The sequence below is a fragment of the Streptomyces sp. NBC_00086 genome, from assembly GCF_026343255.1.
Taxonomy (GTDB): Bacteria; Actinomycetota; Actinomycetes; order Streptomycetales; family Streptomycetaceae; genus Streptomyces.
Window position 1 is genome coordinate 5072303 of record NZ_JAPELZ010000001.1, and the last position, 57671, is coordinate 5129973.

Sequence of the window (57671 nt, forward strand, 5' to 3'; positions counted from 1 at the left end):
GCGCGGGGTGCCGATCAGCGTGAGCAGCGGCCAGACCTTGACCAGGGCGCCGACTCCGGCGAGGACCCCGCCGAGCTTGCGGCGGAAGCGCAGGCACAGCAGCGAGCCGACGGCGAGCAGGGTGACCTGGAGGTCGTAGCGGCCGAAGGGCAGCGACAGCAGCAGCGGCAGCGTGGTCAGCCACAGCACGGCGCCGGCCAGGCTGCCGTCGGCGCGGCGGGCGGCGCGGACCAGGCCGACGGCGATCAGCGCGTCGCAGATCACGGTCAGGGCGACGAAGGCCTGGAAGTAGCTGAGGAAGGGGAGCAGGTCGGGCGACAGGAAGATGGCCGCCGCGGCCGGCGGGTACTGCCACATGACGTCGTCGTGCGGCATGGTCCCCGTGACGAGGACGTCGTACCAGTTGTTGTAGGTCTGGGTGATCTCCACGCGCACCGAGGAGGTGCCGTGCAGGTTCACCACCAGGAGGACCACCATCAGGGTCCGGGTGGCCAGCCAGAAGCCCGCCATGGCCAGGCGGCCGGAGCGCCCCCGGAGTGCGGAATCGATGGTCCTGCTCGTACTGGTCATCGGCCGTGAGTCTAGCGATCCACGGTGTGTGGCCCCGGCTGCTCTCGCCAACGATCCGGTGACGAGATGTGAAACCGTGTATTCCGCAACGAAATCGATCAAGGGTCGCCGGGGCGGGCGCGGTGGCCGGGCGTGCTGGTCGGATGCGGTGGTCGGGCGCGGGCGTGCGGGCGCGGCCGTCAGGCGCGCGGGCGGCCCATCGCGCGGTAGGTCCAGCCGGCCGCGCGCCACAGCTCGGGGTCGAGGGCGTTGCGGCCGTCGAGGACGAGCCGGTCGGTGACGACCTCGCCGAGGGCGGCGGGGTCCAGGTCGCGGAACTCCCGCCACTCGGTGAGGTGCAGGACGACCTCGGCGCCGCGGGCGGCGTCCAGGGCGGTGTCGGCGTACCCGAGGGTGGGGAAGACGCGGCGGGCGTTGTCCATGCCCTTGGGGTCGTAGACCGTGACCTGGCCGCCCTGGAGGTGGATCTGGCCGGCCACGTTCAGCGCGGGGGAGTCGCGGACGTCGTCGGAGTCCGGCTTGAAGGTGGCGCCGAGGACGGCGACGCGCTTGCCGAGGAAGGAGCCGCCGACGGCGTCGCGGGCCAGCTCGACCATGTGGCCGCGGCGGCGCATGTTGATGGAGTCGACCTCGCGCAGGAAGGTCAGGGCCTGGTCGGCGCCGAGCTCGCCGGCCCGCGCCATGAACGCGCGGATGTCCTTGGGCAGGCAGCCCCCGCCGAAACCGATGCCGGCGCGCAGGAACTTCTTCCCGATGCGCTCGTCGTGGCCGATGGCCTCGGCCAGCTTCGCCACGTCACCGCCGGCGGCCTCGCAGACCTCGGCCATCGCGTTGATGAAGGAGATCTTCGTGGCGAGGAAGGAGTTGGCGGCGGTCTTGACGAGTTCAGCGGTGGGGAAGTCGGTGACGACCAGCGGGGTGCCCTCGCCCATGGGGGTCGCGTAGACCTCCCGCAGGACCTTCTCGGCGCGTTCGCCGTCGACCCCGATGACGATCCGGTCCGGGTGCAGGGTGTCCTGGACGGCGAAGCCCTCGCGCAGGAACTCCGGGTTCCAGGCGAGCTCGATCTCCTCGCCGGCCGGGGCGAGCGCGGTCAGCTTCGCGGCGAGGCGCTCGGCGGAGCCGACGGGCACGGTGGACTTGCCGACGACCAGGGCGGGCCGGGTCAGGTGCGGGGCGAGCGATTCCATGGCGGAGTCGACGTAACTCATGTCGCAGGCGTACTCGCCGTGCTTCTGCGGGGTGTTCACGCAGACGAAGTGGACGTCGCCGAAGGCGCCGACCTCCTCCCAGGAGGTGGTGAAGCGCAGCCGGCCCGTGGAGCCCGGCAGTCCGGCCACGTGCGCGGCCAGCAGTTCCTCCAGTCCGGGCTCGTACATGGGCACGCGCCCGGCGGCGAGCATGGCGATCTTTTCCGGCACCACGTCCAGTCCGAGCACCTCGAACCCCAGCTCGGCCATTGCCGCGGCGTGCGTGGCGCCGAGGTATCCGGTGCCGATCACAGTGATCTTGAGGGGGGCCATGAGTGCTCCTGGAGGTGCTGGGCCGTTCGCGGCAACCGAGCATAGTCGGGCCGGTGGCCGGGGATGCATTCCGGCGTCCGTCACCCGTCCGTCACCCGTCCTCCGCCCGGCGCTCACCCGTCCGCGGGCCGGCAGCCGGCCCGTTTCCGCCCGCCCGGAGCCGCGCCCGGGCCCCGCTGTCATGCAACTCACGTGCGACGCCCGTGTCGCGGTCGGCGGACGGACACTAAGCTTGGGCTACTTAACGGTAGTTAACACCACGCACCACCTGGGGAGTGAGAGATCTTGGCGGGTTCTGCCGACTTCGACCTGTACCGCCCGGCCGAGGAGCACGACATGCTCCGCGAGTCCGTCCGCGCGCTCGCCGAGGCGAAGATCATGCCCTTCGCCGCCGCGGTCGACGAGGAGTCCCGCTTTCCGCAGGAGGCCCTGGACGCCCTCGTCGCCAGCGACCTGCACGCCGTCCACGTGCCCGAGACCTACGGCGGCGCGGGCGCCGACGCCCTCGCCACCGTGATCGTGATCGAGGAGGTGGCCCGCGTCTGCGCGTCCTCCTCCCTCATCCCGGCGGTCAACAAGCTCGGCTCGCTCCCGGTGATCCTCTCCGGATCCGAGGAGCTCAAGGCCAAGTACCTCGGCCCGCTGGCCAAGGGCGACGCGATGTTCTCGTACGCCCTCTCCGAGCCCGACGCGGGCTCGGACGCCGCGGGCATGAAGACCCGCGCCGTGCGCGACGGGGACTTCTGGGTGCTCAACGGAGTCAAGCGCTGGATCACCAACGCCGGCGTCTCCGAGTACTACACGGTCATGGCCGTCACCGACCCGGAGAAGCGCTCCAAGGGCATCAGCGCCTTCGTCGTCGAGAAGTCCGACGAGGGCGTCTCCTTCGGCGCCCCGGAGAAGAAGCTCGGCATCAAGGGCTCCCCGACGCGCGAGGTCTACCTCGACAACGTCCGGATCCCCGCCGACCGCATGATCGGCGCCGAGGGCACCGGATTCGCCACCGCGATGAAGACCCTCGACCACACCCGCATCACCATCGCCGCCCAGGCACTGGGCATCGCCCAGGGCGCCCTGGACTACGCCAAGGGCTACGTCCAGGAGCGCAAGCAGTTCGGCAAGCCGATCGGCGACTTCCAGGGCGTGCAGTTCATGCTCGCGGACATGGCCATGAAGATCGAGGCCGCCCGCCAGCTGACCTACTCGGCCGCGGCCCGCTCGGAGCGCGTCTCCGGCGGCGGCCCGCACGAGGACCTCACGTTCTTCGGCGCCGCGGCCAAGTGCTTCGCCTCCGACGTGGCCATGGAGGTCACCACGGACGCGGTCCAGCTCCTCGGCGGTTACGGCTACACCCGTGACTACCCGGTGGAGCGCATGATGCGCGACGCGAAGATCACGCAGATTTATGAAGGCACGAATCAGGTTCAGCGGATCGTGATGGCAAGGAACCTGCCGTAAGGGCCTGACCCCGCCGGACGCGAGGTCCCCCGATCCCTGGTCGGGGGACCTCGCGTGGTCCGGCCGGCGGCGCACCCCCTAGGCTGTGCGCCGGTCGGCCCCGGGCACGGGGTTGCGGGGGCGGGGTCGCAGGGGGCGGGGAACAGGATGTCCGTAGAACGTCACATGGCAGGGATGCTCCAGCAGATCGCCCGCCAGCAGGACGTCGTCGAGATCGCCCCGCAGGGCACCGCGCAGAAGGCGGCCGCCCTGGCGCACGTGGCGGAGCAGTACGGCTACACGTACGGCTCGGCGTACAGGACCGGCTTCAAGAACTCGCTCGTCCAGGTCCGCATGTACCGGGACCCGCGGCCCGAGGCGCGCGTCCGCGAGGCGGCCACCATCACCGCCCATCCGCGGGCGGGCAACGGCGGGACGGTGCCGGGGCTGGCGCAGGGGTCGCTGAAGCCGCTACCCGAGGTGGCCGACTCCGTGGCCGTGCTCAAGGACCTCGTCACCTTCGACGTCATGGCCATGTACGTCGGAGACCGGCGCCAGAAGGTGGTGTGCTACCTCCTCTGCGCGGTCCTGCCCTTCCTCATGCTCCTCGACGACAAGTCGCCGTTCGAGGCGTTCCTCTCCGGCGGGCTGGTTGCGCTGCTCGCCACCGTGGCGTTCCAGGTGGGTGTGATCCGCCGCGCGAAGATCGCACGGCGGCTGACGGCCGCCGGGTTCCACGAGGTGCGCGACGAACGGGGCGCCCGGCGATTCCTGCGCCCGGGGCAGCAGTTGCCCGGCCACGCCAACCCGTTCACCGCCTGAGGCCCTGGCCTGCGGCGAAGACGACCGCACACATCGGACACCAGCCCCCTGGGGATCCCCCGGATGGGCTAAATTTGGACCTTCGTACGCCGGAACCGGTTGGGGAGAACGCAAATGACGGAAGCGATCCTGCTGGTCGGCGGACAGGGGACGCGGCTGCGCCCCGTCACGGTGAACACGCCGAAGCCGATGGTCCACACGGCAGGTGTTCCCTTCCTCGCCCACCAGATAGCCCGCGCCGCCGCCGCCGGCGTCACGCACATCGTGATGGCCACCTGCTACCTCGCCGAGGTCTTCGAGCCCTACTTCGGGGACGGATCCGACTTCGGCGTCCACCTGGAGTACGTGGTCGAGGACGAGCCGCTGGGCACCGGCGGCGCCATCCGCAACGCGGCGCGGCTGCTCACCGGCGGCCCGGACTCCTCGGTGCTGGTCTTCAACGGGGACATCCTCACCGGCCTGGACATCGCCGGGCTCGTCGAATCGCACAAGGCGGCCGACGCCGACGTCTCCCTGCACCTGGTCCGGGTCGACGACCCGCGCGCCTTCGGCCTGGTCCCCACCGACGCCCACGGGCGGGTGCTGGCCTTCACCGAGAAGCCGCAGACGCCCGAGGAGATCATCACCGACCAGATCAACGCCGGCTGCTACGTCTTCCGGCGCAGCGTGATCGACACCATCCCGGCCGGCCGGTCCGTCTCCGTGGAGCGCGAGACCTTCCCCGGTCTGCTCGCCTCCGGGGCCACCTTGCACGGGGTCACCGAGAACACGTACTGGATGGACCTCGGCAAGCCGGAGGCGATCATCCAGGCCTCCGCCGACCTGGTCCGCGGCGTCGTCCCCTCCCCGGCCGTCCCCGGACGCCGCGGCGAGTCCCTCGTCCTGCCCGGAGCCCACGTGGCGGCCGGGGCCAAGCTGTCGGGGGGCACCGTCGTGGGCGCCGGAGCCCGCATCGAGGCGGGTGCGGTCGTCCAGGGCTCCATCGTGCTGGCGGACGCGGTCGTCGGCCCCGACGCGCAGGTGTCCGCCAGCCTGATCGGCGCCGGCGCCTCGGTGGGCGCGCGGACCGTACTGGACGCCGCCGTCATCGGTGACGCAGCCGAAGTGGGGGCCGACAACGAGCTCCGCGCCGGCGCCCGGGTCTGGTGCGGGGCGCGGCTGCCCGACGCGGCGATCCGGTTCTCCTCCGACGCCTGAGCCGGACGGGCGCCCCGCCCAGGGGCGCCCGGCCTCGTGATCAGTTCCCGCGGACGGTGACCTTCTCGTCCTTCTGGATCTGCTGCACCAGCTGCTGCACCTTCGCCTTGTCCCAGACGAGGTTGCCGCCGCGCTGACCGGAGATCGGCATGTTCATGGACACGCCGTCACCGCCGCTGATGCCCTTCATCGCGAAGAACATCGACCCCATGTCGTACAGCCCCATGTCCTTGTCCACGATCAGCGTGTCCAGACCCGCGCCCAGCACCGGGTACAGCGCGAACGGGTTCAGGATCGTCGTCGGGGTCGCCGCCTGGCTCGCCAGCGCCGACAGGAACTTCTGCTGGTTCTTGGTCCGCTGGAGGTCCGACTCGGCGAAGGCGTAGCGGGTCCGTACGTAGGCCAGCGACTGCTCGCCGTTCAGCGTCTGGGTGCCCGCCTTGAAGTCGGCCCCGGACTTCTCGTCCTTGAACCCCTTCTCGATGTTCAGCTCCACCCCGCCCAGCGCGTCCACGATGTTCGCGAAGCCGGCGAAGCCGATCTCCGCGTAGTGGTCGATGCGCAGGCCGGTGTTGAACTCCACCGTCCGCACCAGCAGCTCCGGGCCGTCCTGGGCGTACGCGGCGTTCAGCTTGGTCCGCTTGCCCTTGCCCTCCCACTTCTTGCCCGACTCAGAGCCGACGAAGGACGGGATCTCCACGTCGGAGTCGCGCGGCAGGGAGATCATCGTGTTCCCGCTGGAGCACTTGGCGAGGATCATCATCGAGTCGGTGCGCTTGCCCTCGGCCGAGCCGGTGTGGAGCTTCTTCTTGTCCTCGGCGGACATGCCCTCACGGCTGTCGGAGCCCACGATCAGGTAGGTCGTGCAGTCGCCCTCCTTCGGGCGCTCGATGACCTTGGAGAGGTCGACCTCGCGGCGCACGTTGGAGTCGGCCCAGAAGTACGTGCCGATGCCCGTCACGAGCAGGCCCGAGACCAGCACGATCGAGCCGATCTTGATCCGCCGCCGCCAGTCCGGGGCCGGTCCCGCAGGCCCGGCCGGGCCGCCGGGGCCACCCGCTCCGTGCCCGCGCGGCCCGCCGGGCGGCTGGCCGCCGCCGTAGACCTGGCCGGTGTTGTAGCCGCTGTCGTAGCTGCCGTCGCTGTACGAGCCGTCCTGCTGCGGAGGCACGTAAGGGGCGCCGGCCGGCGGCTGGACCGGGCGGCGCGGGGGCTGCTGGGGCTGCACCGGCTGCTGCCGGGACGCCTGGGGGCCGGGGCCGGGCCGCTGGACGTGCCTCATCCGCCGTGCGCCTTCCGGCTCCGCCTGGCCGCTGCCGCGGCCGTACCCGTCATCGCGGCGGCCACGCTGGTCCTGCTCACCGCTCCACCCGTCCCAGTCACTCATGTGCCCAAGAATGCCTGGCAGGGAGGGTCGCCGAACACCCCCGGCGGCTGTTCGTACCGGTGCTGTTGCAGAGTCGATGCCCGCGGGCCGCACTTAAGCTGTCCCCATGACAGAGATACCGGGCGAGCTTGCGGGGAAGCCGATCTCGGCTTCCCGCACCACCCTGAGCCACATCATGACCGCCAACGACACCAACCTCCTGGGGACGGTGCACGGCGGAGTGATCATGAAGCTGGTGGACGACGCGGCGGGAGCCGTGGCCGGCCGCCACTCCGGGGGCCCGGCCGTCACCGCCTCCATGGACGAGATGGCCTTCCTGGCCCCCGTCCGGGTCGGCGACCTCGTCCACGTCAAGGCCCAGTGCAACTGGACCGGCCGCTCCTCCATGGAGATCGGCGTACGCGTCCTCGCGGAGCGGTGGAACGAGTCCACCCCCGCCACCCAGGTCGGCAGCGCCTACCTCGTCTTCACCGCGGTCGACGCCGACGGCAAGCCCCGCGAGGTCCCGCAGGTGATCCGGGAGACCGAGCGGGACGAGCGGCGCTACCAGGAAGCCCAGATCCGCCGCACCCACCGGCTCGCCCGCCGCCAGGCCATCCGCGACCTGCGGGAAGAGCGGTCCGCGCAGGGGCTGGACGCCGACGTCTAGTGCGCCCGCACCCGCGCCCGTACCCGTACCGGTACCCGGGCCCGTATCCCCACAGGTACACGTGTCAGGGTGAGCAAGTCCGCCCGGACCTGCCACCCCGCGCCCCCTGGAAGGCACCATGAAACGCCGCTCGGCCATACTCGCCGGCCTTGCCGGCCTCGCGGGCCTCACAGGCCTCGCCGCGACGGTCCCGACGATGCTGACGGCGGCCTCCCCGAAGGACCGCGCCGCCGGCGAAGCATCCCCGCAAGCCTCCCCGCAGCCCTCCGGCACGGAGCCGCCGCCGCAGATCCGCGTCATGCCCCTCGGCGACTCGACGGTCGCCGGCTCGGGAAGCGCCCAGCGCGTCGGCTACCGGCTGCCGCTGCAGCTCCTGATCTCCGGCCGGTCCGGGTACACCGTCGACTTCGTGGGCTCCCAGGAGCGCGGCCCCATGGCCGACAACCAGCACGAGGGCCACCCCGGCTACACCATCGACCGGATCCGTGCCGGGGTGGACCGGTGGATCAAGACCTACAGGCCGGACGTGGTCCTGCTCTCGGTCGGTCTCAACGACCTGAACCTGGGCGACGACCCGGAACTCGCGGCGGATCAGGCCGCGGACCTGGTGGACCGGATCTTCGCCCTGCGCCCCGGGATCACCGTCATCATGCAGGGCGTGGTCCCCACGACCCCCGGGTCCAGGCGCCAGGGCCTCACCGCGCAGATCGGCACGTACAACCAGCGGCTCAAGCGGATGGAGGGGGAGCAGCAGGCGGCGGGCAGGCACTTCAGGTTCGTCAAGGCCCCCTGGCTGATGCCCCTGGAGCGGGCCGACGCCTCCCGGCCGGCCGAGCTCAACGACGGCCTGCACCCGAACGACAGCGGGTACGCGAAGGTGGCGGACGCCTTCTTCGGGGCCCTGGAGCAGGCCCACGCGGACGGCTGGTTCGGCTGAGGGCCTGCGGGCGTCCCGCCTCCGGGCCGCGCGCCCGCCCACCGGTCCGTCCGCGGCCCGGCGGTCCGTACCGGCTCCGGTGGCCCGTAGCGGCTCCGGTGGCCCCTAGCGGCTCCGGTCAGGAGCCGCCGCAGACCACCTGGTCACCGGTGACCACACCGAACTCGCCCTGGTACGGATCCTCCGCGCGCACCGCCACCACCTTGCGGTAGTCGGCGCCCGCGATCACCACGACGGTCCGCCCCTGCCCCCGCACGGCCCGCATCTCACTGCCGGGCAGCGCGGTGGACACCGTACGGGCCGACCGGTCCCAGCGCGGGTCGTACGTGATCACCGTGCGCTTGACGTCCCGGCTCGCGCCGTTGCCCGGAGCCCGGGTGGTGTCGAAGCCGGTGGCGCGCAGCGCCGAGTCCACCCGGGTGCCCAGCCCGTCGATCCGGGTGCCGTTCTCCACCTGGACCCGGACCTGCCCCGGGGGCACGTCCACCGGCACCGCGGGCTGCCGCCGCACCGGCTTGCCGGCGGCGGGGGCCGCGGGCGGGGCCATCGGCCGGTCCTCGCGCAGCGCCTGGAAGAGCTTCGCGGCCTTCCCCTCGTCCCATTTCACGGTGGAGCCGATGCCCTTGACCGGGAAGGAGGGGTTGCCGACGGGCACGGAGGCGAACTCCGAGGAGGACGGGGTGAAATCGCGCATCGCCTGCCCGAGCGCCAGCATCTGCTCCGAGCCGAAGCCCTTGTCGGCCCGGACCGAGCTCAGCAGGGTGGAGCTGACCTGCTTGAACTTCACGGGGTTGAGCAGCACCCCGCCCCCGGTGGCCTGCTTGATCAGGGCGGCGATGAACCGCTGCTGACGCTGCATCCGGCCCAGGTCCGAGGCCCCGTCGACATGGCGCGAGCGCACGTACTGCAGGGCCTGGCCGCCGCTGAGCCGGTGGGTGCCGGGGAGCAGGTCGAGGCCCGTGTTGGGGTCGTGCATGGTCTTGGCGGTGCAGATCTCCACGCCGCCCATGGCGTCGACCGTCTTCATGAAGCTGGTGAAGTCGACCTCCAGGTAGTGGTCGATCTTCACGCGGGTCATGTTCTCGACGGTGCGCACGGTCAGCTGGGGCCCGCCCTCGGCGTAGGCGGCGTTGAGCTTCACGGGGTGGGCCCCGTGCGGTTTGCCGCTGGAGCCGTCCACGTGCTCGGGCAGCTCCACGAAGCTGTCGCGGGGGAGGCTGACCACACTGGCCCGTGCCCGGTCCGCCGAGAGGTGGACCAGCATGACGGTGTCGGTGCAGTGGCAGGGCGCGCCGCCCAGGCGGTACTCGCGCTTCTCCTCGGCGGTGATCTTGTCGCGGCCGTCGGTGCCGACGAGCAGGAAGTTCACCCCGTGCCCGGCCTGCGGGCGGTTCTTCATGTCCTTGAAGGGGTCCACGCGCTGGATCCCGGTGTCCAGCCCGGTCATCACGGCGTGCCCGAGGGCTCCCGAGCCCAGGACGAGCACCGACAGCCCCGCCGCGAGCCGGACCCCCCAGCGGGGTCTGTCCGCCGGCCGCTTCCCGCCCGCCCGGGGCCCGGCCGGACCGCCTGGCCGCGGCGCGCGCTGCGACGGCCGGGCGGACCGGGCGGGCAGGGCGGGTCGGGTGGGACGGTGCGGCTGGGGCACGGGGGACACCTCGCACGTTCGGCAGATTCGTCAGAACAGTAGGTCCATACGATCAGCCGCTGTCCGTACTGCTCATCCGGCGCGCACCGGGTTCCCCCGTACGCGGTAACGTGACACCGATACCCGACCTTGAAGGACCACATGCCCGCCCAGCAGCCCGCAGTCTCGGTGATCATGCCGGTACTCGACGAGGAGCGCCATCTGCGCGACTCGGTCCACCACATCCTCGGACAGGAGTACGGGGGTGAAATGGAAGTGGTGATCGCCCTCGGTCCGTCCAAGGACCGGACCGACGAGATCGCCGCCGAGCTGGTTCGGGAAACCGCGTCCAACGAACGCGCCCGGGTCCAGACCGTCCCGAACCCCACCGGCCGCACCCCCGCCGCCCTCAACGCGGCCATCCAGGCCTCGCGCCACCCGATCGTCGTCCGCGTGGACGGCCACGGCATGCTCTCCCCGAACTACATCGCCACCGCGGTCCGCCTCCTGGAGGAGACCGGCGCGCAGAACGTCGGCGGCATCATGCACGCCGAGGGCGAGAACGCCTGGGAGGACGCCGTCGCCGCCGCGATGACCTCGCGCATCGGCGTCGGCAACGCCGCCTTCCACACCGGTGGCAAGGCCGGCCCCGCCGACACCGTCTACCTCGGCGTGTTCCGGCGGGAGGCCCTGGAGGCCGCCGGCGGGTACAACGTGGAGTTCATCCGCGCCCAGGACTGGGAGCTGAACTTCCGCATCCGCGAGGCCGGCGGGCTGATCTGGTTCTCGCCGGAGCTGAAGGTCCAGTACCGGCCGCGGCCCTCCGTACGGGCACTCGCCAAGCAGTACAAGGACTACGGGCGCTGGCGCCACGTGGTGGCCCGCTACCACTCGGGCTCCATCAACCTGCGCTACCTCGCCCCGCCGGCCGCCGTCTGCGCGATCGCCGCAGGGCTGGTCGTCGGAGCGGCCGTCACCCCGTGGGCCTTCGTCATCCCGGCGGGCTACCTCGCGGCGATCACCGCCGGCTCCGTACCGGCCGGCAAGGGGCTGTCGCTGAAGGCGCGGCTGCGGATCCCCGTCGCCCTGGCGACCATGCACATGTGCTGGGGCTACGGCTTCCTGACCAGCCCGCGCTCGCTCGCCGCCAAGGTCATCGCGAGCCGCCGCCCGTCGGTGAGCCGGGACGCCGCCGAGCTCTGAGCCCCGTACAACACGAAAGGGGTGACCCGGTCCGACGAGGACCGGGTCACCCCTTTCGGCGTTCGGGGGTGTCGGCCCCTCAGCTCACCACTGGTACGGCTTGTAGATGTCCATGCAGCTGGTGTCCGTTCCATTGAGCACGTCCGCGGACTCGGGGACGTCTCCGGCCTGGGGCGGCGCCTGCTGCGGGTAGACGTTGCCCTCGCGCCAGTCCGCGCCCACCAGGACCGTGATCTTGGTTGCCGCGGCCGACTTCTGCACGGAGGTGACGGGGATCCCGAGGGCCGTGGCCACGGCCTGCGCGTCGCCGGCCTGGGCGTCCGTGGCGTAGCGGACGACCGTCGCCTTCTCCGGGGTCAGCGCACCGTCCGGCTTGGCCAGCGCGAACCCCTTGGAGACCAGCTGGCCGGCGATGGCCGTGGCCCGCTTGGACACCGCCTGTGCCCCGCTGCCCGTTCCGTTGACCACCTTTACGGCGAGCTTCGCGGGGTTGGAGGACGGCGGCGCGGAGGACGGCTGCGGGGTCGGCTCGGTGGAGGGAACGGGCGATCCGCTCCCGGTCGGCGCCGGTTCGCCGTTCTTGTCCATGGCGACGTCCGTGCGCAGCAGGTCCCACACCTTCGGGGCGTCCGTGGGGTTGAGGATCAGCCGGTCCTTGTCGCTCGGCGCCTGGAGCACCGGGATCGTGGTCGACGTGATGCGGTTGACCGGCACGTCCTTGAGCAGCAGGGCGAGGTCGAGGAGCTTCTTGACCGTCCCGATCTCCTCCGACACCTGCAGTGCCTTCGTCGCCGCCTCCGCCAGGCCGGTGAGGCGGGGGAGGTCGGTGAAGGCGTTCTGGCTCTTGAGGCCGCGCATCATCGAGTTCATGTACATGTGCTGCGCCTTGGCGCGGCCCATGTCGCTGTAGAAGGAGTGCCGGGTGCGCAGCCACTGGAGCGCCTGCTCGCCCTGGACCCTGGTGGTGCCCGCCTTCAGCTTGAGGCCGGAACCGCCCGTCCCCGAACCGGGCTTCGACTGGTCGAAGACGTTCTGGTTGACGCAGACGTCGACGCCGCCGATCGCGTCGGCCATGCTCACGACACCGACGAAGTCGATCATCATCCAGTGGTCGATGTAGACGTTGGTCATCTTCTCCCAGGTGGCCAGGGTGCAGCCGGGCCCCCCGTTCGCGAGACTCTCGTTGATCATCGTCCTGGTGGCTTTGTACTTCGTGCCCGTCTTGGGATCGGTGCACTCCGGGATGTCCACGATGGTGTCGCGCGGCACGGAGGTGACCGAGGCGTTCTTCCGGTCGGCGGATATGTGGATCAGCATCTGCACGTCGGCCCGCGCGGGGTCGCCGATCTTGTCCCAGCCCCCGCCGAGCTTCGCGTTCTCCTCGTCCCGGACGTCCGAGCCGAGCATCAGGATGTTGATCGGACGCCGGCCCGCGGCGTCGGCCTCGGACTTGGCGACCCCGCTGTCACCGCTCATGCGCTGGCCGCTGCGGATGTTGCCGTTGAGGTGGCGGTAGTAGAGGTAACCGGCCGCCGCCGTCCCGAGTATGAGCAGCGCCACGATGGAGGCCGCCCAGCGCAGTGCGCGGCGCCGTCCCCGCCGGGCCGGGCGCTTGCCGCCGCCCGCGCCCCCGCCGCCGCGGCGGCCGGAGCCCGACCTCGGCGCCGGTACGGCACTGGTGGCCGTCGGACGGGTGCCGGCGGCGGATATGCCGTCGCCGGCCCGGCCCGGCGCCCCCTCCCCATGCACGCTGCTGTGCCTCACGCGTCCCCCATCACGATCATTCTGTGTCGGTATTGTGCCGGTCCGATGTGTTCCGGCACGTCATTTCGTGACCGCGGAGGGCCGGTCGGCCCGCCTGTCGGTCACTTGGCGCAGACGGCCTTGTCCGCCTCGACCCGCTGGACGCCTTCCGGCGCCTGCTGCGGCGCCGTCATGGAGACCCCCGCCCCCTTGAAGTCCGCGCCGAGCGTCAACTTCATCGGCGTCTTGGGCGCGGCGTCGGCCGTGCCCACCTTCAGTGCCGTCGCCGGCAGCCCCATCATGTCCGCCAACGCCCTGGCCTGATCGGCCTGGTTGGGCGCGTACTCCAGCTGCGTGGCATCCACCTTGGCGGGTGCGTTGCCCAGGTTGCTGGACTTGAGCACCCCCTTGGTGTTCTGCAGCCAGTTGAGCGTGCCGGACGCGGATCCGGCCGGGCCGCCGCCGTTGAGGACGTCCACCCGGACGTCCTTGGCCGCCGCGCGGGGGCCCTGCATCAGGGCGTCCAGCTGGGCCTTCGCGTCCGATGCCGCGGCGTCCTTCGCGGCCTGTTCCTTCTTCTCGACCTCGGTGAGGGAGACGTCCCCGCGGATCATCTGCAACAGCGGTTCGGCCTGCGTCTGGTTGACCACCACGGTGGCCTTCACCTTTTCCGCCGGATTGTCGAGCACCGGAAGCGTGGTGAAGGTGATGTTCTTGAGGTCGATGTTCTTCAACTCGCCCGCAAGATCAGTGAGTTTTCCGATCGACCCTATGCCCGAATCCACGCTCAGCGACTTCGTGGCGGCTTCCGCGAGGGAGAGGAACTTCTTCGGACTCGTCAGCGTTTCCTTGGACTTCATCTCGCGCATCATCGAACCGAGGAACTGCTGCTGGGTCTTGATGCGGTCCAGGTCGCTCTCGTTGCCGAAGGCGTGCCGGGTCCGTACGAAGGCCAGTGCCTGCTCGCCCTGCAGCCGGTGCTCGCCCGCCGTCAGCTTGAGCTTGGAGTCCTTGTCGTTGACGTCCTTGGCCACGCAGACCGGCACCCCGCCGACCGCCGTGCTCAGGTTCTTCACCGCGTTGAAGTCGGCCATCATGAAGTGGTCGATCTGGATCCCGGTGAGCTCCTTGACCGTGCGCATCGTGCAGCCCGGGTCGCGGCCCGCCTGCCCGAGGCTGGTGTTGAAGCGGGCCCCGCGCTCGGCGGGGATGTCCTTCGTCGAGCCGTCCGGCTGCTTCGTGGGGCAGACCGGCACGTTGGTGATCAGGTCGCGGGGGATGGACAGCGCCGTGGCGTTGGAGCGGTCCTTCGAGACGTGGAAGAGGATCGTCGTATCGGCGTGGCCGACGCTGCCGGCGTCCCCGTACCCCTCGTTGCCCGCACCGCTGCGCTTGTCCGTGCCGATGACCAGGATGTTGATCGGCTGGTCCTTCCTGAACCCGCCGCTCGTGCCCGCGTCGCCGACGTCGGTGACCACGATGTTGCCGTTCAGGTGCTCGTAATAGAGGTACCCCGCCACCGAGGCGCCGATCAGCAGCACCGCCAGGGTGCCGCCCGTGATGGTCAGGGCCCGTTTGCGGCCCCCACCGCCGACTTTGCGCGAACGCCCGCCGCGGCGGCCGCCGGGAGGGGGAGCGCCACCGCGGCGCGGTCCGGGGACCGCGGGGGACGGGGCGGCGGGGGAGCGGGGAGGAACGGGGGCCCTGCGGGGCGCCGCGCGGGGGACGGACCGCTGCGAGGGTGCTTGCGCAGCGGAATCTTCCAGTCGCAGCTCGTAGTTGCCGGTGCGGGGGTTGAGTACCCACTGGTCTGCGGGGTCGATCTCGTCGGCCCGTCCACGGCTTTGCGCATCCACGGTTTGCTCGAATCCTCCGTCGGTGCTTCGCGACGCGCCTCCCCCGGGCGCACGGTCAACGATCCGGCTGCTGGCACACGGCCTCTGTGCTGGCCGGGCGCCGGATCGCTCACCTTATCCGGACAGGTTCGCCGCAAACCATGCTGGTGATGAATTCCACGCACTTACAACGGGGCAATCGCCTCAACAAGCTCGGCCCGGACACCGGCTTTTGGGATTGCTTTACCGGCAGTCGGCCACGCCGGCCGTGGTACCGGTGAACGTGGGGACGGGGGTGGAGGGCTCCGCGGTTCCCGGGCGGCCCGTTTCGGCGCGCGCCTCGTCGTCGGCCGCCGCCTCCTCCCGCTCCGCGTCCGGCCGGGAGACCGGAGCGGGCGCGGCCTTGGCCTTGGCCGCGGGCGGGGCGATGGTGAGCGGCTGGTCCGCCCGCAGCCGCTGGAAGAGCTGGGTGGCGTCCGGCTGGCGCAGTTCGTCCCGGTTCGCGTCGGCGAAGTACGGCCTGCGCGGCACCGTGAGGAACTTGATCTGGTCGGTCGGGATGTCGCGTACGCCCCGGACCAGTTCGTACAGCCCCCGCAGCGAGGCCAGCCCCGGGTCGGTGGTCACCGAGGAGGTCGCCGCGTCCAGCAGCGGGTACAGCCGCGCCGGATTGAGCAGCACCCCGTTGCTCTGCACCTTCTTGACGAGCGACCCGAGGAACGCCTGCTGGCGCTCCATCCGCTCGGTGTCGCTGCCGTTGCCCAGGCTGTGGCGGGCCCGTACGAAGCCCAGCGCCTGCTCGCCCTGCAGGGTCTGGCGGCCCGCCGGCAGCTTCAGCTTGGCCTCGGTGTCGTCCACCGGCCGCTTCAGGCAGACCTCCACCCCGCCGATGGCGTCCACCATCTTCTTGAAGCCGTTGAAGTCCAGCACCATGTGGTGATCCACCCGGATCCCGGTCATGGCCTCGACCGTACGGATCGTGCAGGCGGTCCCGCCCCACTCGAAGGCCCAGTTGAACTGGGCGAACTGCTCCCTGGTGCGGTTGCCGTCAGGCTTCAGGCACGCGGGTATCTCCGTCATCAGGTCCCGCGGTATCGACACCATCGTCGCGCTCTTCCGGTCCGCCGGCAGGTGCAGCAGGATCGTGGTGTCCGAGCGCTGCGTGCCCTCGTCCTGCCCGTACGGGGCGTTGCCCGCGCCGCTGCGCGAGTCCGAGCCGATCAGCAGGATGTTCTGGGCGCCGCCCGCCAGGTGGGCCGGGCGCTCCTTGTCGTAGCGCCGCAGCTCGGCGGCGGCGGAGGTGTCCTCGGAGATGTTCCCGTCGAGCTTGGAGTAGATCCACCAGCCCGTGCCCGCCCCGACGACGACCAGCAGGCCGGTCCCGAGCCCGATCCAGCGCAGCAGCCGGCGCCGCCTGCGGCCGTTCGGAGGCTTCTCGCCCCCGGCCGCATCGGTGCCGCCCGGTATGCCCGCGCTGTCCCTCACTCGCGTTCCGTCCCCTCACCCGAACCGGTACGGGCCGTACGGGTGAGTACGGCCTGTGCCGATCCTGCCCCCGGGGGCTGGATGCGGCCCGGGGGCGCGGCCCTGTATAGGGCCATGTGGGTGACAAATCGGTCAGATCCGGCGTTGGGCGGTGTGGGTGACGGCGGGGCCGCGCCGGATCAGGCCGTGTGGGTGACCCGCTCGCTCTCGATCCGCTGGGCCAGCGCGCCGTCCGCCAGCCCCTCGGCATTGCGGCACAGCACCACGGAGCCGCCCGTGGCCAGCGCCGCGTAGAGCCCGGCCGAGAGACCCTCCCAGCTGTCGTAGCCCTGGCGGGACAGCACCCGAGCCCCCTCGCCGAAGCCGAGCTTCACCGCGTCCTCGCGGGCCCGCTCGCAGATCCCCGCGTACGAGAGCTCCTCGCCGCCGACCACCAGCCCCGGGCCGTCCGCGTCCACCGGCTGGAAGGGCGCGAAGCGGTCGCCCTGCCCCGGCACCTCCACGGCGTAGTCGGCGAACCCGGCCGGCGGCTGCGGGAAGCGTCCGCCCAGCGGCCGCAGCGCGAGCGCCACCCGCTCGCCCGAGCACGCGGCGGCCTCCTCCAGGGTGTCCGGCCCGCTCACCACCAGATCGGCGCCGGCCGGATCCCCGCCGACCTCGGCGACGACCCCGACGGAGGCGCAGGCGAGCAGCCACACGGCGCTCTGCCAGTGCGCGGGGAGCAGCAGGGCGAGCCGGTCGCCGGGCTCGGCGCCCAGGTCGCCCTGGAGCAGATTGGCGGTCTTGGCCACCCAATTGGCGAAGGTGGCGACGGACAATTCGACGCGCTCGCCCGTGGCGTCGTCGTAGAAGGTGACGAGCGGGCGGCCGGGATCGGCGGCGAGCGCGGATCGCAGCAGGTCGGCAGGGGTGCGGTCAGTGGCGTTCACGGACCAGAGCCTACGCGGGGCGGCCCGCCCCCCTCCTCCGTACGGCCGCAGCACGATCCCCCGTACGGAGGAGGGGTATCACCGCCGGGGCCGGACGGTACGTCAGTTCTCGGATGGCGCGGGCCCGCGGCAGTCCCCAGCATCCTTTCCATGCGTGCATTCCTTGCTTCCTCCATCGGCGTCGCGACGGCTGCCGCACTGGCCCTGCCGCTCGCGCTCTCCTCCACGGCCCTCGCCCACCCGGCGGCGACGCAGCCATCGGCCCGGGCGGACTCGGCAGCCCCCGCGGCCCCAGCCGGATCCACCCAGTCCCTGCCGCTCGTCCCCGTGGGACCCGCGGCGGACCGAACCCCCGGCGTCCCCGGCATGAGCACCTCGCCCCGGCTGCCCGAGACGCGCGGCCTGTCGGCGCGCGAGGTCAAGACCTTCTCCCTGGTCGGCGTCGTCTGGGACGACGCGAGCACCCACCTCGACGGCCGCGTCCAGGTCCGCACCCGCTCGGTGGCCACCTCGGACTGGTCCGAATGGCAGGACGTCGACACCCACAACAGCGAACACGCCGCCGACCCCGACACGGTCGAACGCGGCTCCGGCCGGGTCCGCGGCAGCACCGCCCCCCTGTGGGTCGGACAGTCCGACGGCATCGAGGTCCGCGTCCAGGCGGAACCGGGCGGCCGCGTGGTGAGCAGCGGGCTCCCGACGGGCATGCGCATCGAACTGGTGGACCCGGGAGACACGACCCGCCCCCAGTCGGACGCGAAGAACGGCAACGCGGGAGAAGCCTCGCCCGTCGTCGACGACGACGACAAGGGGGAGCTGGCCCTCCTCCCCGGCATGACCATGGAGATGGCGGAGTCCTCCTCCGCCAACGTGCCGATGGCCCCCCTGGGAGCCCAGGAGATCCCCGCCCTCAACAAGGCCGACTCCACCGCCGACGCGGTCCTCGTCGACGAGGCGCTCGCGGCCGCCCCGTACATCGGCCCGCGCCCGAAGATCGTCACCCGGCTGGGATGGGGCGCGGACGAGAGCCTGCGCGAGAAGGGCTTCGTCTACACGAACACGGTCAAGGCCGCCTTCGTCCACCACACGGCCTCGGGCAACAACTACGCCTGCAAGGACGCCCCGGCCGTCCTGCGCAGCCTGTACCGCTACCACGTGGTCAGCAGCGGCTGGCGCGACATCGGCTACAACTTCGCCGTCGACAAGTGCGGCACCGTCTACGAGGGCCGGGCGGGCGGAGTCGCCAAGGCGGTGCTCGGCGCGCACACCATGGGCTTCAACACGGACAGCATGGGCGTGGCGGTCATCGGCACCTTCGCCTCCACGGCGCCCCCCAAGGCGGCGGTCGACGCGGTGGCCCGCCTCACGGCCTGGAAGCTGGGCCTCTTCGGAGCGGACCCCCGCGCGAAGACCACCCTCCGCTCGGGCGGCGGCAACCTCTACGCCAAGGGCAGCAACGTCCGCCTGAACGTCATCTCGGGCCACCGCGACGGCTTCGCCACGGAATGCCCCGGCCGCCACCTCTACACCCAACTCCCCCCCACCCGAACCGCCTCGGCCAAACTCCAGGGCCGCCCCTGATCCCTTCTCAACACGCCGCGCACCTTTCTGACGCGTCCCTCGCACGGTCCGGCCCTGGCGGGCCTCCCCGGCTTCGGCCCGCTGCGCCGGACTCCGTCCGGCGGTGGCCGGACGGGGCTTCCGCCACTGCCGTCGCGGCGTGGGGCCGGTGGGCGGGTGTGGCTGGCTTGGCCCTGCGGGGCGAGTTCCCCTACCCGCCCTTCGCCCGTTCCCCGGGCTCGGCCCGGACCCTTGCCGCGTGCGGCGCCGTTGCCGGGGGCCAGCCCCCGGAACCCCCGCTCCTCAAACGCCGGAGGGGCTGGAATTGCCCTGCGGGCAATCCAGCCCCTCCGGCGTTTGAGGAGCGGGGTCTGGGGCGGAGCCCCAGGGGGTCCGGGCGCAGCCCGGGACCCCTTCCAGCCCGTCCGGTGTTAGAGGACCGGTGTCCAGGCGGCGCCCGGGGACACACTCAGCCTCGCCGGCGTTTGAGGCGCGGGTCCGGGCGGCGCCCGGGGAACGGTGGAAGGGCGGGTAGGGGACGGCCCCGCAGGGCTACGCTCAAGGCATGGCCGGCCGCTACGACCCACTCACCCGCACCGCGATCCGCGGCGGCCGCACCACCGTGCCCGACCCCACCCCGGCGGCGCCCCAGGGCACGGACGGCCCGGGCACCAGCCCGAGCGACGGCCCGGCCCCGGGCCCGCGCACCAGCCAAGCCCCCGGCTCAGCCCCCCGCACAGCCCCCCGCCCAGGAACCCGCACCTGGACCCCACCCGGCCCGGTGGACCTGGGCCTCATCCTCGGCCCCCTCAGACGCGGCCCCGCCGACCCCACCTTCCGGGCCACCGCGGGAGCGGTCTGGCGGGCCAGCCGCACCCCCGCCGGCCCGGCCACGCTCCGTGTCGCGCGGGACGGGACCGAGGTGACCGCCACCGCCTGGGGCCCCGGCGCCGACTGGATCCTCGACGGCCTGCCCGAGCTGCTCGGCTCCGCCGACGACCCGGCCGCCTTCGTCCCCCGCCACCGCCTCGTGCACGCCAGCCACCGCCGTCGCCCGGGCCTGCGCCTGACCCGCACCGGCCTGGTCCTGGAGTCCCTGATCCCGACGGTCCTGGAACAGAAGGTCACCGCCGACGAGGCGTACCGCGCCTGGCGCCGCCTCGTACGCCAGTACGGCGAACCGGCTCCGGGCCCGGGCCCGGACGGAGGCGGCCGCGGCGCCGGCAGCACCCTCTACGTCATGCCCGACCCCCGCACCTGGACCCTCATCCCCTCCTGGGACTGGCACAAGGCCGGAGTCGACTCCAAGCGCTCGGCCACCATCGTCCGCGTGGCCCGCCACGCCGCCCGCCTCGAAGAGGCCACCGCCATGGACCTGCCGGCGGCCACCGCCCGGCTGGAGGCGATCCCCGGCATCGGCCCGTGGACCTCCACCGAAACCCTCCAGCGCAGCAACGGCGCCGCCGACGCCGTCACCACCGGCGACCTCCACCTGCCCGGCATCATCGGCTACGCCCTGGCCGGGGACCGGGACGCCGACGACGCCGCCATGCTGGAGCTCCTCGCCCCCTACGCCGGCCAGCGCCACCGCGCGGCCCGGCTCGTCCTCCTGGCCGGCGCCGCCCCGCCCCGCCGGGCCCCGCGGATGCCCCGGAGCGACATCGGCAAGCTCTAAGTGCCGATCGGCCCCCGCAGGGTCACCGCACCTCGATGAACTCCTCCGCAGCCCGCCCCGCCCGCTCCGCCGGAGCGACCGCGGCGTGGCCCACGGCCACCGCCCCCATCGGATCCCAGTCCTCCGGAAGCCCGAGCACCTTGCGCACCAAGTCCCGGCAGAACATCGTCGAGGACACCCACGCGGAGCCCAGCCGCTCCCCGGCCAGCGCGACCAGGAAGTTCTGCACGCCCGCGCCCATCGCGACGACGAACATCTCCCGCTCCGCCGCGTCCCGCCGGGCGTGCCCGTAGTCGTGCGCGCCGTCGGTGACCAGGCAGGGCACCACCAGGTACGGCGCGGCCCGCAGGACGTCGCCCCGCCGGACCCGCTTCGCGATGGACTCCTCGGACTTCCCGTCCCGCCGCAGGTCATCGATCCAGGCGTCCCGCATCGCGTCCAGCAGCTCCAGCCGCGCACCCGCCGATTCCAGCAGGACGAACCGCCACGGCGTCGTGTGGTGCGGGGCCGGTGCCGTGACGGCGGCCGCCACCGCGCGGCGCACCGCGCCCGGGTCCACCGGCTCGGACGTGAAGGCCCGTACGGTACGCCGCTGCGTCACGGCTTCCCGTACCGCCTCCGAGGTGCCCAGCCGGAACATGTCGTCGGCCGGCGAGCGCACCAGGTCGGCCGCCGAGGACCCCTCGCCCAGTACGTGCGCCAGCCCGCGCACCACCGCCACCGGAAGGCCCTCGGCCTTGCCCTTGACCAGGTCGCCGGCGGCGGCCAGCTCATCGGCGGTCGCGACGACCGTCGCGCTCAGCGGGTTCCCGTGGGCGTCGGTGCCGCCGCGCAGGTCGTCCAGGACCCGTACGCCGGCCGAGCCGATCGCCACGTCGGTGAGCCCGGTGCGCCACGGCCGCCCGAAGGTGTCCGTCACGATCACGCCCACGTCCACGGAGAGCAGCTCCCGCAGGCCCGTCCGGATCGCGGCGGCCGAGGCGTCGGGGTCCTCGGGCAGCAGCAGGACGGTGCCGGCCTCGGTGTTCGAGGCGTCGACCCCGGCCGCCGCCATGACCAGCCCCTGCCGGTTCTCCACGATCCGCAGGGTCCCGCGGCGCGCGACGACCCGTACGGTCTCGGCGTCGATCGCCTCCTCGCGCGAATCGGCGCGGACGATCCGGCCCTCCGCCTTGGAGACGATCTTCGAGGTGACGAGCAGGACGTCGCCGTCCCACAGCTCCGGCCCGGCGGCGGCGATCAGCGCCGCCAGGTCGTCCCCGGGCCGCACCTCGGGGATCCCGCCGAGGGCCCGGACCTCGTACGAGGGCACGTGCGGGGCGGTCACCGGGAGGCCTCCGCCAGTTCCAGCGCGGCCCGCGCCATCTCCGCGGTGGCGGCCAGGTCGGTCATCATCAGCGGGACCGCCCGGCAGGTGATGCCGGCGGCCTCCACCGCAGCGACGGAGTCCGCGTCGGCGGTGTCGACGAGCCAGCCGTCGAGCAGCTCGGTGCCGTAGTGCAGGGCGACGGCCGAGGCGGTGGACTCGACGCCCACGGCGGCGAGCACCTTGTCGGCCATCCCGCGCACGGGGGCGCCCCCGACGATGGGGGAGAGGCCCACCACGGGGGCCGCGGCGGCGGCCACGGCCTCGCGGATGCCGGGTACGGCGAGGATGGTCCCCACCGACACCACGGGGTTGGACGGCGGGAAGAGGATCACGTCGGCGGCCGCGATGGCCTCCAGGACTCCGGGCGCGGGCTTGGCCTGCTCGGCGCCCACGGGGACGACGGCCTCGGCGTCCACCGCGGCACGCATCCGGACCCAGTACTCCTGGAAGTGGATGACCCGGCGCTCGCCGCTCTGGGAGTCGGTGATCGCGACGTGCGTCTCGACGCGGTCGTCGGACATGGGGAGCAGCCGGACGCCGGGCTGCCAGCGGTCGCAGAGGGCTTCGGTGACGGCGCTGAGCGGGTAGCCCGCACCGAGCATCTGCGTACGGACGATGTGGGTGGCGAAGTCGCGGTCACCGAGGCCGAACCAGGTCGGTCCGACCCCGTACGCGGCCAGTTCCTCCTTGACGGTGAAGGACTCGTCGGTGCGGCCCCATCCCTGGTCCTCGTTGATGCCACCGCCGAGGGTGTACATCACGGTGTCCAGATCGGGGCAGACCTTGAGCCCGAACAGGTGAATGTCGTCACCGGTGTTGCCGATGACCGTGATGTCCGCGTCGGGAACGGCGGACTGGAGACCTCGGAGGAAACGGGCGCCGCCGATGCCGCCGGCCAGAACAACAATGCGCATGCCGACAGTCTCTCAGCCGCAGGCCGATCCCCTGAGGGGTGGTGGTCGGGCGACGGGGCGGGACCGTCAGGCGGGCAGACGGCCTAGACGGAGAGGGCCTCGGGCCGGGCCGGAGAGCAGCTGTGCATCGGCATCTCGGTCAGGCCGGGGAAGTACACGTGCAGGCTGACGGCCCCGTCGAGGCTGTCGTTCTGCACCTCGTGGGCGTAGCCGGGGGCGAAGACGCGCTGGGAGCCGGCGCCGAGGGCGAGCGGGCCGCGGGCGGTGTGCTCGGTCAGCTCGCCGTCCAGGACGGTCAGCACGCCGGAGGAGGCGCCGTGGTCGTGCAGGCCGCTGCCCTGGCCGGGGACCCAGCTCAGCAGCCAGACCTCGTAGCCGGGGCCGGTGCGCAGCCGGTGGTACCAGCGGGTCGTGGCGTCGTACCGGACCAGGTGCTCCCACTCGGAGCGGTCGGCGGCGATGGAACGCGCGAGGCCCACGAACTCGGCGACGGTGGCCGGGTGCTCGCGGGCGGGCTGCAGGAGGTGCTGTACGGAGAGGATGTCGCCGGCGATCTGGAGGTCGCTCTCGACCATCGCGGTGGATGCATCGGCGGATGCATCGGTGGTGGGGGTGGTGTTCAGGGTGTTGGTGCTGTTCATCGGGGGGTTCCTCGACGGATGTCAGTCGTGCGGCGGTTGCTGTGGGGGCGAGCTGGAGCTCAGGGGAGCCGGAGCTCCCGAGGCATCAACAGCTGCAACAGCAACAGCGAACCTGGGCAGCGCACAGGAACCCACGAATGGGGGTCCGGGTGGCGGCTGAGGGCGCTGACATGGCTACAAGAAGACCGGGTGGGGGGCCGGACTGTCAACCCAATGTCCGATTTGGTAGAAAAGTTTCACCTCATCCGGTTACCGTGCGCGGAGAAAGGTTTGTGCAGTCAGTGTCAGGGGATGTGGCGCTTCGAGTCGTGCCGCATCCCGCTGTGGCGGCTCTCAAACCCGTAAAGACGTGCGATGTCGTTCTGTGGCTGAAATGTGATCTGCGCCGCTTCTTCGGCTGGATCGGAACCCCACCACAGAGTGACGCGTCGACTACGGGGGAGGGGGTCCCTCGGATAGCGCCTGTGGCATGTGTCACGATTTTTGGCGATTTGAACACTTTCTGCATAGGCTTGGTTCCGCAGAGTGAATAAGGGGCCCAATAGCAGATCTCGGCTTGACTGCGCTGGAGCCCCGCACTTGTAATTTCACTCGTGTCGTTACGTAGCGATGAGTGACGGCATGACCACGGGGACGCACAGACAGAGCGAGGGGCGCACATGACCGAGCTGGTTCAGGAACTGCTGGTCGAGGAGGCGGACGAAGAGCTCGGATGGCAGGAGCGAGCTCTCTGCGCCCAGACCGACCCCGAGTCCTTCTTTCCCGAGAAGGGCGGCTCGACCCGCGAGGCCAAGAAGGTCTGCCTCGCCTGCGAAGTCCGCTCGGAATGCCTTGAGTACGCCCTCGCCAACGACGAGCGATTCGGCATCTGGGGCGGACTGTCCGAGCGCGAGCGGCGACGCCTGAAGAAGGCCGCCGTCTGAAGCGCCCTCGGCGCGCACCGAACGGCGCCCACGGCAGGGCCCGCGGCACGGCCCGCGGCACGGCCCACGACATATCCGGCGACATATCCAGCGGCACGCCCGACGGCATAGCCGCCTGTGCATCCGGCCTCACGCACGGCAGCGGCCGCAGTGCACACATCGGTACAAAACGCAGTACAGCGAACGGCACGAACAGCACGGCACCGAGCAGAGCAAACGGTCCGCCTCCTGCACCTTCCCCGCAGGAGGCGGACCGCTGTGTTCCCAGCCGTTAGTGTGGGGCGCTGTCCAGCAGCCTCCGAGGGCACAACACCCCCGGACCCCCGGCCGGAGGGCCCGTACCGCGATGTCCCTGCACAGCCAGTCGAGCGCCTCCCACCAGGCTGCCGCCGCACCAGAGTTCCCCCGGCACGTCGTCACCGCGGTCCTCGTCGCCCATGACGGCTCCCGCTGGCTGCCCCGGACCCTCGCCGGTCTCCTCGGCCAGGAACGCCCCGCCCAGAGCCACATCGCCGCCGACACCGGCAGCGCCGACGAATCCGCGCGCCTGCTCGGCGAGGCCCTCGGCGAGGACCGGGTCCTGCACCTCGCCCGCCGCACCGGCTTCGGCGCGGCCGTCGACGAAGCCGCCCGCACCGCCGGCACCCTGACCCCCGAGGAACTCCCGTACCTCAAGCGCCCCTCCGGCTGGGATCCCGTCAGCCGCACCTGGCGCGACGACACGTACGACCTCCCCGACCTGCCCCACGGCGAACCCGTCCAGTGGCTCTGGCTGCTCCACGACGACTGCGCACCCGAGCCCGACGCCCTCGCCGAACTGCTGCGCGTCGCCGACGAGAACCCCGAAGCCGCCGTCATCGGCCCCAAACTGCGCGGCTGGTACGACAAGAAGCAGCTCCTCGAAGTCGGCGTCACCATCGCCCGCAGCGGCCGCCGCTGGACCGGCCTCGACCGGCGCGAACAGGACCAGGGCCAGCACGACCAGGTCCAGCCCGTCCTGTCCGTGTCCAGCGCCGGCATGCTGATCCGCCGCGACGTCTACGACGCCCTCGGCGGCTTCGACCGCCGCCTGCCCCTCATGCGCGACGACGTCGACCTGTGCTGGCGCGTCCAGAGCGCCGGCCACACCGTCCTCATCGCCCCCGACGCCGTACTGCGGCACGCCGAGGCCTCCGCCCGCGAACGCCGCACCGTCGACTGCGTCGGCCGCTCCGCCGCCAGCCCGCACCGCGTCGACAAGGCCGGCGCCGTCTACACGCTGCTGGCCAACAGCCCCGGCCGCGCCCTCCCGTACGTCATGCTGCGCATCCTCTTCGGCACCGTCCTGCGCACCCTCGCCTACCTCGTCGGCAAGGCCCCCGGACAGGCCGTCGACGAGATCACCGGCCTCCTCGCCACCCTGCTCCGCCCCGGCCGGATCCTCGGAGCCCGCCGCCGCAGAGGTCGCGCCGCCGTCTCCGCCAAGGAACTGCGCCCCCTCTTCCCGCCGCCCGGCGCCAGCCTGCGCGCCAACGCCGAACAGCTCGCCGGCTACTTCGGCGCCGACGGCGACACCGAGACCAGCGCCGCCGGCCGGCACGGCGGAGCCGTCGAATCGGGACCCGGCGGAGACGACGCCGACTACCTGGACATCGAACAGTTCGCGCGCCTCAAGCGGATCGCCCGCAAGCCCGCGCCCGTCCTCTTCGGCCTCCTCCTGCTCGTCTCCCTGATCGCCTGCCGCTCCCTCCTCGGCAGCGGCTCCCTGATGGGCGGAGCCCTGCTCCCCGCCCCCGACGGCGGACTCGACCTCTGGCGCGTCTACGCCGACGGCTGGCAGCCCGTCGGCACCGGCACCACCGCCGGAGCACCGCCCTACCTCGCCGTCCTCGGCGCCCTCTCCACCCTGCTCCTCGGCTCCACCGACGCCGCCCTGACCCTGCTGCTCGTCTGCTCGGTCCCGCTCGCCGGCCTCACCGCCTACTTCGCCTCCCGGCCGCTGGTGGAATCCCGGCTGCTGCGCGCCTGGGCGGCCATCGCCTACGCCTTCCTCCCCGCCGTCACCGGAGCCCTCGCCGGCGGCCGCCTCGGCACCGCAGTCCTCGCGATCCTGCTCCCGCTCATCGCCCGCTCCGCCGTCGCCGCCTTCGGCTTCGGCGAGGGCGAGGGCAGCTGGCGCTCCGCCTGGACCCACACCCTCCTGCTGACCCTGGCCACCGCCTTCACCCCCGTCGTCTGGCCGCTCGCCGCCGTCCTCGGAGCCGCCGCGCTGGTCCTGCGCCGCGCGCACTGGAAGACGTACGGCCCCCGCCTCCTCGCGACGCTCGGCGTCCCGCTCCTCGTGCTCGCCCCCTGGTCGCTGAGCCTGTTCACCCACCCCGCGCGCTTCCTGCGCGAGGCCGGACTGCCCTACGGCGCCGGCTCGGCCACCGCACTGGACCTGCTCGGCATCAGCCCCGGCGGCCCCCGCACCGCCGGCGGCCTGATCCTCCTCGGCGTCGTCCTCGCCGCCCTGGCCGCCCTGCTGCGCGCCGACCGGCAGTTCGCCGTACGCGCCGCCTGGGTCACCGCGCTCGCCGCGCTGGTCCTTGCCGTCCTCGTCAACCGCACCGCCTGGGCCGGCCCCGCCACCCTCGTCTACGGCCTCGCCCTGCTGGCCGCCGCCGTCATCGGCGCCGACGGGGCCAAGGAGCGCGTCGCCGCCCGCAGCTTCGGCTGGCGCCAGCCCCTCGCCGCCCTGATCGCGCTCGCCGCCGCCGTCGGCCCGCTCGTCGGCGCGGCCGGCTGGATGCTCAGCGGAGCCGCCGGGCCGCTGGAGCGCCGCGACCCCGTCCAGGTCCCCGCCTTCGTCGCCGAAGAGAGCGGAACCCGCGACCAGGCCCGCACCCTCGTCATCGGCGCGGACTCCCCGGCCGCCCTCTCCTACAGCCTGGTCCGCGGCTCCGGCGGCCGCCTCGGCGACGCCGAACTCGCCGACCGGTCCGGCAGCGACGCCCGCCTCGACAAGGTCGTCTCCAGCCTCGTCGCCGGCTCCGGCGCCGACCAGACCGACCAGCTCGGCGGCTTCGCCATCCGCTACGTCCTCGTCCGCGACGGCGCCCCGCAGGAGATCGGCCGCGTCCTCGACGCCACCCCCGGCCTCAGCCGCCTCAGCAAGCTCGAAGGCAGCGCCCTGTGGCGCCTCGACCGGCAGGTCGCCCGCGCCGTCATCGTCTCCGGCAAGCCCGGCGAGGCACCCATCCCCGTCGCCTCCGGCCCCGTCGAGGCCCGCACCAAGATCCCGGCGGGCGAGGCCGGCCGCGTCCTGCGCATCGCCGACCGGGCCGACGCCGGCTGGCGGGCCACCCTCGACGGCAAGCCGCTCCAGCCCAAGACGCTCGACGGCTGGGCGCAGGGCTTCGAACTCCCCGCCGCCGGCGGCGAGCTCGACCTCGCCCACGAGGACGCCCTCACCCTGACCGCCTGGCACTGGGCCCAGGGCCTGCTCGCCCTGGTGCTCCTGGTCATGGCCCTGCCGGGCCGCCGCGCCCGCCTCGACGACGACCTCCCCGAGGAGGAGGCCGCCGCCGCGGAGGAGCACGGCGAAGGCCGCCGGGCCCGCCGCCTGCGCGAGCAGTCCGAGCCGGAACGCCGGCCCGAGTCCGCCCCCGCCGAGGCGGCCGTCGCGGCCGACCCGTACGCGCAGATCCCCGCGCAGCAGGCGTACGGCGACGACGCGTACGCCTACCAGCAGCCGGCGTACGGAGACCAGGGCGGCTACGCCTACGGCGGCCAGGAGCAGCAGCAGCCCCAGCAGTACGACCAGTACCCGTACGGGCAGCAGCCGCAGCAGCAGCAGCAGTACACCGGCCACCCGGACGCCCAGTACGAGCAGCCGTACCAGCCCGATCAGCCGTACGAGCAGCCGTACCCGCCCTACGGGCAGCAGCCCGCCCCCCACGACGGCTACGAAGCCACCGACGGCTACGACCCCTACGGCCAGCACGACAGCCAGCACGACGGGCAGCACGCCCCGCGTCCGGACGGGAGCCCCCAGCAGTGAAGCAGCGCGTACCCCTCACGCTCGCCGCCGTCACGGCCGCCCTGGCCGCCGTCACCGGCCTCGCCACCCTCACCGCACCGGCCGCCGACGGGGCCTCCACCGCCTCGGCGGGCAAGTCGGCGGCCCGGATGCCGGTCGAGCGGTCCCTGCTGGTGTGCCCCGCGCCCAGCACCTCCGACATCGCCGAGACCCTGTACACGGCGATCACCCCGGGCACGGCCGCCCCCGGAGGCAAGGGCACGGCCCGGCTGCTGGGCGCGACCAAGGAAGCCAAGACCGTCCTGGAACTCAAGGAGCCCGGCAAGCCCGTGCGCGCCCAGGCCTCCGGCGCCGAGGCCCCCGCGCTCAGCGGCGTGGCCGACGGGTTCCTCGCCCCCGGCTGGAGCGCGCAGCAGACCACCGTGGTCTCGGTCGGCCGTACGCGCGGCCTGCTCGGCGTCGGCTGCACCCGGCCCGGCACCGACTTCTGGTTCCCCGGCGTGAGCACCGCCAAGGGCCGCGAGGACTACGTCCACCTCACCAACCCCGACGACACCGCGGCCGTGGTGGACATCAAGATGTTCGGCCCGGACGGCGCGGTCAAGGCCGAAGCGGGCACCAGCGAGAACATCCGCATCGACCCGAAGTCCAGCAAGGCCATCTCCCTGGCCTCCCTCGCCCCCGGCGCACAGCTCGCGGACGTCACCGCCCACGTCACCACCCGCGCGGGCCGGGTCGGGGCCACCGCCCAGGCGGGCGAGGAAGGCGTCGGCTCCGACTGGCTGCCCGCCTCCGTGGACCCGGCGGGCACCCTGGTCCTGCCCGGCATCCCGGCGGACGCCACCTCCGTACGGCTGGTCGCCTTCGCCCCCGGTGACGAGGACGCGGACCTCCAGGTGAAGCTGGCCGGGCCGAACGGCTCGATCAGCCCCGCGGGCAGCGAGCGGCTCCACGTCAAGGCCGGCATGACCGCGAGCCTCGACCTCAAGGACGTCACCCGAGGCGAGGCGGGCTCCCTGGTCCTGTCCCCGGCCGACGCCAAGAAGCCCGTCGTCCCGGTGGTCGCCGCCCTACGGGTGGTCCGCGGCAGCGGAGCCAAGCAGGAGACCGGCTTCATCCAGGCCGCCGCCCCCGTCGGCACGCGGGCCACCGTCGCCGACAACCGCCCCGAGGCGAACGCCACCCTGCTGTCGCTGACGGCCCCGCCCGGAGCCGACGCCAAGGTCAAGGTGACGGCCACGCCCGGCACGGACGGCGGCGAACCCGCCTCCCAGGAGGTCACGGTCAAGGGCGGCACCACGCAGACCCTGACGCTCGCCCCGGCGGGCGGCAAGGGCGCCTACGCCCTCACCGTGGAAACCCTCTCGGGCGGCCCCGTCCACGCGTCCCGCACCCTGACGATCCCCCGCGACGGCATCCCGATGTTCACCACCCAAACCCTCTCGGACGACCACTCCACGGTCTCGGTCCCCAAGGCCACCCAGGACCTCTCGGTCCTGACGCAGTAGGCGGGCATTCCAGCCGCCGGGCGCCCTTCAGCCGTCCGGCGCTTGAGGACCGGGGTCTGGGGCGGAGCCCCAGGGGTTCCGGGCGCAGCCCGACACTCTCAGCCCGTCCGGCGTTTGAGGACCGGGTCCGGGCAGCGCCCGGGGAACGGTGGAAGGGCGGGTAGGGGACAGCCCCGCAGGGCCGCCTCCCAGCACCGCCGACGCGAGGCGGGCCGACGCGAGGCAGGCCGGCGCAGGCGGGCCGGGCCGGGCCGACGCGGGCCTGCCCGGCAAGGGCGGCGACCCTAGTCGGACCCGTACCGCGGATCCACCGTCTCGGGCGACAGCCCCAACAACTCCGCAACCTGCTCCACCACGATCTCGTGCACCAGCATCGCCCGCTCGTCCCGAGACTTCGCCCGAATCTCCACCGGCCGCCGGAACACCACGATCCGGGCCGGCCGCCCGTCCGCGGCCTCCGCCAGCGCCCCCAACGGCACCGCCTCGTCGTTCCACCCGGCCTCCGCCCCCCCGGGCGGCCCAGGCACGTCGCCGATCATGAACTCAACCTCCGCCAGCTGCGGCCACCGTCGCTCCAGCCGCTCCACGGAGTCCCGTACGAGGTCCCCGAAGAGCTCCCCCCGGCTCGCCGACAGCGGTACCTGCGGAGGGGCCACCGGCCCGCGCATCCCGCGGCCGTGCCGGTCGCGCCGCCGCACCCGAGGCTCACCGGAGGGGGACCCGCCGGGCAGGGAGGCGGCAGGGGGCACGGGAGGGGGAGGCAGAGTGCTGTCCGTCACCCCCGCAGCGTAGCCCGCACATCCGCGCCGGGGCGGGGGAGATCGCACGACACGGGGGAGCGGGCGGGGGAGTGTCGTCGCGGCCCGGTCAAGAGTGCGGTACCGTCCAACGTCGTGAGCCTTGTACGTCGCTGTTCGCGCACCGCGTGCGGCCGCCCTGCCGTCGCGACTCTGACGTACGTCTACGCCGATTCGACCGCAGTTCTCGGCCCGCTCGCCACCTACGCCGAACCCCACTGCTACGACCTCTGCGCCGAGCACTCGGAGCGCCTGACCGCCCCGCGCGGCTGGGACGTCGTACGCCTCACCGATGGTTCGGCGCCCTCGCGCCCCACTGGTGACGACCTCGAAGCCCTCGCCAACGCCGTGCGCGAGGCGGCCCGTCCGCCGGAGCGCGCGGCCGGGGCCGGCGGCGCTGGTCAGGGCGGTCCCGGCACCGGGGAGACGCGTCGCGGGCACCTGCGCGTCTTGCGCTCGCCGGATTCCTGACATTCAGTTGATCTGAAAAGCCGCCCTGCGGCCACGGTAGGTTTGCCTCACCGCACACCACCTTCAGGAGGGCACGCAGTGGCCACCGATCTTTCGAACATCGTCAAGGCGTACGACGTACGAGGCGTGGTGCCGGACGAGTGGGACGAGCACCTGGCCGAGCTGTTCGGTGCCGCCTTCGTCGAGGTGACCGGTGCCCGGGCCATCGTCATCGGCCACGACATGCGGCCCTCCTCCCCGGCCCTGTCGGGCGCCTTCGCGCGCGGCGCGGCCGCCCGCGGCGTGGACGTCACCCTCATCGGGCTGTGCTCCACCGACCAGCTGTACTACGCCTCCGGCAAGCTGAACCTGCCGGGCGCGATGTTCACGGCCTCGCACAACCCGGCGCAGTACAACGGCATCAAGCTCTGCCGGGCCGGCGCCGCCCCGGTCGGCCAGGACACCGGCCTGTCCACCATCCGCGAGCTCGCCGAGAAGTGGAGCGACGAGGGCGCCCCGGCGATCCCCGCCGGCACCGTCCCCGGCACCGTCACCGAGCAGGACACCCTCACCGGCTACGCCGACCACCTGAAGGGCCTGGTCGACCTCACCGCCGTCCGCCCGCTCAAGGTCGTCGTCGACGCGGGCAACGGCATGGGCGGGCACACCGTCCCCACCGTCTTCACGGGCCTCCCGCTGGACCTGGTCCCCATGTACTTCGAGCTGGACGGGACCTTCCCGAACCACGAGGCCAACCCCCTCGACCCGAAGAACATCGTCGACCTCCAGGCCCGCGTACTGGCCGAGGGCGCCGACCTCGGCATCGCCTTCGACGGCGACGCCGACCGCTGCTTCATCGTCGACGAGCGCGGCCAGGGCGTCTCCCCGTCCGCCATCACCGCCCTGGTCGCCGCCCGCGAACTGGCCCGCAACGGCGGCACCGGCACCGTGATCCACAACCTGATCACCTCCTGGTCCGTCCCCGAGGTCGTCCGCGAGAACGGCGGCACCCCCGTCCGCACGCGCGTCGGCCACTCCTTCATCAAGGAGGAGATGGCCAAGTCCGGCGCCATCTTCGGCGGCGAGCACTCGGCGCACTACTACTTCAAGGACTTCTGGAACGCGGACACCGGCATGCTCGCCGCGCTCCACGTCCTGGCGGCCCTCGGCGGCCAGGACGGCCCCCTCTCGGCCCTGGTCTCCTCCTACGACCGCTACGCGGGCTCCGGAGAGATCAACTCGACCGTCGCCGACCAGACGGCCCGCCTCGCCGCCGTGAAGGCCGCCTACGGCTCCGCGGAGGGCGTCACCCTCGACGAACTGGACGGCCTCACCGCCACCAGCGCCGACTGGTGGTTCAACGTCCGCGCCTCCAACACCGAGCCCCTCCTGCGCCTGAACGTGGAGGCCCGCGACGAGGCCACCCTCGCCAAGGTCCGCGACGAGGTCCTGGCGCTGATCCGCGCTTAGCGCGGCCGCCCGCGCCGTCGGACGCCGGTGGGCAGAAATCAGCCCCGCCGGCGTTCGGGGCGCGGGTCCTGGGGCGGAGCCCCAGCAGCGGACCCGCACCCGATACCCCGCCGTACCGCCGAGCCCCTCCAGGGACCACGGTGGAGGTCCTCCTGCGCCCGTCGCGTGAGGTCCTCCTCCACCCGTCACCAGAGGTCCTCCTCCACCCGTCACCAGAGGTCCTCCTCCACCCGTCACCAGAGGTGACTCGGCGGTAGGCTGACCAGGCCCGATCCACATCCCCGAAGGGAACCCCATGCCGCTCGAAGCCGGTCTCCTGGAGATCCTCGCCTGCCCCGCCTGCCACTCCCCGCTCCAGGACAAGTCGGCAGACGAGACCACCCCCGAGCTGATCTGCACCGGCCAGGACTGCGGTCTCGCCTACCCGGTCCGCGACGGCATCCCGGTGCTCCTCGTCGACGAGGCGCGCCGCCCCGCCTGAGCCTCCTACCGCCACCCCGCGCAAACGCTGAGACTGGTTCCGTCACACACAGGTTCCGTCACCGCTGGACACGTCACAGAACTAGCCGGAGGCCGCCATGCTCGACGAGTCGCTCCTCGACGCACCTGACGATCTCGCCCGCGCCGACCGCCGCGGCCTGCTCCGCGGCGCCGCCGACGCAGGCGCACGGGTACGCACCGCGGCCCGGCACGCCGCCGAGGCCGGTCTCGCCGACCTGCGTCCCGACGGCCGCCCCCGGGCGGTCCTCATCGCCGGGCCCGGCACCGCCGCGACCGGGGTCGCCGACCTGCTCGGCGCGCTCGCCGGGGCCTCCGCGCCCGTCATCCGGCTGCACCCGACCGGCGTCGCGCACGCCGCCGGGGCCCTGCGCTGGACCCTGCCCGGCTGGGCCGGCCCCGTCGACCTGCTGCTCATCGCCACCACCGACGGAACCGAGCCCGGCCTCGGCGTCCTCGCCGAGCAGGCCTACCGGCGCGGCTGCACCGTCGTCGCCGTCGCCCCCGAGCGCTCGCCGCTGAGCGAAGCGGTCGACGGCGCGCACGGGCTGCTCGTACCGATGGCCAAGGCCCCGTACCAGGAGTACGACGAGTCGGCCGCGGCCGGCCCCGGCGCCCTCTGGGCCCTGCTGACCCCGCTGCTGGTGCTCCTCGACCGGGTCGGCCTGATCACCGCCGCCCCGCACACCCTGCAGCTCGTCGCCGACCGGCTCGACCGCACGGCCGAGCGCTGCGGCCCCGCCATCGCCACTTACTCCAACCCGGCCAAGACCCTCGCCTCCGAGCTCGCCGACTCCCTCCCGCTCATCTGGAGCGAGGGCGCCGCCGCGGGACCCGCCGGGCGCCGCTTCGCCGCCACCCTCGCCGAACTCGCCGGCCGACCCGCACTCGCCGCCGATCTTCCCGAGGCCCTCCCGGCCCACGGGGTCCTGCTCTCCGGCGGTTTCGCCGCCGGCGCCGACCCCGACGACTTCTTCCGCGACCGAGTGGAAGAACCGCAGGCCCTTCGCGCACGCATCGTCCTGTTGCGCGACAGGCCCGCAGGCGGACTGACAGCCGCCCCTGCCGCACGAGAGCTCGCCCTCAGCCACGACACGGCCATCAGCGAGCTCGAACCGGAGGAGGGCACAGAGCTGGAACAGCTCGCCGAACTCCTCGCCGTCACGGATTTCGCCACCGCCTACCTGGCGCTGGCCTCCGGGGGACACAGCTGAGGCGTACGAACGCGCGCCTCTCACCCAGGAAGACGACCGATGGACCGCCTCACGAACACGATCCGCCCCTACGCCTGGGGATCGACCACCGCGATCCCCGAACTCATCGGGATCGCACCGACCGGCGAGCCCCAGGCCGAGCTGTGGATGGGCGCCCACCCGGGCGCACCCTCCCGCCTGGACCGCGGAGCAGGCGAGAGCGCCCTCTCGGACGTCATCGCGGCCGACCCCGAAGGCGAACTGGGGGTCGCCGCCGTCCGCAAGTTCGGCCCCAGGCTCCCCTTCCTCTTCAAGCTCCTCGCCGCCGGCGCCCCGCTCTCCCTCCAGGTCCATCCCGACCTCGCCCAGGCGAAGGCCGGGTTCGAGGACGAGGAGCGGCGCGGCGTCCCGATCGACGCACCGCACCGCAACTACAAGGACGCCAACCACAAGCCCGAGCTGGTCTGCGCCCTCACCCCCTTCGAGGGCCTGTCCGGATTCCGTCCGCCGCTGGAGGCCGCCGCCCTGCTGGAGGGCCTCGGCGTCAACTCCCTGAAGCCCTACGCCGATCTCCTGCGGGCACACCCCGAGGAGGCGGCCCTGCGCGAGGTGCTCACCGCCGTCCTGACCGCCGACCGCGCCGAGATGGCCCGTACGGTCTCCGAGGCCGCGGCCGCCGCCGAGCGGCTCGGGGGCCCGTACGCCCCGTACGCCGGACTCGTCCACCACTACCCGGGCGACCCCGGCGTCATCGCCGCGATGCTCCTCAACCACGTGCAACTCCAGCCCGGCGAAGCCATGTTCCTCGGCGCCGGCATCCCGCACGCCTACCTCGACGGCCTCGGCGTCGAGCTCATGGCCAACTCCGACAACGTCCTGCGCTGCGGGCTCACCCCCAAGCACGTCGACGTGCCGGAGCTGCTGAAGGTCACCCTCTTCGAGCCCGGCGACCCCGGCATCCTGCGCCCGGAGGGCAACGGCGAAGAGGTCTACGAGACCCCCATCGACGAATTCCGGCTCTCCCGCTTTGTCCTGGCCGCCGGCGGCGCCCCCCGGGTGCTGCCCGACGGCACCGCGCAGATCCTGCTGTGCACGGCGGGCTCCCCGAAGGCGAACTCCCCGAAGTCCGGCGAACTGACGCTGGCGCCGGGCGAATCGGTCTTCGTACCGGCAGGCGAAAAGGTCGAACTGTCCGGAACCGGCACCGTCTTCCGTGCCACTGTGGTGGTCTGACGTACCGTCCCTCTCGGTGGCTGTGAGAATCTGCGGCCGTAGCGCGGCGTCCCGGCCCGGGGCGCCGCACCGAGGAAGGGACACATCGCAACCATGAGCGCGTCGGGCGGTACCAAGGCGATCGTGGCGGCACTCGCCGCCAATCTGGCCATCGCGGTAGCCAAGTTCGTGGCCTTCGTCTTCAGCGGCTCGTCGTCGATGCTTGCGGAAAGCGTCCACTCGCTGGCGGACTCCGGCAACCAGGGCCTGCTCCTCCTGGGAGGGAAGAAGGCCCAGCGCGAGGCGACTCCGCAGCACCCCTTCGGGTACGGGCGCGAGCGCTACATCTACGCCTTCCTGGTCTCCATCGTGCTGTTCACCGTCGGTGGCATGTTCGCCATCTACGAGGGCTACGAGAAGATCCACGAGCCGCACGCGATCTCGCACTGGTACTGGCCGGTCGGCGTCCTCGTCTTCGCGATCATCGCGGAGTCCTTCTCCTTCCGCACCGCGATCAAGGAGTCGAACGAGATCCGCGGCAGCCTCACCTGGGGCCAGTTCATCAAGCGCGCCAAGGCCCCCGAGCTCCCCGTGGTCCTCCTCGAAGACCTCGGCGCCCTCATCGGCCTCGTCCTCGCCCTCGCGGGCGTGGGCATCGCCCTGCTGACCGGCAACGGCGTCTGGGACGGCATCGGCACCCTGTGCATCGGTGTCCTGCTCATCATCATCGCCATCGTCCTCGCCGCCGAGACCAAGTCCCTGCTGCTCGGCGAGGCCGCCGGCACCGAGGACGTGGAGAAGATCAAGGCGGCCGTCGTCGACGGCGACGTGGTCACCGGCATCATCCACATGCGCACCCTGCACCTAGGCCCTGAGGAGCTCCTGGTCGCGGCGAAGATCTCCGTCCAGAGCGACGACACCGCGACGGAGGTGGCCAACGCCATCAACGCCGCCGAGGCCCGCATCCGCGCGGCGGTCCCGATCGCCCGAGTGATCTACCTGGAGCCGGACATCTTCAACGCCGAGGCCGCGGCGAAGGGCACCAACCCGGGCGTCTGACCCGGCGCATGACGTGAGGAGGCCCCCCTGCGCGCGCAGGGGGGCCTCCTCACGTCCGCGGGACTCAGTCGGAGGATGCGGCCTCGTACGCCCACGTCAGCTGTCCGGGCCCGGCGCCCGCCGCGTTCCGCGCCGCCTTCGCCGCCCGTCGCCGCGCCACCAGTGAGCCGATGCCGAGCCCGCCGCCGACGAGGAAGACCGGCACGCCGAACATGCCCACGAGCCCGGCGGCGGCCGCCGCGTCCGGCACCTCGGCCAGCGCGACCCCCCATACGGCCGACACCGGCACGGTTCCCTGGCCCTCGTCGCGGACCCGCAGATGGGAGTCGAAGGAGTTCGAGCGGTGGTCGCCCATCAGGAACATCCGCCCCTCGGGCACCGTGACATCGAAGGCCATCGTCGCCGGCACGGCCGCTTCCATGAGGTACGGCTCGACGAGCGGCTTCCCGTTCAGCGTCAGACTCGCCTCACCCGGTGCCCATGAGATGCGGTCCCCACCCAGGGCCACCACCCGCTTGAAGACCTGCTGGCCCTCCTGGATCCCTGCCCCGTTCACCCACGAGGCAGGGGCAGCGAAGACCACGGCGTCCCCGTGCCGGACCTCCCCCGGAGCGACCCGGTCGAACCAGACCTGGTCTCCGAGGGAGTAGGCGGGCCTCATCGACTCCGACGGGAGGAACGTCATTTGGTACTCGTCCGCGAGGACGAACCTGGTCCAGCTCCCCGCCCCCACGAACAGCGCCGCGCCGAGCACCATGAGCACCACCGCCCAGATCCCTCTTCGCCGTCCCGGCCTGCGCTGATCCCGCCCCATGTCCGTTCCCTTCGCCAAAAGCCCCTGTCGGCTGGCGAAGCGTACGCAGCGCCCTCGGGCCCCGTACCACCGAGGTGGGGTACGGGGCCCGAGGGGCGTTCCGGGGAGTCCGCGCGGCTACTGGATCTCGCGCAGCACGTCCAGGATCTCGGCCTTGCCGGGCGCGGCCTGCAGGCGCTCGCGGAAGCCGGTGTCCATCAGCTTGCGCGACAGCAGGGCCAGGATCCGCAGGTGCTCGTCCCCGGCCGCGGCCTCCGGTACGGAGATCATGAAGACCAGCCGGGCCTTCGTCCCGTCCAGCGCGCCCCACTCGATGCCCTCGTCGGACCGGGCGAAGCCCACCGTCGGGCGGGTCACCGCGTCCGTCTTGGCGTGCGGGATGGCGATGGATTCGCCGAGGCCGGTCGTACCCTGCGCCTCCCGGGCCAGGGCGACCCGTACGAGCTCGTCCACGTCGGTGACGTTGCCGGTCGTGGCCAGCATCTCCGCCATCTCGCGGATCGCCGCCTCCTTGGAGCCCGAGGCCAGCTCCGTCTTGACGGTCTGCTCGGTGACGTACCCGGACAGCACCTCGGGCGGCCCGCCCGCGGCCACCGGAGCCGCGGCCGCGGGCTGCTGTGCCCGTACGGCCGTCCCGGCTGCTCCCGCACCCGCGCCGACGGCCCTACCGCCGCCGCCCACGGGGGCGCCCGCACCGACCAGGGCCGGCTCCGGCGAGAGGACCGCGGGACCGGCGGTGACGCCCTCGCGGCGCAGCTTGAACTCGATCAGCGCGTTGGTCGTCAGCGCTGTCACGACCGCACCGGCCGCGATGGCCACGAAGAACATCGCGACACCGCTGATCGCGCCGAACAGCGAGACGATCGGACCGCCGTGCGGCACCGAGTCCTGGACCCCGGCCACACCGGCGATCGCACCGGCCACCGCGCCACCGAGCATGTTCGCGGGGATGACCTGCGCGGGCCGGGCCGCGGCGAAGGGGATCGCGCCTTCGGAGATGCCGAAGAAGCCCATGAACAGGGCGGCGAGGCCGGTTTCCTTCTCCTCGTCGCTGTAGAGCTTGCGGCGCAGGAGCGTGGCCAGACCCTGGCCGAGCGGCATGACGGGGATGGCCGCGGCGGCCATGCCCATGACGTGGTTGTTGGTGCCGATGAGGCCGACGGCGACGAGGAAGGCGGTCTTGTTGACCGGACCGCCCATGTCGAAGGCGATCATCAGACCGATCAGGGTGCCCAGCACGATCGCGCTGGAGCCGGTCATCCCGTTCAGCCAGCTGGTCAGGTTCGTGAAGACCCAGGAGATCGGCTTGCCGATCACATAGATGTAGAAGAGACCCAGGGCCACCGTCGACACGATCGGGATCACGATGATCGGCATGATCGGCTGGATGACCTTGGGGACCTTGACCTTCTTGATCCACACGACCAGATAGCCCGCGAGGAAGCCCGTCGCGATGGCACCCAGGAAGCCGGCGTTCGCGTCGGCCCCGTAGATGTGCACGGCGTCCGCGGCGAGGAAACCGCCGATCATGCCGGGTACGAGGGCCGGCCGGTCGCCCAGCGCGTAGGCGATGTAGCCGGAGAAGATCGGCAGCATCAGCGAGAAGCCGGTCACGCCGAGCTTGTTCACGTAGAACCAGAAGGTCCCGTCGGGAATGACCAGCCCGCCCTTGGCGTCCGCGTGCCCGCCGAGGGACAGGGAGACGGCCAGCAGCAGACCGCCCACGACCACGAACGGGATCATGTGGGAGACGCCGTTCATCAGCGCCTTGTACGCCTGGCTGCGCTGCTTGCCGCCGCCCCCGCCGCCGCCCGCGACCGCCGAGGTCCCGGCCTGCACCGGCGCGCTCTGCGCGCTCCGGATCAGCTCCTCCGGCTTGTGGATGCCGTCGGCGACGCCGGTGGACAGCACCCGCTTGCCGGCGAACCGGTCGAGGTCGACCTCCTTGTCGGCGGCGATGATGACGGCGTCCGCTTCCCTGACATCGTTGTCAGAGAGCACGTTCTCGGCCCCGATGGAACCTTGGGTCTCCACCTTGATCGAGATGCCGAGACGATCGCCGGCCTGCTGCAGCTTCTCCGCAGCCATGTACGTGTGCGCGATACCGGTGGGGCACGCGGTAACGGCGACGATCTTCACGGGCTTCCGCCCGCTCGCGTCCACGCCTTCGGGAGGGCCTGCCGGACTGGTCACTGGTATCTCCTCACGACACATGCGTTGTCCTGCCGGGATCGTGCGTACAACGCGACCCAACGGCATCGTCGCGCATGTAAGGGGTGCATCAAAAGTCCGAAAGGCCCTGGATTCTTCGCCGTAGGCCCTGAACTCCAGTAGTGACTTGCCTTCAGATCATCTGGGCCCCGCTCCGCCGATCGGTGTAGATTCGTCATCAGTGTCAGGCGTCGCTGCTGATGGCGGTCGGGCGGTCTTCGCGACCGGCCGAGGGGAGAGAGGACCCCCGACGGACTGAGCCCCACGTGCGTCGTCCCCCGGACGGTGCGCGGCTCAGCCGTACCCACCTCTCTACCTCACGAGGAGCAGCACCACATGACTGCCGCATTCACCGACTTCAAGGTCGCGGACCTCTCCCTCGCCGTCTTCGGACGCAAGGAGATCACCCTCGCCGAGCACGAGATGCCCGGCCTGATGTCGATCCGCCGGGAGTACGCGGCCACCCAGCCGCTCGCCGGCGCTCGCGTCACCGGCTCCCTGCACATGACCGTGCAGACCGCCGTCCTCATCGAGACCCTGGTCGCCCTCGGCGCCGAGGTCCGCTGGGCCTCCTGCAACATCTTCTCCACCCAGGACCACGCGGCCGCCGCCATCGCGGTGGGCCCGAACGGCACCGCGGAGAACCCGCAGGGCGTCCCCGTCTTCGCCTGGAAGGGCGAGACGCTGGAAGAGTACTGGTGGTGCACGGAGCAGGCGCTGACCTGGCCGAACACCCCCACCGGCGGCCCCAACATGATCCTCGACGACGGTGGCGACGCCACCCTCCTCGTCCACAAGGGCGTCGAGTTCGAGAAGGCCGGCGCGGCCCCGGACCCGTCCACCGCGGACTCCGAGGAGTACGCCAACATCCTGACCCTCCTCAACCGCACCCTGGGCGAGGCCCCGCAGAAGTGGACGCAGCTCGCGTCCGAGATCCGCGGCGTCACCGAGGAGACCACCACCGGCGTCCACCGTCTTTACGAGATGATGGCCGAAGGCACCCTGCTCTTCCCGGCGATCAACGTGAACGACGCCGTCACCAAGTCGAAGTTCGACAACAAGTACGGCTGCCGCCACTCCCTCATCGACGGCATCAACCGCGCCACCGACGTCCTCATCGGCGGCAAGACCGCCGTGGTCTTCGGCTACGGCGACGTCGGCAAGGGCTGCGCCGAGTCGCTGCGCGGCCAGGGCGCGCGCGTCATCGTCACCGAGATCGACCCGATCTGCGCCCTGCAGGCGGCGATGGACGGCTACCAGGTCGCGACCCTGGACGACGTCGTCGCGACGGCCGACATCTTCATCACCACCACGGGCAACAAGGACATCATCATGGCCGCCGACATGGCCAAGATGAAGCACCAGGCCATCGTCGGCAACATCGGCCACTTCGACAACGAGATCGACATGGCCGGCCTCGCGAAGATCGAGGGCATCGTCAAGGACGAGGTCAAGCCCCAGGTCCACACCTGGAAGTTCCCCGACGGCAAGGTCCTCATCGTCCTGTCCGAGGGCCGCCTGCTGAACCTGGGCAACGCCACCGGTCACCCGTCCTTCGTGATGTCGAACTCCTTCGCGGACCAGACCCTGGCCCAGATCGAGCTCTTCACCAAGCCGGCCGAGTACCCCACCGACGTCTACGTGCTCCCCAAGCACCTCGACGAGAAGGTGGCCCGCCTGCACCTCGACGCCCTCGGCGTCCGCCTCACCACCCTGCGCCCGGAGCAGGCCTCCTACATCGGCGTGGACGTCGCGGGCCCGTACAAGCCGGACCACTACCGCTACTGATCCCCACGGATCAGCGGCACCCAGCAGCACCAGCGCGGCATCCGCGCGTCAGGCCCCCGGCATCCGTGCCGGGGGCCTGCCCCGTACCCGCCCGCACCCCTCTCCGCCCGAAGTCCAGGAAGACGCCCCATGCCCCGAGGCCGCTACGCGCTCCACGACCCGCACGACCACACCCCCCTCGGCGAGGAGCACTTCCACTGCGCCCCGGGCCCCTCCGGCTGGCGCTACGTCTCCCAGCTCACCGCACCCGACGGTGCGCACCGCGGCTCCGTCGACCTGGCCGTCGACGAACTGGGCCGCCCCATCCGCCTGGAGGTCAACGCCTCCAGCTGGCAGGTCCGCGGCGCCGCCATCGACGGGATCACCTGGGTCCGCACCGACCCGGCCGGAGCCGAAGCCACCGAGGGCAACGTCCCCGGCGCCGCCGGATTCACCGGCACCTCCCCGGCCTTCCTCGTCGCCACGGCCCGGCTGCTGCGCCTGGCCCCCGGCGCCCCCGCCACCCGCGTCCGCCTCGTCGCCCTGACCGACCCCGTCCTGGCGGCCCGTACGACCGACCAGGCCTGGGCCCTCCTGAACCGCGCCGAGCACCCCACGGACAGCGGCCCGCTCCTGGTCGACGAGTACCGGGTCACGGCCCTGGACACCGGCGAGGTCCACACGGTCCACATCGCCGGGGACGTGGTCCTCTCGGCCCCCGGCATCGAGCTCGAACACCTGGAAACCCCGCCGTCGGCCTTCACCGACGCATCGTCCGACTAGGCGGGCGGCGCGAACCCGGTCGCCTTCGGCGGTTCGACGGGTACGGGCGCGGGCGCCGCCACCACGGGAGCCGCGACGGGCACCACCGCCGGCGCCGCCACGGCCGGCATCACCACGGGCGCGCTCTGCCCGTACGGAACCGGAGCCGCCCCGGGAGCGGGCTGCTGCCGGAAGGCCCGCGCGGCGTCGCGCGACTGCCGTTCGTGCACCACGGCCATCAGGAACGCGGCGGCGGGCACCCCGACCGGCGGCGGAGCCCCCGTACGTGCCACCAGATCGTCCGCGAGCCGGGCCGCCATGGTGGCGCTCACCTGCGGATCCAGCCGGTCCATGCGCGTCAGGTACTGCCGGATCGCCAGCCACAGCCCGTCCGGCACCGCGGACAGGTCCAGCCCGCCGAACCGCCCGGCCAGCCACGGAGGCGGCGCGGGCACCGGCATCACCCGTGCCCCCGGCACCCGCTCCCGGATGACCAGCGTCCCCGCGAACACGTCCCCGAGCCGCCGCCCCCGCTCGGAGAACAGCGAGGCGATGCACGCCACGGATCCGAAGGTCAGCAGCAGTTCGAAGACCCCGAAGGCCCCGCGCACCAGCGCGTGCCGGAAGCGGATCGGCCCGCCGTCGTCGCGCACCACCCGTAGCCCGCACGCGAGCTTGCCCAGTGACCGCCCGTGGCTCAGCGTCTCCACGGCGATCGGCACGCCGACCAGGATGAGGACGAACGAGGCCACCGACACGGCCGCCCGGGCCGCCCCGTCCATCGAAGCGGTGGACAGGACCAGTCCGATGGCGAGCAGCAAGTACCCGGCGACGTACACGACCAGGTCGAGCAGGATCGCCAGCGCCCGGCTCGGCAGCCTCGCCGGCCGTAGCCCCAGGACGACCGCGTCCCCCGTCACCAGATCGCTCACCGATGCACACCCTTCACGTGACCTGCCCCGCCCCATCGGCCTCCAGTCTGCCAAGCTGACGAAGCAAGCAGTAGGAGTAACCGGTAGGGACCAGGGGCAGGGGAGCGCCAACCGCATGGATCTCGACGTCTTCGTTGCGGCCCACCAAGCAGAGTGGGCCCGCCTGGAACAGCTCCTGGGCCGGGGCCGGCGCCTCACGGGAGCCGAGGCCGACGAGCTCGTCGCGCTCTACCAGCGCACGGCCACCCACCTCTCCCTGGTCCAGTCCAGCACCCCCGACCCGATGCTCACGGGCCGCCTGACCCAGCTCGTGGCCCGCGCCCGCGCCACGGTGACGGGCACCCGGCGGTCCAGCTGGCGCGACGCGGCCCGCTTCTTCACCTCGGGCTTCCCGGCCGCCGTCTACCTCAGCCGCCGCTGGTGGATACCCACGGCACTGATCTCCACCGCCGTCGGCGTGCTCGTCGGCTGGTGGATAGCCACCCACCCGGAGATCCAGAGCGCCATCGGAGCTCCGGAGGACCTGAAGGCGATGACGAAGCCGGGCGGCGGGTACGAGACGTACTACTCCAGCCACCCCGCGGCCTCCTTCGCGGCCCAGGTCTGGACGAACAACGCCCAGGCGGCCGCGATCTGCCTGGTCCTGGGCGGCTTCCTGGGCCTGCCGGTCCTGTACATCCTGTGGCAGAACATGCTGAACCTCGGCGTCGGCATCGGCCTGATGTCCTCGGCCGACCGCCTCGACGTCTTCCTCGGCCTGATCCTCCCGCACGGCCTTCTCGAACTGACCGCCGTCTTCGTGGCCGCGGGCACGGGCCTGCGCCTGGGCTGGACGGTCATCGACCCGGGCCACCGCACCCGCCGCGTCGCCCTGGCCGAACAGGGCCGCGCCGCCCTCGGCATGGCCATCGGCCTGGCGGCGGTCCTCTTCCTCTCCGGCCTGATCGAAGGCTTCGTCACCCCCTCCGGCCTGCCCACATGGGCCCGCATCAGCATCGGCGTGGCCGCCGAGGCGGCCTTCCTGCTCTACGTCTACGTCCTGGGCGGCCGAGCGGCCCGAGCCGGCGACACGGGCGACGTGGAACAGGCCGACCAGACGGCGACGCTCCCCACCGCCGCCTGATGTGCGTACGACCCTGCTGAGCTGCTAGTCTCCTCGTCGTCCCGCAAACACCGTTGACACGGCGGCTGCGGGGAGGTAGATTCGAACGGTTGCCTCGAACTGGACAAGTTCGGCAGCGATGGTTTAAAGTCTTTCTCGCCCCCCAGGAATTGAATTCCAAGTGGGCACACCCAACTCTTCATTCAGGAAGCCGAAGCCGGGAAATCCGGTGGAAATCTTCTGATAGAGTCGGTCTCGCCGGAAAGGGAAACGCGAAAGCGAAGAACTGGAAAGCGAATCCCGCTGACTGGGAATCGGACGCGAAAGAGTCTGATAGAGTCGGAAACGCAAGAACAGAACGAAAGCCCGGAGGAAAGCCCGAGAGGGTGAGTACAAAGGAAGCGTCCGTTCCTTGAGAACTCAACAGCGTGCCAAAAATCAACGCCAAAAAGTTGATACCCCGTCCATTTCGGTGGATGAGGTTCCTTTGAAAAAGACCTGTGAGGTCGCGGCTTCGGCCCTGACGCTTGCAGGCAATTACACAGCGAGGACGCAGTGGACGGTCGGTCTTATTCCGACATGACTGTCCCGCTCTAAGTGCGTGTGCACCGGATTACCGGTAAACATTCATGGAGAGTTTGATCCTGGCTCAGGACGAACGCTGGCGGCGTGCTTAACACATGCAAGTCGAACGATGAAGCCCTTCGGGGTGGATTAGTGGCGAACGGGTGAGTAACACGTGGGCAATCTGCCCTTCACTCTGGGACAAGCCCTGGAAACGGGGTCTAATACCGGATAACACTCCTGCCCGCATGGGCGGGGGTTAAAAGCTCCGGCGGTGAAGGATGAGCCCGCGGCCTATCAGCTTGTTGGTGGGGTAATGGCCCACCAAGGCGACGACGGGTAGCCGGCCTGAGAGGGCGACCGGCCACACTGGGACTGAGACACGGCCCAGACTCCTACGGGAGGCAGCAGTGGGGAATATTGCACAATGGGCGAAAGCCTGATGCAGCGACGCCGCGTGAGGGATGACGGCCTTCGGGTTGTAAACCTCTTTCAGCAGGGAAGAAGCGAAAGTGACGGTACCTGCAGAAGAAGCGCCGGCTAACTACGTGCCAGCAGCCGCGGTAATACGTAGGGCGCAAGCGTTGTCCGGAATTATTGGGCGTAAAGAGCTCGTAGGCGGCTTGTCACGTCGGATGTGAAAGCCCGAGGCTTAACCTCGGGTCTGCATTCGATACGGGCTAGCTAGAGTGTGGTAGGGGAGATCGGAATTCCTGGTGTAGCGGTGAAATGCGCAGATATCAGGAGGAACACCGGTGGCGAAGGCGGATCTCTGGGCCATTACTGACGCTGAGGAGCGAAAGCGTGGGGAGCGAACAGGATTAGATACCCTGGTAGTCCACGCCGTAAACGTTGGGAACTAGGTGTTGGCGACATTCCACGTCGTCGGTGCCGCAGCTAACGCATTAAGTTCCCCGCCTGGGGAGTACGGCCGCAAGGCTAAAACTCAAAGGAATTGACGGGGGCCCGCACAAGCAGCGGAGCATGTGGCTTAATTCGACGCAACGCGAAGAACCTTACCAAGGCTTGACATATACCGGAAAGCATTAGAGATAGTGCCCCCCTTGTGGTCGGTATACAGGTGGTGCATGGCTGTCGTCAGCTCGTGTCGTGAGATGTTGGGTTAAGTCCCGCAACGAGCGCAACCCTTGTCCTGTGTTGCCAGCATGCCCTTCGGGGTGATGGGGACTCACAGGAGACCGCCGGGGTCAACTCGGAGGAAGGTGGGGACGACGTCAAGTCATCATGCCCCTTATGTCTTGGGCTGCACACGTGCTACAATGGCCGGTACAATGAGCTGCGATACCGTGAGGTGGAGCGAATCTCAAAAAGCCGGTCTCAGTTCGGATTGGGGTCTGCAACTCGACCCCATGAAGTCGGAGTTGCTAGTAATCGCAGATCAGCATTGCTGCGGTGAATACGTTCCCGGGCCTTGTACACACCGCCCGTCACGTCACGAAAGTCGGTAACACCCGAAGCCGGTGGCCCAACCCGTAAGGGAGGGAGCTGTCGAAGGTGGGACTGGCGATTGGGACGAAGTCGTAACAAGGTAGCCGTACCGGAAGGTGCGGCTGGATCACCTCCTTTCTAAGGAGCACAGTACCGATTGCAGACAAACGTTCTGCACGGTCAGCTCAGGGTGGAACGTTGATTAGTTGGCACGGTTTCCTGGATGGATCACAAGTACTGCTTCGGCGTGGAAAGTGACTCACTGACGGGGGATCGTGCTTGGCACGTTGTTGGGTATCTGAGGGTACGGCCGAAAGGTCTTATCTTCGCGATGCCGGCCCCAGTGAACTTCGCCTTAGGGTGAGGGTGATGGGTGACTGGTCGTTGCTTGAGAACTACACAGTGGACGCGAGCATCTGTAGGCCAAGTTTTTAAGGGCGCACGGTGGATGCCTTGGCACCAGGAACCGATGAAGGACGTGAGAGGCCGCGATAGGCCCCGGGGAGCTGCCAACTGAGCTTTGATCCGGGGGTGTCCGAATGGGGAAACCCGGCAGTCGTCATGGGCTGTCACCCACTGCTGAACACATAGGCAGTGTGGAGGGAACGCGGGGAAGTGAAACATCTCAGTACCCGCAGGAAGAGAAAACAACCGTGATTCCGGGAGTAGTGGCGAGCGAAACCGGATGAGGCCAAACCGTATGCGTGTGATACCCGGCAGGGGTTGCGCATGCGGGGTTGTGGGAATTCTTTTGATCGGTCTGCCGGCCGGTCGGCGAGTCAGAAACCGTTGATGTAGTCGAAGGACATGCGAAAGGTCCGGCGTAGAGGGTAAGACCCCCGTAGACGAAACATCAGCGGCTTGCTTAAGAATCTCCCAAGTAGCACGGGGCCCGAGAAATCCCGTGTGAATCTGGCGGGACCACCCGCTAAGCCTAAATATTCCCTGGTGACCGATAGCGGATAGTACCGTGAGGGAATGGTGAAAAGTACCGCGGGAGCGGAGTGAAATAGTACCTGAAACCGTGTGCCTACAAGCCGTGGGAGCGTCGCCGTTATTCTTCGGAATAACGGTCGTGACTGCGTGCCTTTTGAAGAATGAGCCTGCGAGTTAGCGGTGTGTAGCGAGGTTAACCCGTGTGGGGAAGCCGTAGCGAAAGCGAGTCCGAATAGGGCGATTGAGTTGCACGCTCTAGACCCGAAGCGGAGTGATCTAGCCATGGGCAGGTTGAAGCGGAGGTAAGACTTCGTGGAGGACCGAACCCACCAGGGTTGAAAACCTGGGGGATGACCTGTGGTTAGGGGTGAAAGGCCAATCAAACTCCGTGATAGCTGGTTCTCCCCGAAATGCATTTAGGTGCAGCGTCACGTGTTTCTTGCCGGAGGTAGAGCACTGGATAGGCGATGGGCCCTACCGGGTTACTGACCTTAGCCAAACTCCGAATGCCGGTAAGTGAGAGCGTGGCAGTGAGACTGTGGGGGATAAGCTCCATGGTCGAGAGGGAAACAGCCCAGAGCATCGACTAAGGCCCCTAAGCGTACGCTAAGTGGGAAAGGATGTGGAGTCGCAGAGACAACCAGGAGGTTGGCTTAGAAGCAGCCACCCTTGAAAGAGTGCGTAATAGCTCACTGGTCAAGTGATTCCGCGCCGACAATGTAGCGGGGCTCAAGCGTACCGCCGAAGTCGTGTCATTGCAGCAATAGGGCCAACGCCCGCTGTGATGGGTAGGGGAGCGTCGTGTGCCGGGTGAAGCAGCAGCGGAAGCTAGTTGTGGACGGTTCACGAGTGAGAATGCAGGCATGAGTAGCGATACACACGTGAGAAACGTGTGCGCCGATTGACTAAGGGTTCCTGGGTCAAGCTGATCTGCCCAGGGTAAGTCGGGACCTAAGGCGAGGCCGACAGGCGTAGTCGATGGACAACCGGTTGATATTCCGGTACCCGCTTTGAAACGCCCAATATCGAATCAGGCGATGCTAAGCCCGTGAAGCCGTTCCGGACCCTTCGGGGAAAGGAAAGTGGTGGAGCCGGTGACCCAGACTTGTAGTAGGTAAGCGATGGGGTGACGCAGGAAGGTAGTCCAGCCCGGGCGGTGGTAGTCCCGGGGTAAGGGTGTAGGCCGAGGGGTAGGCAAATCCGTCCCTCATATAAGGCTGAGACCTGATGCCGAGCCGATTGTGGTGAAGTGGATGATCCTATGCTGTCGAGAAAAGCCTCTAGCGAGTTTCATGGCGGCCCGTACCCTAAACCGACTCAGGTGGTCAGGTAGAGAATACCGAGGCGTTCGGGTGAACTATGGTTAAGGAACTCGGCAAAATGCCCCCGTAACTTCGGGAGAAGGGGGCCATCACTGGTGATCGGATTTACTCCGTGAGCTGGGGGTGGCCGCAGAGACCAGCGAGAAGCGACTGTTTACTAAAAACACAGGTCCGTGCGAAGCCGTAAGGCGATGTATACGGACTGACGCCTGCCCGGTGCTGGAACGTTAAGGGGACCGGTTAGTCACATTTCGGTGTGGCGAAGCTGAGAACTTAAGCGCCAGTAAACGGCGGTGGTAACTATAACCATCCTAAGGTAGCGAAATTCCTTGTCGGGTAAGTTCCGACCTGCACGAATGGCGTAACGACTTCTCGACTGTCTCAACCATAGGCCCGGTGAAATTGCACTACGAGTAAAGATGCTCGTTTCGCGCAGCAGGACGGAAAGACCCCGGGACCTTTACTATAGTTTGATATTGGTGTTCGGTTCGGCTTGTGTAGGATAGGTGGGAGACTTTGAAGCGGCCACGCCAGTGGTTGTGGAGTCGTCGTTGAAATACCACTCTGGTCGTGCTGGATGTCTAACCTCGGTCCGTGATCCGGATCAGGGACAGTGTCTGATGGGTAGTTTAACTGGGGCGGTTGCCTCCCAAAAAGTAACGGAGGCGCCCAAAGGTTCCCTCAGCCTGGTTGGCAATCAGGTGTTGAGTGTAAGTGCACAAGGGAGCTTGACTGTGAGACCGACGGGTCGAGCAGGGACGAAAGTCGGGACTAGTGATCCGGCGGTGGCTTGTGGAAGCGCCGTCGCTCAACGGATAAAAGGTACCCCGGGGATAACAGGCTGATCTTCCCCAAGAGTCCATATCGACGGGATGGTTTGGCACCTCGATGTCGGCTCGTCGCATCCTGGGGCTGGAGTCGGTCCCAAGGGTTGGGCTGTTCGCCCATTAAAGCGGTACGCGAGCTGGGTTTAGAACGTCGTGAGACAGTTCGGTCCCTATCCGCTGTGCGCGTAGGAATATTGAGAAGGGCTGTCCCTAGTACGAGAGGACCGGGACGGACGAACCTCTGGTGTGCCAGTTGTCCTGCCAAGGGCATGGCTGGTTGGCTACGTTCGGGAGGGATAACCGCTGAAAGCATCTAAGCGGGAAGCCTGCTTCAAGATGAGTATTCCCACCTCCTTGAGAGGGTAAGGCTCCCAGTAGACGACTGGGTTGATAGGCCAGATGTGGAAGCCCGGTAACGGGTGGAGCTGACTGGTACTAATAGGCCGAGGGCTTGTCCTCAGTTGCTCGCGTCCACTGTGTTAGTTCTGAAGTAACGAACTGTGTCATATCCGGTTTGGTTAACTTCATAGTGTTTCGGTGGTCATAGCGTTAGGGAAACGCCCGGTTTACATTCCGAACCCGGAAGCTAAGCCTTTCAGCGCCGATGGTACTGCAGGGGGGACCCTGTGGGAGAGTAGGACGCCGCCGAACAATCATTGTAGAAAGCCCCGTACCGGGTAACCGGTACGGGGCTTTTCTGCGTTTACGGACCCTTTTCGGGGCCGGGTCCATTTGGGTGATGGGGCCTACCAGTCGGCGGGGTAGCTCTTGAGGCTGCTCGTGTCGAGTGTCCAGCGGCCGGCGACGACGGTGTCCCCGAAGGCGTACGGGACCGTCTTGCGGTAGCGGATGCCGTCGGGACCCCCCGAGGGATCACTGTGCACTGTGGCGGCCTTCTTGTCCTTGCGGGGGTCCACCACGACGTAGAGCGGGACGCCCATCTTCGGGTAGTCGTGGAGCTTGTCGCGGATGTCGGTGAGGGAATTCGTACGTGAGACGACCTCCACCACCATCAGGACATCGCGCGAGTTGACCACCCTCGCCGTGTCATCGGTGTCTTCCTCGGCGATGACCATGAGGTCGGGCACTTTGGTCAGGCCTGTCACCGGATCGCCCATGTTCGTGTCGCTGAGAGCCATGACCTCGGGCGTCTGTGCCTCGATCTGACGGCGTAGCCGCACCACGTTCAGCCCGTGGGGAGCCGTGGGGCTCATCATCGTGAGGGAGATCTGACCGTCGGTGGTCTGCACCTTCCACTGGTCTTCCTGGTGCTCGGCCAGCTCCGAGAGTTGCTCCGCGAAGTCGTGCATGCGGCGCAGCTGCTCCGGGGTGAGGTCGGCCATGGTGTCCTCCTGGTGGGTGCCGCGCCCAGCGTATCCAGATCAGGACGGAACGTCTCCGTGGCGGGACGGCTGGGTCAGAGGCGGCCGGCGGCCTTCAGAGCCAGGTAGGCGTCGGCCAAGGCGGGGGCCAGGGTGTCCGGGGTGGCGTCGACCACGTGGACGCCGTGGCGGGTGAGCTGTTCCGCCGTGCGGCGGCGGGCCGACTGGGACTGGGTGCCCGCCGCGGCCTCGTAGACGGCTTCCACCGTGCCGCGGGACTGCGTCATTTCCGCCACGTGGGGGTCCGAGACCGAGGCCAGCAGGACCGTGTGGCGCTGGGTGAGGCGGGGGAGCAGCGGGAGCAGGCCTTCCTCGACGGGGGCCGCGTCCAGGCTGGTCAGGAGGACCACCAGGGAGCGCCGGGGGGCGCTGCGCAGGATGGTGGAGACCAGGGTGCGGGAGTCCGTCTCGACCAGTTCCGGTTCGAGGGTGGCCATCGCGTTCACGAAGGCGGGGAGGGTGTCGGCCGCCGAGCGGGCCTGGACCTGGGCGCGGGGGCGGCGGTCGTGGGCCAGGAGGTCCACGCGGTCGCCCGCGCGGGTGGCCAGGGCGGTGAGGAGCAGGGCCGCGTCCATCGCCGAGTCGAGGCGCGGGGCGTCGCCGACGCGGCCGGCCGCGGTGCGGCCGGTGTCGAGGCAGATCAGGATGTGGCGGTCGCGTTCCGGGCGCCAGGTGCGGACGGCGACCTTGTTCTGGCGGGCGGTGGCCCGCCAGTCGATGGAACGGGTGTCGTCGCCGGGTACGTAGTCGCGCAGGCTGTCGAACTCCGTGCCCTCACCGCGCGTCAGAACGCTGGTGCGGCCGTCGAGTTCGCGCAGGCGGGCCAGGCGGGAGGGGAGGTGCTTGCGGCTCGCGAAGGGCGGCAGGACGCGGACCGTCCACGGGACGGTGTGGTGGCCCTGGCGGGCCAGCAGGCCGAGCGGGCCGTACGAGCGGATCGTGACGCGGGCCGCCTGGCGATCGCCTCGGCGGGTGGGTCGCAGTCGGGTGGTGAGGCGGCGGCGTTCGCCGGGGGGAACGGCCAACGTATGGCGGGAACCGGCGACTTCGGTCCCGGGGACCCAGCTGCTCGGGGGCCAGGCGTCGCGGATCCGGGCGCGGAGCGTACGGGGGGAGGGGTTCGTGATCGTGAGGTGGACGTCTGCGGATTCGCCGAGGCGCACGGACGTGTCGCCGGAGCGGGCGAGTTGGAGCGAGCGGACCGGGGCCGCGAGGGCGTAGTCGACCGCGCAGGCCAGGGCGATGGGGGCGTTGACCGCCAGCATCCCCGTCCAGCTCGGTCCGAGGAAGCCGACGGGGATGCTGCCGAGGGCCGCGAGCAGTGCGGCGCGTCCGGTGAAGGCCATCAGCGCGGGACGGGGACGTGGGTGAGGATCGCGGTGATGACCGCGTCGGCCGTGACGCCCTCCATCTCGGCCTCGGGGCGCAGTTGGACGCGGTGGCGCAGGGTCGGCAGGGCGAGGGCCTTCACGTCGTCGGGGGTGACGTAGTCGCGGCCCACGAGCCAGGCCCAGGCGCGGGCCGTGGCCAGCAGCGCGGTGGCGCCGCGCGGGGAGACGCCGAGGGTGAGGGAGGGGGATTCGCGGGTGGCGCGGCAGATGTCGACGACGTACGCGGCGATCTCCGGGGAGACGCTGGTGGCCTCGACGGCCTTGCGGGCGGCGTCCAGTTCGGCGGGGCCGGCGACCGGGCGGATGCCGGCGGAGTGCAGGTCGCGGGGGTTGAAGCCGGCCGCGTGGCGGGTCAGTACGCCGATCTCGTCCTCGCGGGAGGGGAGGGGCACGGTGAGCTTCAGGAGGAAGCGGTCGAGCTGGGCCTCGGGCAGGGGGTACGTGCCCTCGTACTCGACCGGGTTCATGGTGGCGGCGACGAGGAACGGCTCCGGGAGCTTGCGGGGGGTGCCGTCGACGGTGACCTGGCGCTCCTCCATCGCTTCGAGGAGGGAGGACTGGGTCTTGGGGGGCGTGCGGTTGATCTCGTCGGCGAGGAGCAGGTTGGTGAAGACCGGGCCGTTCTGGAACGAGAACTCCGCGGTGCGGGCGTCGTAGACGAGGGAGCCGGTGACGTCGCTCGGCATCAGGTCGGGGGTGAACTGGACCCGCTTGGTGTCGAGTTCGAGGGAGGCGGCCAGCGCCCGCACGAGGAGGGTCTTCGCGACGCCGGGGACGCCTTCGAGCAGGACGTGGCCGCGGCAGAGGAGGGCTACGACGAGACCGGTGACGGCGGAGTCCTGGCCGACCACGGCCTTTCCGATCTCGGTGCGGAGCGCCTCCAGGGCGGAGCGGGCGCTGTCCGTGGTGGCCGTCATGAGGTGCGGACCTCCCTTTCGAGGGCGTCGAGGTGGTCGGCGAGCGCGATGAGCGCCGCGTCGGTGGTGGGGGCGGTGCCGAAGAGCAGGCCGTCCGGGTCCTGCGGGGGCCCGGCCGTGAGGCGGGCCGCGACCGCGGGGACCAGGGAGGCGGGGTCGTGGGCCTGGGTGGCCGGTACGCCGACCAGCGCGGCCAGGCGTTCGCGGGCGGCGGCGCGCAGCACGGTGGCGGCGCGGTCGCGGGCGCCGGCCTTGCGGTACAGGCGGGCGCGGCCCTCGGTGGCCTCGGAGGCGCGGACGAGGACGGGCAGGCGTTCGGTGACGAGCGGGCCGAGGCGGCGGGCGCGCCAGAGGGCGGCGACGGCGGCCGCGAGGAAGAGCTGGAGCAGGGCCCAGCTCCAGCCGGCGGGGATCAGGTCGAGGAAGCTCTGCTCCTCGCCGGTGCCGGCGGCGCTGTCGGGGTCGCTGTCGGCCGGGGACGGCATGTACCAGACGAGGTTCGGGCGGGTGCCGAGGAGCTGGAGCGCGAGGGAGGCGTTGCCCTCCTTGGCGAGGGTCTTGTTGAGGAGCACGGCCTCCGAGCCGAGGAGGACGGTGTCGCCTCCGCGGATGCCGGTGGGGAGCACGAGGAGCGTGGGGTGGCCCGAGCGGGGGTAGCAGCCGGTGGCTCCGGGGGTGGCGGTGGTGTACCGGTAGCCGCCGCCTGTCGCGGCGCGGCCCGCGGCCGTGGCGGCGGGGAGGGGGCAGGTGCTGCCCGGGTCGAGGTGGGTGTCCGGGGCCGGGGAGCCGTCGTCGTGGGTGTGCGTGCCGGGGGCCAGGGCCGGGAGGCTGAGCGCGCTCGGGGCGAGCAGGACGGTCCGTCCGCCGGAGAGGTCGATCGCGGAACGGATGTCGCGGAGCTGGGGTTCGCCCAGCCGGTCCGGGTCGGTGACCAGCAGGGTGGTGTCGGGGCCGGCGGCGTCCGAGGCGGCCTCGGCGGAGGTGACGACCCGGGTGGTGACCCCGCGGGCCTTGAGCAGCTCGGCGACGGCCTGGCTGCCGTAGGGGTCGGGGGAGCGGGGGTCGAGGTAGCCGTGCCGGGTGCCGGAGTTCAGGGCGGCGAGGGCGAGCCCGCCGACGAGGAGCACCGTCAGCGCGAGGAGGAAGCCGCGGGAGCGGGCCCACAGGTCTCGGGGCGTTGTGCCTGCGGCGGCTGTACGGGGCGGGGTGGCGGGCCCGCCGGAGCGGGTGGACGCGGCTGCGGCGGACGCCCCGGCGGGGGGTGCGTCGGGCCCCGTGGCGGCAGCTTCGGCGGACGGCCCGTCGGAGACCGCGGCGTGGGTCCCGCCGAGCCGTGGGGCCGAGGCGGCCCCGGTGGGGTGGGGCCTGCCGCCGGCCGTCGCGTGGACGGGGGGCGCGAAGGGCCCGCCTGCGCCCTGGTGGGCCGGGCCGGGGGATGCGCCCGCGGTGAGCGGCGCGGGTGCGCCCGGGGCGTTCGGGTCCGCGGCGTTCGGGTCCGGGGTGGGGCCGGTCATGGGGTGGAGCCCGTCAGGAGGGGCTTCGTCTGGGACAGGGCCTGGTCCAGGGTGGTCAGGGTCGCGTACATCCCGGCGTCGGCCGGGTGGCCGCCGTAGGTGACGTCGTCGAAGGTGCGGGCCGCCGCGCGCAGGGCCGCGGCGTGGGACGGGAGGGTGGCGGCGGCTTCGGCCGCCGCCTCGTCCGCGGTGCGGCCGGGACGGGGGTCGAGGAGGGTGCGCTCCTCCAGGGAGCGGAAGACGGCGCGCATGCGCTCCTGGACCGCTTCGCTCCAGCGGCCCTCGCCGGCCAGGGACTCGGCGGCGGCGCGGTGGTCGGCCGCGCTGCGGACGCCCGCGTCGAAGAGGGTGCCCGCAGCGCGGGCGGCGGTGCGGCCGGGGGCGCCCAGGCGCCACCACAGGGCCGCGAGGACGAGGAGCGCGAACACCACGATGGCCACCAGGCCCAGGATCCCGCCCGGGGTCGCCCCGGAGGCGCGGTCGAAGAGGTCGCCCACCCACTCCCAGAAGCGGTCCAGCGCCCTCTGCAGCAGCCCCGGGTCGTTCTGGTGGTACACGGGCTTGGACAGCTCGTGGCGGGCCGCCTCGCGGGCGGCTTCGCGGCCGATGCCTGGTTGTGGTGTGGGTTGTGGTGCGAGCAGGCCCCCCGTGCTCCTCATTCCCGGGTCAGCCTCCGGTCGGCGGCGTGGTGGTGCCGTAGTTCTCGATGCCCGCCGCCCGGGCGAGTTCCAGGTCGAGGGCCTCGCGGCGGATGCGCTGGTCGACGTAGAGGAGCACCGTGACGCCGGACTGGATCGGCATGGTGATCGTCAGCGCGATGACCACGCCGACGGCCGACATGATCAGGTAGCCCCAGCTCGTGCCCCCGGTGCCCTCGGCCAGGCCTTCGAGGCCGCCGCCGAACAGCAGGCCGCCCGCGACGGTGAGGGGCAGGACGATGAGGCTCGACACGATGCCCGTGATGATGCTCGTCAGCAGGGTGATGCCGAAGATCCGCCACCAGGAGCCCTTGACCAGCTTCGAGGAGCGGGAGAGGGACTTGCGGACCGTGGCCTTCTCCAGCATGAGCGCGGGCGAGGCCAGGGAGAAGCGGATCCAGAGCCAGAGGATCAGGCCCAGGGCGACGAAGCCGCCGAAGAGGGCGAGGACGCCCTCGCCGGCCAGGGCGCCGGGCAGGATCAGCACGGCGACGACGAGGACCGCGCCGAGGCCCAGGAGAAGGGTCAGGCCGAAGAGCCGCAGGACCTGCGGGCGGGCTTCGCGCCAGGAGGCGGCGACCGTGGAGCTGTGGCCGAGCACCGCACGGCTGAAGATCATGGTCAGCATGGCGGTGACCACGATGGATCCGACGAGCTGGATGAACCCGTCGACCGCGGTCAGCCCCACCACGGCGCCGACGGATTCGAGCTGCTCGCCCATCGGGTCGGTGCTCGACTGGTCCATGACGAGCTCGCCGAACGCGTATTTCTGGGTGAGCACGCTGACCAGCTGGACCACGATGGCCACGACCAGGGTGATGGGCAGCACCGCGCGCCAGTGCTTGCGCATGGTGCTGACGGCCCCGTCGAGGATCTCGCCGATGCCGAGCGGGCGCAGCGGGATCACGCCGGGCTTCACCGCCTGGGTGTGGCCGCCCCAGCCGCCGGCCGGGGGCGGGTAGCCGCCGTACGAACCCCAGCCGGCGCCCGGCTGCGGGGCCGCGGGCGGCTGCTGCGGGGTTTGCGGGGTCTGGCCCGGGGTCGGGCTCGACCACTGGCCGGGGGGCGGCTGCTCGGCGGACCACTTGGAATCGCCTGAGCCGCCCGCGGGCGGCTGTGTGCCGTGGGAGCCCTCACCGTCGGACGGGGAGGATCCGGGCGTAGCCCAGCCCGGAGAGTCGTTCATCGTCGCTCCTTCACGTGCACGCGGGGTGCGGGCGCTTGGTCCGGCTGCCATCGTGCCATGTGACAACCTCGAACGGACCAGCCGTCCCCAACGGACCAGCCGCCTCCTGAGACGGGAACGTTCGCGCCTTCGTATGACGGCCGGATCCGGGGCACACTGGGCGCCCTGATCTCCACGCAGGTCCGAGGGGCGATTTCCAGCCCCTTTGGCTGTGGGACAGCTCACCGCCGGGTAACGATTAGCTAATGGGATGATGTCAACCATGAAGGGACGCGTCCTTGTCGTCGACGACGACACCGCGCTGGCCGAGATGCTCGGCATTGTGCTGCGTGGAGAAGGTTTTGAGCCGTCGTTCGTAGCGGACGGCGACAAGGCACTGGCTGCCTTCCGGGAGGCGAAGCCGGATCTCGTGCTGCTCGACCTCATGCTGCCCGGTAGGGACGGCATAGAGGTGTGCAGGCTGATCCGCGCCGAGTCGGGCGTACCGATCGTCATGCTCACCGCCAAGAGCGACACCGTGGACGTGGTCGTGGGCCTGGAGTCCGGGGCCGACGACTACATCGTCAAGCCGTTCAAGCCGAAGGAGCTGGTGGCCCGCATCCGGGCCCGCCTGCGCCGTTCGGAAGAGCCCGCGCCCGAGCAGCTGACCATCGGTGACCTGGTCATCGACGTGGCCGGGCACTCGGTCAAGCGGGAAGGCGCCTCGATCGCCCTGACCCCGCTGGAGTTCGACCTGCTGGTCGCGCTCGCCCGCAAGCCCTGGCAGGTCTTCACCCGCGAGGTGCTGCTGGAGCAGGTCTGGGGCTACCGCCACGCGGCCGACACCCGCCTGGTCAACGTGCACGTCCAGCGGCTGCGCTCCAAGGTCGAGAAGGACCCGGAGCGCCCCGAGATCGTCGTGACGGTGCGCGGGGTCGGCTACAAGGCCGGACCGAGCTGACATGACACCCGGCAAGCCCCGTGGCCGCTCCCGCTGGGGAGCGCTGCGGGGCGGCGGGCTGCTCCCCGAGGGAGCACCCGGCGGTCCCGTACTGCGGCTGTTCGTACGCCTCGTACGCCGGCCGCTGCTTCCGGCTGTCCGGCTGTGGCGGCGCAACATCCAGCTCCGGGTGGTCGCCGCGACCCTGCTGATCTCCCTCGCCGTGGTCCTCGCCCTCGGGTTCGTGGTCATCGCGCAGGTCAGCAAGGGCCTCCTCGACGCCAAGGAGGAGGCCGCGCAGAGCCAGGCCGCGGGCGGCTTCGCGGTCGCGCAGGAGAAGGCCAATACGCCCTATACGGCGGACG

43 protein-coding genes and 3 rRNA genes (2 of these 46 running past the window's edge) are annotated in these 57671 nt (G+C 70.9%); 25 read left to right on the top strand and 21 right to left on the bottom strand.

Annotation, left to right across the window (positions count from 1 at the left end):
• Positions 1–570, bottom strand: partial view of a glycosyltransferase family 87 protein gene (locus OG276_RS22840; protein WP_266908230.1) — the start only. It extends 741 nt beyond the left edge of the window; the window shows 570 of its 1311 coding nt (coding positions 1–570); its start codon is at positions 568–570; its stop codon lies off the left edge, out of view.
• A gap of 179 nt (positions 571–749) precedes the next feature.
• Positions 750–2093, bottom strand: coding sequence for a UDP-glucose/GDP-mannose dehydrogenase family protein (locus tag OG276_RS22845; RefSeq protein WP_266908232.1), 1344 nt, complete (start codon positions 2091–2093; stop codon positions 750–752).
• A gap of 285 nt (positions 2094–2378) precedes the next feature.
• On the opposite strand from OG276_RS22845, the gene OG276_RS22850 reads away from it, so the two are divergent.
• The 3 genes from OG276_RS22850 to OG276_RS22860 all read left to right on the top strand — a co-directional run bounded on the left by OG276_RS22850 (position 2379) and on the right by OG276_RS22860 (position 5549).
• A complete protein-coding gene (locus OG276_RS22850; RefSeq protein ID WP_266878075.1) occupies positions 2379–3551 on the top strand; it encodes an acyl-CoA dehydrogenase family protein in 1173 nt (390 codons plus the stop codon).
• A gap of 147 nt (positions 3552–3698) precedes the next feature.
• The gene (locus tag OG276_RS22855) at positions 3699–4352 is read left to right on the top strand and encodes a hypothetical protein (RefSeq protein WP_266908235.1); all 654 of its coding nucleotides are present in this window, start codon (positions 3699–3701) and stop codon (positions 4350–4352) included.
• Between the two features lie 114 nt (positions 4353–4466).
• On the top strand, positions 4467–5549 hold the full coding sequence (locus tag OG276_RS22860) for an NDP-sugar synthase (RefSeq protein ID WP_266908237.1): 1083 nt from the start codon (positions 4467–4469) through the stop codon (positions 5547–5549).
• 40 nt (positions 5550–5589) lie between these two features.
• On the opposite strand, the gene OG276_RS22865 is transcribed toward OG276_RS22860, so the two are convergent.
• Positions 5590–6936, bottom strand: a complete 1347-nt coding sequence (locus tag OG276_RS22865) for an LCP family protein (protein ID WP_266908239.1) — start codon at positions 6934–6936, stop codon at positions 5590–5592.
• Between the two features lie 106 nt (positions 6937–7042).
• Here OG276_RS22865 and OG276_RS22870 point away from each other — a divergent pair, with 106 nt between their 5' ends.
• Both OG276_RS22870 and OG276_RS22875 read left to right on the top strand, forming a co-directional pair.
• Entirely contained in the window at positions 7043–7585 is a 543-nt protein-coding gene (locus OG276_RS22870; RefSeq protein WP_266908241.1) for an acyl-CoA thioesterase, read from the top strand.
• Positions 7586–7703: 118 nt separating this feature from the next.
• Positions 7704–8522: an SGNH/GDSL hydrolase family protein gene (locus OG276_RS22875; RefSeq protein WP_266908243.1), complete on the top strand. Its 819-nt coding sequence runs from the start codon at positions 7704–7706 to the stop codon at positions 8520–8522.
• A 118-nt stretch (positions 8523–8640) separates the two neighbouring features.
• On the opposite strand, the gene OG276_RS22880 is transcribed toward OG276_RS22875, so the two are convergent.
• A complete protein-coding gene (locus OG276_RS22880) occupies positions 8641–10170 on the bottom strand; it encodes an LCP family protein (protein ID WP_266908245.1) in 1530 nt (509 codons plus the stop codon).
• 141 nt (positions 10171–10311) lie between these two features.
• Here OG276_RS22880 and OG276_RS22885 point away from each other — a divergent pair, with 141 nt between their 5' ends.
• Positions 10312–11352, top strand: a complete 1041-nt coding sequence (locus OG276_RS22885) for a glycosyltransferase family 2 protein (RefSeq protein ID WP_266908247.1) — start codon at positions 10312–10314, stop codon at positions 11350–11352.
• Positions 11353–11436: 84 nt separating this feature from the next.
• Here the strand turns inward: OG276_RS22885 and OG276_RS22890 are convergent, their stop codons facing one another.
• The 4 genes from OG276_RS22890 to OG276_RS22905 form a co-directional block, all read right to left on the bottom strand.
• Positions 11437–13116, bottom strand: coding sequence for an LCP family protein (locus OG276_RS22890; protein ID WP_266908249.1), 1680 nt, complete (start codon positions 13114–13116; stop codon positions 11437–11439).
• A gap of 101 nt (positions 13117–13217) precedes the next feature.
• Positions 13218–14951: an LCP family protein gene (locus OG276_RS22895; protein ID WP_266908251.1), complete on the bottom strand. Its 1734-nt coding sequence runs from the start codon at positions 14949–14951 to the stop codon at positions 13218–13220.
• A gap of 222 nt (positions 14952–15173) precedes the next feature.
• Positions 15174–16415: an LCP family protein gene (locus tag OG276_RS22900; RefSeq protein ID WP_266908253.1), complete on the bottom strand. Its 1242-nt coding sequence runs from the start codon at positions 16413–16415 to the stop codon at positions 15174–15176.
• A gap of 179 nt (positions 16416–16594) precedes the next feature.
• On the bottom strand, positions 16595–17344 hold the full coding sequence (locus OG276_RS22905; RefSeq protein ID WP_266908255.1) for a TIGR03089 family protein: 750 nt from the start codon (positions 17342–17344) through the stop codon (positions 16595–16597).
• A 150-nt stretch (positions 17345–17494) separates the two neighbouring features.
• Between OG276_RS22905 and OG276_RS22910 the strand changes: the two genes are divergently transcribed.
• A complete protein-coding gene (locus tag OG276_RS22910; RefSeq protein ID WP_266908257.1) occupies positions 17495–18925 on the top strand; it encodes a peptidoglycan recognition protein in 1431 nt (476 codons plus the stop codon).
• 544 nt (positions 18926–19469) lie between these two features.
• Positions 19470–20579 carry a DNA-3-methyladenine glycosylase gene (locus OG276_RS22915; RefSeq protein WP_266908259.1) on the top strand — a complete coding sequence of 370 codons (1110 nt, stop codon included), beginning with the start codon at positions 19470–19472 and terminating at the stop codon, positions 20577–20579.
• Positions 20580–20601: 22 nt separating this feature from the next.
• Here the strand turns inward: OG276_RS22915 and OG276_RS22920 are convergent, their stop codons facing one another.
• The 3 genes from OG276_RS22920 to OG276_RS22930 form a co-directional block, all read right to left on the bottom strand.
• Positions 20602–21906 carry a coenzyme F420-0:L-glutamate ligase gene (locus tag OG276_RS22920; RefSeq protein WP_266908261.1) on the bottom strand — a complete coding sequence of 435 codons (1305 nt, stop codon included), beginning with the start codon at positions 21904–21906 and terminating at the stop codon, positions 20602–20604.
• The gene (gene cofD, locus OG276_RS22925) at positions 21903–22862 is read right to left on the bottom strand and encodes a 2-phospho-L-lactate transferase (protein ID WP_266908263.1); all 960 of its coding nucleotides are present in this window, start codon (positions 22860–22862) and stop codon (positions 21903–21905) included. Before cofD ends, OG276_RS22920 begins: the two co-directional genes overlap by 4 nt.
• A gap of 83 nt (positions 22863–22945) precedes the next feature.
• Complete coding sequence (locus tag OG276_RS22930; RefSeq protein ID WP_266913036.1) at positions 22946–23437, bottom strand: cysteine dioxygenase family protein; 492 nt, start codon at positions 23435–23437, stop codon at positions 22946–22948.
• 725 nt (positions 23438–24162) lie between these two features.
• On the opposite strand from OG276_RS22930, the gene OG276_RS22935 reads away from it, so the two are divergent.
• The 3 genes from OG276_RS22935 (at position 24163) to OG276_RS22945 (ending at position 29934) form a co-directional block, all read left to right on the top strand.
• Positions 24163–24426 carry a WhiB family transcriptional regulator gene (locus tag OG276_RS22935; RefSeq protein WP_112450237.1) on the top strand — a complete coding sequence of 88 codons (264 nt, stop codon included), beginning with the start codon at positions 24163–24165 and terminating at the stop codon, positions 24424–24426.
• A gap of 346 nt (positions 24427–24772) precedes the next feature.
• Complete coding sequence (locus tag OG276_RS22940) at positions 24773–28447, top strand: glycosyltransferase family 2 protein (RefSeq protein WP_266908265.1); 3675 nt, start codon at positions 24773–24775, stop codon at positions 28445–28447.
• Positions 28444–29934, top strand: a complete 1491-nt coding sequence (locus OG276_RS22945) for a DUF5719 family protein (RefSeq protein WP_266908267.1) — start codon at positions 28444–28446, stop codon at positions 29932–29934. Before OG276_RS22940 ends, OG276_RS22945 begins: the two co-directional genes overlap by 4 nt.
• 284 nt (positions 29935–30218) lie before the next feature.
• On the opposite strand, the gene OG276_RS22950 is transcribed toward OG276_RS22945, so the two are convergent.
• A complete protein-coding gene (locus OG276_RS22950) occupies positions 30219–30602 on the bottom strand; it encodes a metallopeptidase family protein (protein ID WP_266913038.1) in 384 nt (127 codons plus the stop codon).
• A gap of 225 nt (positions 30603–30827) precedes the next feature.
• On the opposite strand from OG276_RS22950, the gene OG276_RS22955 reads away from it, so the two are divergent.
• From OG276_RS22955 to OG276_RS22980, 6 genes are all read left to right on the top strand, one after another.
• On the top strand, positions 30828–31202 hold the full coding sequence (locus OG276_RS22955; RefSeq protein ID WP_266908269.1) for a DUF3499 domain-containing protein: 375 nt from the start codon (positions 30828–30830) through the stop codon (positions 31200–31202).
• Between the two features lie 78 nt (positions 31203–31280).
• A complete protein-coding gene (locus OG276_RS22960; protein WP_266908271.1) occupies positions 31281–32651 on the top strand; it encodes a phosphomannomutase/phosphoglucomutase in 1371 nt (456 codons plus the stop codon).
• Between the two features lie 295 nt (positions 32652–32946).
• Positions 32947–33132 carry a Trm112 family protein gene (locus OG276_RS22965; protein ID WP_266908273.1) on the top strand — a complete coding sequence of 62 codons (186 nt, stop codon included), beginning with the start codon at positions 32947–32949 and terminating at the stop codon, positions 33130–33132.
• Positions 33133–33229: 97 nt separating this feature from the next.
• A complete protein-coding gene (locus OG276_RS22970) occupies positions 33230–34363 on the top strand; it encodes an SIS domain-containing protein (RefSeq protein ID WP_266908275.1) in 1134 nt (377 codons plus the stop codon).
• A gap of 39 nt (positions 34364–34402) precedes the next feature.
• Positions 34403–35575, top strand: coding sequence for a mannose-6-phosphate isomerase, class I (gene manA, locus OG276_RS22975; RefSeq protein WP_266908277.1), 1173 nt, complete (start codon positions 34403–34405; stop codon positions 35573–35575).
• Between the two features lie 93 nt (positions 35576–35668).
• Positions 35669–36613: a cation diffusion facilitator family transporter gene (locus OG276_RS22980; RefSeq protein ID WP_266908279.1), complete on the top strand. Its 945-nt coding sequence runs from the start codon at positions 35669–35671 to the stop codon at positions 36611–36613.
• 64 nt (positions 36614–36677) lie between these two features.
• Here OG276_RS22980 and lepB read toward each other — a convergent pair whose 3' ends face one another.
• Both lepB and OG276_RS22990 read right to left on the bottom strand, forming a co-directional pair.
• Positions 36678–37370 carry a signal peptidase I gene (gene lepB / locus OG276_RS22985; protein ID WP_266913040.1) on the bottom strand — a complete coding sequence of 231 codons (693 nt, stop codon included), beginning with the start codon at positions 37368–37370 and terminating at the stop codon, positions 36678–36680.
• Between the two features lie 174 nt (positions 37371–37544).
• Positions 37545–39620, bottom strand: a complete 2076-nt coding sequence (locus tag OG276_RS22990; protein ID WP_266908281.1) for a fructose-specific PTS transporter subunit EIIC — start codon at positions 39618–39620, stop codon at positions 37545–37547.
• 354 nt (positions 39621–39974) lie between these two features.
• Between OG276_RS22990 and ahcY the strand changes: the two genes are divergently transcribed.
• The gene (gene ahcY / locus OG276_RS22995; RefSeq protein WP_266908283.1) at positions 39975–41426 is read left to right on the top strand and encodes an adenosylhomocysteinase; all 1452 of its coding nucleotides are present in this window, start codon (positions 39975–39977) and stop codon (positions 41424–41426) included.
• A 129-nt stretch (positions 41427–41555) separates the two neighbouring features.
• A complete protein-coding gene (locus OG276_RS23000; RefSeq protein ID WP_266908285.1) occupies positions 41556–42188 on the top strand; it encodes a hypothetical protein in 633 nt (210 codons plus the stop codon).
• Here OG276_RS23000 and OG276_RS23005 read toward each other — a convergent pair.
• Positions 42185–43099 (bottom strand): RDD family protein, encoded by a 915-nt coding sequence (locus OG276_RS23005; RefSeq protein ID WP_266908287.1) that lies wholly within the window; start codon positions 43097–43099, stop codon positions 42185–42187. The genes OG276_RS23000 and OG276_RS23005 overlap by 4 nt on opposite strands.
• Positions 43100–43214: 115 nt before the next feature.
• Here OG276_RS23005 and OG276_RS23010 point away from each other — a divergent pair, with 115 nt between their 5' ends.
• The 4 genes from OG276_RS23010 to rrf all read left to right on the top strand — a co-directional run bounded on the left by OG276_RS23010 (position 43215) and on the right by rrf (position 49950).
• On the top strand, positions 43215–44222 hold the full coding sequence (locus OG276_RS23010; RefSeq protein ID WP_266908289.1) for a stage II sporulation protein M: 1008 nt from the start codon (positions 43215–43217) through the stop codon (positions 44220–44222).
• A gap of 605 nt (positions 44223–44827) precedes the next feature.
• Positions 44828–46352, top strand: a 16S ribosomal RNA gene (locus OG276_RS23015).
• 283 nt (positions 46353–46635) lie between these two features.
• Positions 46636–49758: ribosomal RNA gene (locus tag OG276_RS23020) — 23S ribosomal RNA — on the top strand.
• A 74-nt stretch (positions 49759–49832) separates the two neighbouring features.
• Positions 49833–49950, top strand: a 5S ribosomal RNA gene (gene rrf, locus OG276_RS23025).
• Together the 16S, 23S and 5S rRNA genes form the textbook arrangement of a ribosomal RNA operon.
• Before the next feature lie 95 nt (positions 49951–50045).
• On the opposite strand, the gene OG276_RS23030 is transcribed toward rrf, so the two are convergent.
• The 6 genes from OG276_RS23030 to OG276_RS23055 all read right to left on the bottom strand — a co-directional run bounded on the left by OG276_RS23030 (position 50046) and on the right by OG276_RS23055 (position 56387).
• Entirely contained in the window at positions 50046–50642 is a 597-nt protein-coding gene (locus tag OG276_RS23030) for a Uma2 family endonuclease (protein ID WP_266908291.1), read from the bottom strand.
• A gap of 74 nt (positions 50643–50716) precedes the next feature.
• On the bottom strand, positions 50717–52027 hold the full coding sequence (locus tag OG276_RS23035; protein ID WP_266908293.1) for a DUF58 domain-containing protein: 1311 nt from the start codon (positions 52025–52027) through the stop codon (positions 50717–50719).
• Complete coding sequence (locus OG276_RS23040) at positions 52027–52989, bottom strand: MoxR family ATPase (protein WP_266908295.1); 963 nt, start codon at positions 52987–52989, stop codon at positions 52027–52029. The genes OG276_RS23035 and OG276_RS23040 overlap by 1 nt, the downstream gene beginning before the upstream one ends.
• Positions 52986–54503, bottom strand: coding sequence for a DUF4350 domain-containing protein (locus tag OG276_RS23045; protein WP_266908297.1), 1518 nt, complete (start codon positions 54501–54503; stop codon positions 52986–52988). Before OG276_RS23045 ends, OG276_RS23040 begins: the two co-directional genes overlap by 4 nt.
• Positions 54500–55162: a DUF4129 domain-containing protein gene (locus OG276_RS23050; protein ID WP_266908299.1), complete on the bottom strand. Its 663-nt coding sequence runs from the start codon at positions 55160–55162 to the stop codon at positions 54500–54502. The genes OG276_RS23045 and OG276_RS23050 overlap by 4 nt, the downstream gene beginning before the upstream one ends.
• Before the next feature lie 7 nt (positions 55163–55169).
• Positions 55170–56387 (bottom strand): glycerophosphoryl diester phosphodiesterase membrane domain-containing protein, encoded by a 1218-nt coding sequence (locus OG276_RS23055; protein ID WP_266908301.1) that lies wholly within the window; start codon positions 56385–56387, stop codon positions 55170–55172.
• Between the two features lie 250 nt (positions 56388–56637).
• Here OG276_RS23055 and mtrA point away from each other — a divergent pair, with 250 nt between their 5' ends.
• Positions 56638–57327, top strand: a complete 690-nt coding sequence (gene mtrA, locus OG276_RS23060) for a two-component system response regulator MtrA (RefSeq protein ID WP_274552971.1) — start codon at positions 56638–56640, stop codon at positions 57325–57327.
• A 1-nt stretch (position 57328) separates the two neighbouring features.
• Positions 57329–57671 carry the 5' portion of an MtrAB system histidine kinase MtrB gene (gene mtrB / locus OG276_RS23065; RefSeq protein ID WP_266908304.1) on the top strand. The gene runs 1745 nt beyond the window's last position, so 343 of the gene's 2088 nt are visible here — the first part of the coding sequence; it begins with the start codon at positions 57329–57331; the stop codon falls past the right edge of the window.

What these genes read in the sequence shown, in the direction of transcription:
- OG276_RS22855 (WP_266908235.1), top strand. Translation starts at nt 3,699, where the DNA reads ATGTCCGTAGAACGTCACATGGCAGGGATGCTCCAGCAGATCGCCCGC.
- OG276_RS22965 (WP_266908273.1), top strand. Translation starts at nt 32,947, where the DNA reads ATGCCGCTCGAAGCCGGTCTCCTGGAGATCCTCGCCTGCCCCGCCTGC.
- OG276_RS23030 (WP_266908291.1), bottom strand. Translation starts at nt 50,642, where the DNA reads ATGGCCGACCTCACCCCGGAGCAGCTGCGCCGCATGCACGACTTCGCG.
- OG276_RS23035 (WP_266908293.1), bottom strand. Translation starts at nt 52,027, where the DNA reads ATGGCCTTCACCGGACGCGCCGCACTGCTCGCGGCCCTCGGCAGCATC.
- OG276_RS22915 (WP_266908259.1), top strand. Translation starts at nt 19,470, where the DNA reads ATGGCCGGCCGCTACGACCCACTCACCCGCACCGCGATCCGCGGCGGC.
- OG276_RS22935 (WP_112450237.1), top strand. Translation starts at nt 24,163, where the DNA reads ATGACCGAGCTGGTTCAGGAACTGCTGGTCGAGGAGGCGGACGAAGAG.
- OG276_RS22970 (WP_266908275.1), top strand. Translation starts at nt 33,230, where the DNA reads ATGCTCGACGAGTCGCTCCTCGACGCACCTGACGATCTCGCCCGCGCC.
- OG276_RS23040 (WP_266908295.1), bottom strand. Translation starts at nt 52,989, where the DNA reads ATGACGGCCACCACGGACAGCGCCCGCTCCGCCCTGGAGGCGCTCCGC.
- OG276_RS23010 (WP_266908289.1), top strand. Translation starts at nt 43,215, where the DNA reads ATGGATCTCGACGTCTTCGTTGCGGCCCACCAAGCAGAGTGGGCCCGC.
- OG276_RS22910 (WP_266908257.1), top strand. Translation starts at nt 17,495, where the DNA reads ATGCGTGCATTCCTTGCTTCCTCCATCGGCGTCGCGACGGCTGCCGCA.
- OG276_RS22860 (WP_266908237.1), top strand. Translation starts at nt 4,467, where the DNA reads ATGACGGAAGCGATCCTGCTGGTCGGCGGACAGGGGACGCGGCTGCGC.
- OG276_RS22930 (WP_266913036.1), bottom strand. Translation starts at nt 23,437, where the DNA reads ATGGTCGAGAGCGACCTCCAGATCGCCGGCGACATCCTCTCCGTACAG.
- OG276_RS22940 (WP_266908265.1), top strand. Translation starts at nt 24,773, where the DNA reads ATGTCCCTGCACAGCCAGTCGAGCGCCTCCCACCAGGCTGCCGCCGCA.
- manA (WP_266908277.1), top strand. Translation starts at nt 34,403, where the DNA reads ATGGACCGCCTCACGAACACGATCCGCCCCTACGCCTGGGGATCGACC.
- OG276_RS23045 (WP_266908297.1), bottom strand. Translation starts at nt 54,503, where the DNA reads ATGACCGGCCCCACCCCGGACCCGAACGCCGCGGACCCGAACGCCCCG.
- mtrA (WP_274552971.1), top strand. Translation starts at nt 56,638, where the DNA reads ATGATGTCAACCATGAAGGGACGCGTCCTTGTCGTCGACGACGACACC.
- OG276_RS22980 (WP_266908279.1), top strand. Translation starts at nt 35,669, where the DNA reads ATGAGCGCGTCGGGCGGTACCAAGGCGATCGTGGCGGCACTCGCCGCC.
- cofD (WP_266908263.1), bottom strand. Translation starts at nt 22,862, where the DNA reads ATGCGCATTGTTGTTCTGGCCGGCGGCATCGGCGGCGCCCGTTTCCTC.
- OG276_RS22865 (WP_266908239.1), bottom strand. Translation starts at nt 6,936, where the DNA reads ATGAGTGACTGGGACGGGTGGAGCGGTGAGCAGGACCAGCGTGGCCGC.
- ahcY (WP_266908283.1), top strand. Translation starts at nt 39,975, where the DNA reads ATGACTGCCGCATTCACCGACTTCAAGGTCGCGGACCTCTCCCTCGCC.
- OG276_RS23055 (WP_266908301.1), bottom strand. Translation starts at nt 56,387, where the DNA reads ATGAACGACTCTCCGGGCTGGGCTACGCCCGGATCCTCCCCGTCCGAC.
- OG276_RS23000 (WP_266908285.1), top strand. Translation starts at nt 41,556, where the DNA reads ATGCCCCGAGGCCGCTACGCGCTCCACGACCCGCACGACCACACCCCC.
- OG276_RS22875 (WP_266908243.1), top strand. Translation starts at nt 7,704, where the DNA reads ATGAAACGCCGCTCGGCCATACTCGCCGGCCTTGCCGGCCTCGCGGGC.
- OG276_RS22950 (WP_266913038.1), bottom strand. Translation starts at nt 30,602, where the DNA reads ATGCGCGGGCCGGTGGCCCCTCCGCAGGTACCGCTGTCGGCGAGCCGG.
- lepB (WP_266913040.1), bottom strand. Translation starts at nt 37,370, where the DNA reads ATGGTGCTCGGCGCGGCGCTGTTCGTGGGGGCGGGGAGCTGGACCAGG.
- OG276_RS22885 (WP_266908247.1), top strand. Translation starts at nt 10,312, where the DNA reads ATGCCCGCCCAGCAGCCCGCAGTCTCGGTGATCATGCCGGTACTCGAC.
- OG276_RS22845 (WP_266908232.1), bottom strand. Translation starts at nt 2,093, where the DNA reads ATGGCCCCCCTCAAGATCACTGTGATCGGCACCGGATACCTCGGCGCC.
- OG276_RS22870 (WP_266908241.1), top strand. Translation starts at nt 7,043, where the DNA reads ATGACAGAGATACCGGGCGAGCTTGCGGGGAAGCCGATCTCGGCTTCC.
- OG276_RS23050 (WP_266908299.1), bottom strand. Translation starts at nt 55,162, where the DNA reads ATGAGGAGCACGGGGGGCCTGCTCGCACCACAACCCACACCACAACCA.